This is a genomic window from Streptomyces sp. NPDC005784 (assembly GCF_042871525.1).
Classification (GTDB): Bacteria; Actinomycetota; Actinomycetes; order Streptomycetales; family Streptomycetaceae; genus Streptomyces.
Genome location: NZ_JBIAIQ010000030.1, coordinates 1 through 56450, shown reverse-complemented (window position 1 = coordinate 56450; position 56450 = coordinate 1). Strand labels below are relative to the sequence as shown.

Genomic DNA, 56450 nt, shown 5'->3' with positions numbered 1-56450 from the left:
AGGACGAAGTACGCGTTCGCCCCTTTCGGGAGCGGCTGGGAGACGTTGTTGTCACCCAGTGCCGTGACCGTCCACTTCGTCCCCCGCAGGGGAGCGTCCTTCTCCTTGGTGAGGCTGATCCGGTCGCCGCCCTCGGCGGTGAGCGTCAGCCGGTCGCCCTCGGCCTTCGTCGTGAAGGCACCCTTGTCCGCCAGAGTCCGGCCGAGGCTCCGCTCGAAGCTCATCGCGCCCTTCTCGCAGGCCATGTCGGTCGTCCACATCCCGCCGAACACGACATGGTCACCCTTGAGAGTGGCCTTCGAGCCGAACCCGTTGCAGCCGAGGTTGCCGCTGACGCGACCGTCGTCCCCGATCCTCAGATACGCGCCGGAGGGCGCTCGCGCGGTCTTCCCGCCCACGGTGAGGCTGTCGACCGTCCAGTGGACGCCGGTCACGGGCGCCGATTCCACCCCGCCGGAACCGCCCCCCGCCGTCTGGGTACCGCACGCGGCGACAAGGGGAAGCAGGGTCAGGACACCGAGGGTCATTCGCTGCTTGTCCATGCCGATGTGACGGGGGAGGTGGGGGTGCCGGTTCCCCGCGGAGGCCGGGATCCCCTCCCGGGGCCGGGGCGGGTGACCGACCGCGGGCCCGTACGCGAGTGCGGGATTCGGGCCGGGCGGCTCAGCCTGAGCGGAGCGGGGCCGGATGGGTTCAGCCCATCAAGGGCAGCAGGTCGCCGAGGTCGGCGCGCTCGCCGCTGGCGCTCACCTTCGCGTCGTCCAGGGCCGCCTTCCAGTCCGTACGCCCCGTCGCGAGCCGGATCCAGGTCAGCGGGTCCGTCTCCACGACGTTCGGGGGAGTGCCCCGGGTGTGCCGGGGCCCCTCCACGCACTGCACGACGGCGTACGGCGGGATCCGCACCTCCGTGGACGCGCCGGGCGCCTTCACGGCGAGCGTGTCGGCGAGCAGTCGGGTGCAGGCGGCTAGGGCCTGCCGGTCGTACGGGATGTCGAGGCCCGGCACTGCGCGGTTCAGATCGTCGGTGTGGACGACGAGTTCGACGATCCGGGTGACGAGGTGCTCGGCCAGCGTCATGGAGCCGGTGCGGGTGACGAGGAGCCGGCCGTCCGGGGCCGTGACCAGGTGCTCGGTGATCCGCTGCTCGGTGCAGGCGTACAGCGCGTCGAGGTCCGGGTTCCGCTCCGCGAGTTCGCGGCTGTCGGCGTCGATGTCCCCGGCCCACGCGGCGGTGGCGAACGGCCAGTCGAGCAGCGCGAGTTCCCTGGCCGCGGGCTCCGGCCGGCCGAGGTTCCGGCTCACGGACTCGACGGTCATGGCGAGGTGCGCGGCCAACTCCCGCACGGTCCACTTTCCGAGACCCGCGGGGAGCGCCAACTGGTCATCGTTCAGGGCGTGTACGCCGTCCCGTACGTTCCCGAGCTGCGCGAGGACAGCCGCGCGGATCTTGACGGGGTCGTAGGTGCGGGCGCGCTTCTTGACCGATGGCATGATCCTCAGCCTAGAACCAGGGGACGGGCGGGCGTCGGTTTTCCCCCGGGCTCGCGGTCCCCCTGCCCGGCGCCGGGGCGGGCCGGGCACCGGAGCGTGACGCTTCGCGCCGAAGTGGGACACCTCGCGGCGGCCGCCTGCGGGCGGGGAATTGCCACGAGCCGGCACCCGGCTCGTCCCTCTGCCCGTCGTGGACCAGGGCACCGGTCCGGGCTGGACCGAGTACACGGACCTGGCCTGCACGAACCCGGTGGGCGGGGGCGGTCACCCGTGAGCATGAACGGCGGCGGAAGCCACCCGGCGCCGCCGAACGCGGACAACACTGGCCTGTGCCTGGAAGGAGGTGCAACATGACGGTTATGGCCGAGCGCACGTCTCAGATGTCGGTGGAGGAGTTCGAAACGATCGCCTCCACCGCTCCCGAGACCGTCACGTTGGAGTTCATCAACGGACGGATCGGGGTCAAGAAAGTGGCGGACGGAGACCACGACACCATCGTGGCCTGGCTGGCTCGGCGCTGTATGCAGACCAGGCCCGACCTGGATCTGTATCAGGGTCGAGGGCTCCGGGTGGAGGCGTATCGGGAGGGCAGGGCGAAACCGGACGCGGTACTCACGCCCGAAGCCCACTTCGCGGGTGCGGGTGAATGGGCCGATCCGGACGGAACGCTCATGGTCGTCGAGGTCACCTCGTACGACTCCGACACCGACCGACGGGACCGGCACGAGAAGCCGGCCGCCTACGGTCAGGCCGGAATCCCGGTGTATCTACTGATCGACCGGGACTCCTGCACCATCACCGTGCACAGCGCCCCGGACCGGAAGGTCGGGGGCTACCGCACCCTTCACACGGCGAAGTTCGGCGAGAAGGTGTCCCTCCCCGACCCGATCGGCATCGAGATCGACACGGAGATCCTCAAGAACTACGTGCGATGAACCGAGGAACCCCCGCCCGGATCTGCATCCGGGCGGGGGCTTCGCCGTACAAGCCGTAGAGCCGTACAACCCCATAGGGGCTTAACCGACTACGCCAGCAGCGCCGGGATCGTCGCCTCGTGCGCCGTGCGCAGCTCGGCCAGGGAGAGCGCGAACTCGCCCTGGACGTCGATCACCGCGGTCGCGTCGGACTCGATGCCGTCGACGACACCGATGCGGGTGACGGGCAGACCCCGGGCACCGCACATGTCGTTGAAGCGGAGCTCCTCCGAGCGCGGGACGGCGACGACCGCGCGGCCCGCCGACTCCGAGAACAGGAAGGTGAACGCGTCCAGACCGTCGGGGACGATCAGCCGCGCGCCCTTGCCGCCCTGCAGCCCCGACTCGACCACGGCCTGGACGAGGCCGCCGTCGGACAGGTCGTGCGCGGAGTCGATCATTCCGTCGCGGGAGGCCGAGATGAGGATCTCGGCGAGCAGCCGCTCGCGCTCCAGGTCGACCTTCGGCGGCAGACCACCGAGGTGGTCGTGGACGACCTGCGACCAGGCCGAGCCGCCGAACTCCTCGCGGGTGTCACCGAGCAGGTAGAGGAGCTGGCCCTCTTCCTGGAAGGCGACCGGGGTGCGGCGGGCGACGTCGTCGATGACGCCCAGCACGGCCACGACCGGAGTCGGGTGGATGGCCACCTCGCCGGTCTGGTTGTACAGCGAGACGTTGCCGCCGGTCACCGGGGTGCCCAGCTGCTGGCAGGCGTCGGCCAGACCGCGGATCGCCTCGGCGAACTGCCACATGACGGCCGGGTCCTCGGGCGAGCCGAAGTTCAGGCAGTCGGAGACGGCGAGCGGCTTGGCACCGGTCGTCGCGACATTGCGGTAGGCCTCGGAGAGAGCCAGCTGCGCGCCCGCGTACGGGTCGAGCTTGGCGTAGCGGCCGTTGCCGTCGGTCGCGATGGCGACGCCGAGCCCGGTCTCCTCGTCGATGCGGATCATGCCCGAGTCCTCGGGCTGCGCCAGCACCGTGTTGCCCTGCACGAAGTGGTCGTACTGGGAGGTGATCCAGGACTTGGAGGCCTGGTTCGGGGAGGAGACGAGCCTCAGGACCTGGTCCTTCAGCTCCTCGCCCGTCGCCGGGCGGGGCAGCTTGTTCGCGTCGTCGGCCTGGAGCGCGTCCTGCCACTCGGGGCGGGCGTAGGGGCGCTCGTAGACCGGGCCGTCGTGGGCGACCGTGCGCGGGTCGACGTCGACGATCTTGCCGCCGTGCCAGAAGATCTCCAGCCGGTCGCCGTCGGTGACCTCACCGATGACGGTGGCGATGACGTCCCACTTGTCGCAGATCTCGAGGAACCGGTCGACCTTCTCCGGCTCGACGACCGCGCACATGCGTTCCTGCGACTCGCTCATGAGGATTTCCTCGGGCGAGAGCGTGGAGTCGCGCAGCGGTACGTCGTCCAGGGTGACGCGCATGCCGCCGGAGCCGTTGGACGCCAGCTCGCTGGTGGCGCAGGACAGACCGGCCGCGCCGAGGTCCTGGATGCCGACGACCAGCTTCTCGGCGAAGGCCTCCAGGGTGCACTCGATGAGGAGCTTCTCCTGGAAGGGGTCGCCGACCTGGACGGCGGGACGCTTCGACGGCTTGGCGTCGTCGAAGGTCTCCGAGGCGAGGATCGACGCGCCGCCGATGCCGTCGCCGCCCGTGCGGGCCCCGTACAGGATGACCTTGTTGCCGGTGCCGGACGCCTTCGCGAGGTGGATGTCCTCGTGCCGCATGACGCCGATGGCGCCGGCGTTGACGAGCGGGTTGCCCTGGTAGCAGGCGTCGAAGACGACCTCGCCGCCGATGTTGGGCAGGCCCAGGCAGTTGCCGTAGCCGCCGATGCCCGCGACGACGCCCGGCAGGACGCGCTTGGTGTCGGGGTGGTCCGCCGCGCCGAAGCGCAGCGGGTCGACGACCGCGACCGGCCGCGCGCCCATGGCGATGATGTCGCGCACGATGCCGCCGACGCCGGTGGCCGCGCCCTGGTAGGGCTCGACGTACGACGGGTGGTTGTGCGACTCGACCTTGAAGGTGACCGCGTAGCCCTGGCCGACGTCGACGACACCGGCGTTCTCGCCGATACCGACGAGCAGCGCGTCGGACTGCGGGGCCTTCTCGCCGAACTGGCGGAGGTGGACCTTCGAGGACTTGTAGGAGCAGTGCTCGGACCACATGACGGAGTACATGGCGAGCTCGGCGCCGGTCGGGCGGCGGCCGAGGATCTCCACGACGCGCTCGTACTCGTCCTTCTTCAGGCCCAGTTCGGCCCAGGGCAGCTCGACGTCGGGGGTCGCGGCCGCGTTCTCGACGGTGTCCAGAGGCGTGCGGCTCATGCGTTGACCAGCTTCTTGAGGATCGAGGTGAAGAAGGGGAGGCCGTCGGTGCGGCCGGAGCCGACGAGGGGCTCGACGGCGTGCTCCGGGTGCGGCATCAGACCGACGACGTTGCCCGCCGCGTTCGTGATGCCGGCGATGTCGCGCAGCGATCCGTTCGGATTGACGTCCACGTAACGGAACGCGACCCGGCCCTCGGCCTCCAGCATGTCGAGCGTGTGCTCGTCGGCGACGTACCGCCCGTCCATGTTCTTCAGCGGGATGTGGATCTCCTGGCCGGCCTCGTAGTCGGCGGTCCAGGCGGTCCCCGCGTTCTCCACCCGCAGCTTCTGGTCGCGGCAGATGAAGTGGAGGTGGTTGTTGCCGAGCATCGCGCCGGGGAGAAGGTGCGCCTCGGTGAGAACCTGGAAGCCGTTGCAGATGCCGAGAACCGGCATTCCGGACTTCGCCTGCTCGATGACGGTCTCCATCACCGGCGAGAAGCGCGAGATGGCGCCCGCCCGCAGATAGTCGCCGTACGAGAAACCGCCGGGCAGCACCACGGCGTCGACCTGCTTGAGGTCCTTGTCCTTGTGCCAGAGAGCTACGGGTTCGGCGCCCGCCAGCCTGATCGCGCGCTGCGTGTCGCGGTCGTCGAGGCTGCCGGGAAAGGTGACGACTCCAATACGAGCGGTCACTTTCCGGCCTCCGCGACTTCCTCGACCTTGACGGTGAAGTCCTCGATCACGGTGTTGGCGAGGAAGGATTCCGCCAGTTCATGGATGCGGGCGAGCGCGGCGTCGTCCACCGGTCCGTCCACTTCCAGTTCGAATCGCTTTCCCTGACGGACGTCGGAGACACCTTCGAAACCGAGGCGCGGCAGTGCACGCTGCACCGCCTGGCCCTGGGGGTCGAGGATCTCCGGCTTGAGCATGACGTCGACTACGACGCGTGCCACTGGCACTCCCGGTGTGTGGTGCTGAGCAGGTCCCTTCAGACTACCCGTACAAAATTTCTACTCGCGTAGATTCGTAGAATCCTACGTGACCCCGATCACGATCCCGCATCGGCGCGGGGGCGTGGACGGAAAATCCTGGGAAAAACCGCAGAAGAACGGCAGGACTCCATTGCCTTCGGACACGCGGGGGGATTTAGTCGGGCTTCACAATGCAATGCCGGGCACTGTACAAAGGAATTGGCAATAGCCGATACTTTGCTCAATAACAGCCGGACAGTCGACATCTCCGCGACAACTCCGTGACGTCCGCGCACGTCATGACCGTTGATCGCGGAGGTGCCGCACGAAGGGACCGATATTCGTGGCGCAGCGTGTCGTGGTCACTCTCTTTGACGACATCGACGGCTCGGAAGCGGCGGAAACGATCGCCTTCGGACTCGACGGCAAGTCGTACGAGATCGACCTCAATCCAGCCAATGCCAAGGAACTGCGTAAGGCGCTCGAGCCGTACGTCGAGGCAGGCCGCAAGCAGTCGAAGTCCGGGAAGGCGTACACGCACACCGCGTTGACGCCCGACCCGGCCGCGGTCCGCGCCTGGGCCCGCTCCAACAAGATGGACGTGCCGCCGCGTGGCCGGATCCCCAAGCGGGTCTACGAGGCGTTCGCCGAGTCGCACTGAGCCGGCGGCCCCGAGCGGGGTGCCCGAGGAGACCCCTCCACCGGGCCCCTGGCCCCGGTGGGGGGCCCGCGAGGCCCCGCCGTCGGACCCTGGAACAACCGACTTGCGCTGACCCCCATCCGATCAGCTAGAGTCTGGAACACGCCGAGGGGCCAGGCCGAAAAAGCCGGAACCCGAAGGTCGTGCGGGTGTAGTTCAGTAGCAGAACATCCCCCTTCCAGGGGGAAGGCGCAGTGTGCAATTCCTGTCACCCGCTCTGCATCTCTTACCAACCACAGTTGGGGGTCCCCCCTGCTCGAGCTTGTCGAGAGCTTGGGGGAGGATCAGGTAAGGTGGTGCTCGCGCCGATCGGTGGAAGCCGGTCGGAGGCAATGCGGACGTAGCTCAGTTGGTAGAGCGCAACCTTGCCAAGGTTGAGGTCGCCAGTTCGAACCTGGTCGTCCGCTCCACGATGCAAAGGCCCCGGTCAGTCGACCGGGGCCTTTCTCGTGTTCGCGGGTGCCGGTGTCTACGCCCGGCCGCGGATGTCCGCACCGGTATCGAAGTCCTCCCGCGTATCGCCTCCGTGTCCTCCTCCCCTCCCGTCGCCGCCCGTTCGCGCCGGGGCGCCGTCTGACATTTGTCATGCGGAGTGGTGACAACGCGCACTGCTGCCGGAACCCGTCCGCCGGGACGCTGATTTCATGAACACGAACGAGCAGGACGACGTGATCGAGGTCACTGATCTGCGCCGTGTGTACGGGGGCGACGGAAGAGATTTCGAGGCGGTGCGCGGAGTCACCTTCTCCGTGGGCCGCGGTGAGCTCTTCGCTCTCCTCGGCACCAATGGCGCCGGCAAGACATCCACAGTCGAGCTGATCGAGGGTCTCGCTCCCCCGGCCGGCGGACGCGTGCGGGTCCTCGGGCACGATCCGTACACGGACCGGGCGGCTGTGCGGCCCCGTATCGGCGTGATGCTCCAGGAAGGCGGCTTCCCTTCCGAACTGACGGTCGCGGAGACCACGCGGATGTGGGCGGCCTGCACCAGCGGGGCCCGGCCCATGGAGAAGGCGCTCGACAGGGTCGGTCTCGCGCACCGCCGCGACGTCCGTGTGAAGCAGTTGTCCGGCGGTGAGAAGCGGCGCCTGGACCTGGCACTCGCTCTCCTCGGCGGCCCCGAGGTCCTCTTCCTCGACGAGCCCACGACCGGACTCGACGTGGAAGGCCGCCGGAGCACCTGGGAGTTGATCCGCGAACTGCGCGACGGCGGGACCACGGTCCTGCTGACCACCCACTATCTGGAAGAGGCGGAGGTGCTCGCCGACCGGCTGGCGATCCTCCACCAAGGACGCGTCGCGGCCATCGGCACTCCGGCCGAGGTGACCGCCTCCCAGCCGTCGCACGTCTCCTTCGAGCTGCCCGACGGCTACTTCCCCGGCGACCTGCCCCCGCTGCCGGAACTCGGTGTGAGCAGCCATGAGACGGCGGGCCGGGTGATCAGGCTGCGCACAGACGAGCTGCAACGGACGGCCACCGCCCTGCTGGTGTGGGCCGAACGGGCGCGGGTCGAGCTGCGGGGGCTCGATGTGCGCTCGGCCTCCCTGGAGGAGGCGTTCCTGCGGATCGCGCGGGAGGCGGCGGCGCACGGCGCGGACGGGCCGAGGACGGCGGAACCGGCCTCGGATGCACGCAAGACGGCCGGGCATTCCCGGATGGCGACGGCCTCGGATGCCCGGAACGACAGGACCGCCGCGAAAGCGCGGAAGAGGGGGACAGCGGCATGAGCGGAACGGCAGTCACCACCGGCGCCGGCACGCCGAGGACCACGGCGGCCGGCCGGACGAGAGCACTGGCACGCGCCGAACTGACGCTGCTGGGCCGCACCAAGGCGACCCTCGCGGCAGCGGTGTTCGTGCCGCTGGTCATGCCGTTCATGCTCCGCTCGACCGTCGACACGATGGATCTGAAGGGCACCGGGCTCACCGTCGGGGCGATCCTGCTCCCCTCCTCCATCGGCTTCTCGCTCCTCTTCGCCGTCTACGGCTCCCTGGTGAGCGTGTACGCGGCCCGCCGCGAGGAACTCGTCCTCAAGCGGCTGCGCACCGGGGAGCTGCGGGACGTGGAGATCCTCGCCGGCGCCGCGCTCCCCTCGGTCGCGATCGGTCTCGCCCAGTGCCTGATCCTGACCGTCGCCTACCGGGTGACCCTCGGCGTCGGGTCTCCCAAGGAACCCCAACTCGTCCTGTTGGGACTGCTGTTGGCGCTCATCACCTGGCCGGCGCTCGCCGCCGTCACCGCGAGCTTCAGCAAGAGCGTCGAGGGCGCCCAGGTCGCGGCCACGCCCCTGACACTGGTGTCGCTGGTCGGCTCCGGGACCTTCATCCCCCTGGAGATGCTGCCCGACGGCATGGCCCCGTTCTGCGAACTGCTGCCGCTCACCCCAGTGATCACCCTGATCCGCGGCGGCTGGACCGGGCACCTCTCGGCCCACGACACCGCGGGCGCTCTCTTCACGGCGGTGGCCTGGACCGTGATAGCGGTGTTTGCTGTACGACGGTGGTTCCGCTGGGAGCCGCGGCGGTGACCACGGACGCGGGGGTGGGCATGGGCAGGCCGTCCGGCTGGTGGCGGGGCAAGACCACACCGGCGAAGGTCGAGACGTACACACGGTGGTCGTTCCACTTCTTCGCCGTGATCGAGGCCGTCTCGATCGGACTGCCCGTCTTCGGGAACGTGTCGACGGGACGGTCCTGGACGCTGTTCCTGCTGGTGTGCGGGCACTCCGTGTTCTGCGCGGTGACCGCCTCGCAGGCGCTGGACTGGACGCGCGGCACCCGCGAACAGCCCAGGCGGACGCTGCTCGCGCTGGCCCTGAGCACCTGTGTGGTGGCCGTCGTGGGAGCCGCCGCCTCGGGCACCCCGTGGCGCCCGACGAGCGACGGCGAGTTCCTGGTCGCCTCCTCGGTGCTCGTCGGTGTCATCGCGTTCGGCACGGGCACGGTCGCGCTCGGGACGCGTGACAAAAGGCGGATGGCGTACGCCGTGCTCGGCGCGGCCGCGGGGGCCGGCGCGCTCTCCTTGCCCCTCGGCTTCCCGGGACCCGCCGCGCTGATCACCGCCGTCCTGGTCCTGCTGACCGCCGGTTTCCTCACGTTCACCGCGGGCTTCTCCGTCTGGCTGCTCAACGCCGTCTATGAACTCGACGAGGCCCGCGAGACCCGCGCCCGCCTCGCCGTCGCCGAGGAACGGCTGCGCTTCGGCCGCGATCTGCACGACGTGATGGGCCGCAACCTCGCGGTGATCGCCCTCAAGAGCGAACTCGCCGTGCAGTTGGCCAGGCGTGGACGGGCCGAGGCCGTGGACCAGATGACCGAGGTGCAGCGGATCGCCCGGGAGTCCCAGCGCGAGGTGCGCGAGGTCGTACGCGGCTACCGCGATGCCGACCTGGCCAACGAACTGGCGGGAGCCCAAGGGGTGTTGACCGCGGCGGGCATCGACTGCGACATCACCGGCACCGCCGCCGAGCTGCCCGCACAGGTCCAGTCGGCGCTCGGCTGGGTCGTGCGGGAGGCGACCACGAATGTGCTGCGGCACGGGGACGCCAAGAGGTGCGCGCTGTCCCTGCGGGTGACGGAGGAACGGGTGACGCTCACCGTCGAGAACGACGGGGTGCCGGACGAGGCGGGCCCGGGCCCCGGACCGGACGGCGACCCGGGGCAGCGGAGAGGGACCGGGCTCGTGGGGCTGCGGGAGCGGTTGGGGGAGGTGGACGGGGTGCTGCGGGCCGGCGCGAGCGATGGAGTGTTCCGGCTGGCGGCGGAGGTACCGCTGCCGGCCTCCCCGATCAGAGACCGAGACAGAGACAGAGACAGAACCAAGGACAGAGAACGCCCCGGAGACGGGAGCTCGAACTCGGGGAGCGACGATTCGCGGCGAGGGTCGTCGCCCTCGTCCGTCCCGCACCAGGTGAGAGAGGCCACCCCATGACGTCCGTACCGCCGCCCGGCGCGTCGACGCCCGAGTCCCCCGTACGACTGCTGCTCGCGGACGACGAGCATCTGATCCGGGGAGCGCTGGCCGCGCTGCTCGGGCTGGAGGACGACCTGGTCGTGGTGGCCGAGGCGGCGACCGGACCGGAGGCGCTGGCGATGGCGCGGGCGCACGTGCCCGATGTCGCCGTCCTGGATCTTCAGATGCCCGGGGCCGACGGTGTGAGCGTGGCCACATCCCTGCGGGCCGAACTGCCGGGCTGCCAGGTGCTGATCGTGACGAGTCACGGGCGGCCGGGCCATCTGAAGCGGGCGCTTGCGGCGGGTGTGCGCGGGTTCGTCCCGAAGACGGTCAGCGCGCGGCGGCTCGCGGAGATCATCCGTACCGTGCACGCGGGAAACCGTTATGTGGACCCGGAGTTGGCCGCCGACGCGATCTCCGCCGGGGACTCGCCGCTGACCGCGCGCGAGGCCGAGGTGCTCGAATTCGCCGCCGACGGCGCGCCCGTGGCGGAGATCGCGGAGCGGGCCGCGCTGTCCCAGGGGACCGTACGGAACTACCTGTCGTCGGCCGCCTCCAAGCTGGGCGCGGAGAACCGCCACGCGGCAGTGCGTCTCGCACGGGAGCGAGGTTGGGTATAGTGGCTGTCGCGCCCCGGCGCATGCGGACGTAGCTCAGTTGGTAGAGCGCAACCTTGCCAAGGTTGAGGTCGCCAGTTCGAACCTGGTCGTCCGCTCCGAAAAAGGAAACCCCCGACCTGTGGTCGGGGGTTTCTTCGTGTGCTCCGGCCGGGGTGGGACATCCTTCGGACTGTCCGGCTCGGGTCGCCGCCGGGCCCGGCCGATGGCCGGGCCCGGGGTGAGGTCAGGACCAGCTGAGGCCCGTCAGGCGCTCGTACGCCTCGATGTACTTGGCGCGGGTGGCCTCCACGACGTGCTCGGGCAGGGCGGGCGGCGGCTGCTCGCTCTTGCGGTCCCAGCCCGACTCCGCGGAGGTCAGCCAGTCGCGGACGTACTGCTTGTCGAAGGACGGCTGCGCGTGGCCCGGCTCCCACGCGTCGGCGGGCCAGAAGCGCGAGGAGTCCGGGGTCAGCACCTCGTCGGCGAGGACGAGCGTCTCGCCCTCGTAGCCGAACTCGAACTTGGTGTCCGCGAGGATGATGCCCCGGTCGCGGGCGATGTCGCGGGCGCGGCCGTAGATGGCGAGGGTCGCCTGGCGCAGCTCGGCGGCGGTGTCGGCGCCGACCTGACGGGCGACCTCCTCGTACGAGACGTTCTCGTCGTGCTCGCCGACCGCGGCCTTCGTCGCGGGGGTGAAGATCGGCGCGGGGAGTTCCGAGCCGTCGACGAGGCCCTCGGGGAGCGCGAGGCCGCAGACCGTGCGGGACTCGTTGTACTCGACGAGTCCCGAGCCGGTCAGATAGCCGCGGGCGACGCATTCGACGGGAGCCATCCGCAGGGACTTGCAGATCAGGGTGCGGCCGGCCCAGTCGGCGGGGGCGCCCGGCGGGAGTTCGGTGCTCAGCACATGGTTGGGCGCCAGCTCGGCGAGCTGGTCGAACCACCACAGGGAGAGCTGGGTGAGTGTGCGGCCCTTGTCGGGGATCTCGGTGGGGAGAACCCAGTCGTAGGCGGAGATGCGGTCGCTGGCGACCATCACGAGGTCGCCCGCCTCGTTCTGGTACAGGTCGCGCACCTTGCCGGTGTGCAGATGTACCAGACCCGGCACCTGAAGGGGCTCGGGCTTTTCGACGAATCCGGACACGGTTCCTCCCCGTGGTTATGTCCAACTGCCTCGATTCTCCCGTATGGGGCGAGCGGGTTCGGACAGGGGGCGCGACGACCGGTGCGGGTCCCCGCGGTGCGGGTGTGTCGCGAGACGCCCGGCGGGGCTTCCTCGGTCGTATCTCAGTCGTGTTTGCAGATGCGGTCGAGGAGATTGGCGGTCGCCCGCTGGATACGGGGGTCGACGTGGCCGGGGCGGTCGAGGGCCGGAGACCACGCGAACGTTCCGGATGCGAAGACCAGGGCGCCGGACGGGGCCCGGTACAGCGAGGTCTCCTGATGGCGGAGGGTGCCCTCGCTGTCCGGGTACGGGGAGTGCGCGAGCAGGATCCGGTCCTGGTGCTCCGGCAGTGGGGTGCGCGGGAAGTAACGGTCCGCCTCGCCCGCGACCATGCCTGCCAGTTCGTCGCCGTCGTGCGCGCCGGTCGCCTCCCACAGCCAGTGGTCGGCGTTGCGCACGATCAGGGGGTGCGGCTCGGGGACCCGTCCCGCGTACTGGATGCCGATGAGCTGCTGCTCCGGGCGGTCGATCTCACGCCACAGGGCGGGCCTGCCCGGACCCCGGCGTTTGCGGCAGGTCAGCAGCCGGTCGGCGACGCCCGACGGGGACGGCCCCAACTCCACCTGCCAGTACATGGTGTTGGCGGAGAGGAAGACGAGCGAGGTGCCGTGTTCGCGGGCGAGTTCCGTGGTGCGGCGCATCTGCGGCGACCAGTACTCGTCGTGGCCCGGGAAGACCAGACCGCGGTAGCGGGTGGGGTCGACGCGGCCGGCGTGCAGATCACGGGCGTCGGCGTAGGCGAGGTCGTATCCGTAACGCTCCGCCCAGCGGATGAAGTCGTAGGCGTGCCCCACATGGAGGGGGAGACCCGCGCCCGCGTACGGGCGGTCGAACGAGACGGTCGTCGCGGCGTCGGCCTCGCCGAGCAGCCGACCGTTCTCGTCCCACGCGTGGTAGAGGCTGGCGCCGGTGTGGCCGTCCTCCGGGTACAGGTTGTACGCCTGCCAGGTGATGTCCGGGAGCAGCAGGAGCAGGTCGGCCGTCTGGTGGTTGCGGACGGTGAAAGGAACGTGGGAGCGGTAGCCGTCGACGGTGGTGAGGACGGCGACATAGGCGCCGACGCTCCAGTAGGACGGAATCTGCAGGCGCCAGGACAGCCACCAGTGATGGCAGGAGACGGTGCGGTCGGCGGTGAGCGGCGGCGGCTGGACGATGCCGGAGAGCCGGGGGCTCGTGGTGATCTTGCTGGCGCCGTCGCCGCCGTAGTGGCCGATGCGGTAGATGTCGACGCTGAACTCCTGCGGCGGGTCGACCGTGACATGGAAGTCGATGGACTCGCCGGGGGCGGCGGCACCCGTGGTGGTGAAGCCCTTGATCTGGCGGTGGACGTCGTCCGCGGAGCGGGGACCTCCGGGACCGGTGCGCGCGCGGGTGCCGGAGGTGGAGCGCGGGGCCGGGATCCGGGAGGCGCCGGTCGCCGGTCGGGGCGCCTGGGGCGCGTCGGTGTCCAGGTACCAGGGGACGACATGGCCGGTGTCGTCGAAATAGGTCTCACTGCCGCGGAGCCAGGGAACGGGGCCCTGGCCGAAGGGATCCGTGACGGCGTGCGCGAGCGCTCCCGACTCCCAGCGGCGGATCTGCTCCGACCCCATGCCCGCTCCCCTCCCTCGTGCCCCCGTCGTACTGGTAAGCCCTTGCGCTGTGTGCGATCGGTCCCAGCACATCACATTACGCACGCAGTCCGTCACCGTTCGTCGCGAATTGACGTGAGTGGAACGGATGGCTCCGCTTGGGCCGAGCCGACTGCGAGTGAGCGGGGCCGGGTGGGGCCGGCCGGACGGTCGTCAGACCAGGCGGACCGGTTTCTCCGGGCGGACGCCGAGATGGCGGAGCCAGTCCCGCAGGGGCGTGGGGTCCCCTGTCTCTATGAGGGTGAGGACCCGGGGGCCGAGGTCCGCGGCCCGTTCACCGGCGACGAGGAGGGACGGGCCGTCCAGCCAGTCGAGTCCTGGGGCCGCCCCGGCGGTGTCCATCGCGGAGCAGCAGACCATCGCCGTGACATGGTCGGCCAGCAGCTCACGACCGGTCCTGGGCGGCTGGAGGGGGAACAGCGGAAGCATCCGGTCGTCCCAGAGGGCGTGGTCGGGGCCCTGCTGCTCGGCACCTGCGGAGGGCGGGGGCGCCGCCGGGGCGGACGCCTCCTCGCGGGCCACTTCCGCGGTGAGCCCGGCCGCGAGGGCCGCCGACCGCTCGTTCCCCACGGCGAGGTCCGGATCGTCGCTCTCGGCGATCCCCATCTCCCCGTACACGTCCGCGCGGTGGACCGCGAGAGCGGCCCCCGGGTCGCGGTCCGGGGCAGGAGCGGCTCCCGGCGCTGCGGACAGGTGGTCCAGCACGCGTGCCAGGGTCGGTCCGTCCGCCTCGGGCAGCGCGGGGTCGGCGGGGTGCCGGACGCCGAGCGCGTCCAGGACACGGTGGAGTCGGGCCGCGTCGGTGCGCCACTTGCGGTCGACGACCTCGTCCGGATAGTCCTGCCAGTCGACCGGCGCCCAGTCGGGACCGGCCTCGGCGGGACCGCCGTGGAAGAGCCGGGCGGCGAGCAGCGAGGCCGCCTCGTCCACGGTGCCGGGCTCTTCGAGCAGGTCGCAGGCGGGACGTTCACCGAGACGGGAGGTGAAGCCCTCGGCCAGCCGGTCGCGGCGGGACAGCTCGGTCAGCGCCGCGACGACGCCGACGTCCAGCCTGGAGGGCCAGCGGCCCATCCGCCAGGCGGGCAGCGCGACGCGGGTCAGCAGGCGGTCCCAGCCGGCGTACGCCAGACCCACCTGTTCCTGGGCGACGATCCGCACGCCGTAGTCCACAGCCTGTGCGCGCTCGGCCGCCGCGGACGCCACCCCCCGCTCCATCTCGGCCGCATGGACCCGGCAGCCGCGCAGCAGGAGACGGGTCACCCAGCCCACACCGGCCAGGACCGTGCGGGACAGCGGGCCACGCCCGGGGGCCGAGGCCACGGCCACGGCCGCGTCCAGACCCCTGACGAATCGGCGGGCCGCGGCTATGTCCGGGTGCGCCGACGGGCCCGTACCGGCGACGACCGGGGCGAGGACCGCCCGCAGCTCGCCGACCCGCATCCACCACAGGAAGGGAGAACCGATGACGAGGACGGGGGCGGCGGAGACCCGGCGGGCGCGGTTCGTCAGCGACGGGACCGGGCGGCCCGCGACCAGACTTCCGCGCCGGCCGTCCGGGCCGGCCGGTTCGTCCACGCCGCCCGACGAGAACCGGCCGTGCGCCCGGTGGGTGCGGTCCTCCAGCCAGCTGTCGCAGTCGGGAGTGAGCGCTATCGCCGAGGGGGCCGGAACGTCGAGACGCTCGGCCAGGTCACGGACCATCCGATAGAGATCGGGGGCCGACTCCTCGGAGATCGGCACCGTGGGGCTCATCGCGGGCCTGGAGCGGGCCACGACGAGCGCGATGCCCGCCGCAGCGAGAAGGACGACGACGGCGAGGACCGCCACGATCCACCGCGCGATCCCCCAGGGCCTGCCGGTGACGCGGCCGGTGGAGCCACCGACGAGCAGCACGACGGCCACGGCCGCGGGCAGCAGGGCGACGGCCAGCGCCCTGCTGCGGACGCGCAGCACGGCGAGAGCCCGGGAGCGCGCGGTCTGCGCGCCCACCTCCACACCCATACCGGTCACGACCGGACGTCACCCCCTATTGTCCGCCGGGCCCCGGCCCTTTCACGGCCGGTGCCGACGGATGCCCTGGCGTTGGTCACTCCCCCACTGTGGCACCCGCCACCGACATCGCAATGCCGGTGGGCCAAGTGCCGGAATGCTTTCGCCGCACCCTAGTTGGGGCCCCGGCCCCAGTCAGCCGGATAGGCCATCGGTCACTCGATGGAATGGCTCTGGGGAAAGGTGGATGACGGCGGGCCCGGGGCGGGCTCCCGGTTCCGTACAGAAACCCGCAGGTGGAGAGGCCCGTGCGCAACGTGACAAAGCCCCGGATTCCGTACGGAACCCGGGGCTCGGTAATGCTATGGGGGATCCGGGGCTATGCCTCGGCCGCCGCCCTCGCCGCGATGTCCGTGCGGTGCTGCGAACCCTCCAGACCGATGCGGGCGACCGCCGCGTAGGCGCGCTCGCGGGCCTCGGTGAGGCTGGATCCGATCGCCGTGACGGACAGCACACGGCCGCCCGCGCTCACCACCGCTCCGCCCTCGTGCCGGGTGCCGGCGTGCAGGACGTACGCGTGCGGGGCGTCCTCGGCGGCCACCGCGTCGAGCCCGGTGATCGGGTCGCCGGTGCGCGGGGTGTCCGGGTAGTTGTGCGAGGCCACGACCACGGTGACCGCCGCGTTCTCGCTCCAGCGCAGCGGTTCCAGATCGGCGAGAGTGCCGTTCGCGGACGCCAGCAGGACACCGGCGAGCGGGGTCTTCAGACGGGCGAGGACCACCTGGGTCTCGGGGTCGCCGAAGCGGGCGTTGAACTCGATGACCCGCACGCCACGGCTGGTGATCGCCAGACCGGCGTACAGGAGTCCGGAGAACGGTGTGCCGCGCCGGCGCAGTTCGTCGACGGTCGGCTGGAGGACGGTCTCCATGACCTCCTCGACGAGCTTCGGGTCCGCCCAGGGCAGCGGCGAGTACGCGCCCATGCCGCCGGTGTTCGGGCCCTCGTCGCCGTCCAGCGCGCGCTTGAAGTCCTGGGCGGGCTGGAGCGGGACGACGGTCGTGCCGTCGGTGATCGCGAAGAGGGAGACCTCGGGACCGTCGAGGAACTCCTCGATCACGACACGGTCGCAGGCGTTGGCGTGCGCCCGCGCCGCTTCGAGGTCGTCGGTCACGACGACGCCCTTGCCGGCCGCCAGTCCGTCGTCCTTCACGACGTAGGGCGCTCCGAACGCGTCGAGCGCCTCCTCGACCTCCTCCGGCGTCGCACAGACGTACGAGCGCGCCGTGGGGACGCCGGCACCCGCCATCACGTCTTTCGCGAACGCCTTGGAGCCCTCCAGCTGCGCGGCCTCCCCGGAGGGGCCGAAGCAGGGGATGCCCGCCGCGCGCACGGCATCGGCGACACCGGCGACCAGCGGGGCCTCCGGGCCCACGATCACCAGTTCGGCGCCGAGTTCCGTGGCCAGCGCGGCCACGGCGGCGCCGTCGAGGGCGTCGACCGCGTGCAGTTCCGCCACCTCCGCGATCCCGGCGTTACCGGGAGCGCAGTACAGGGCGGTGACGTCGGGGTCGAGGGACAGGGAGCGGCACAGGGCGTGTTCGCGGGCGCCACCACCGATGACAAGGACCTTCACGGGGGTCAGCCTAGCCGCCGGACGAGGATGCCCTTGTGGGGGCTTCCGAAGCGGACGGGATACGGCGCTGGTGCGATCCTCCAACAGAGGCCTCCAGCGGACGCCGTCCCCGATACGCCGGGCGACGTGATCGAGAGGTGCTTCCGAGGGCCTTCCGAGGCGCTTCGGGTACTTCGCTTCTGGAGGCCACGGGCTCTCGTCCGGGCACGCTCCCGGACGCGAAGGGCCGTGCGCCGAGGCCGGCTCCGGGATCGGCGCACGGCCGACACCCGACCGGCCTCCGAAACCCGCGCAAGCAGCGGTCCGAGTGGTGCGGGGTGCAACGGGGACCCGGCTGCCGGAGGCGCTACCCGAGGCTCAGGTGCACGAAGCCGCTGCCCGAGGCGCGAGACTCATGTGCGCGAAGGCGCTGCCCGAGGCGCGAGGCGCATGTGCACGAAGGCGCTACCCGAGGCGCGAGGCGCATGTGCACGAAGCCGCTGCCCGAGGCGCATGTGCACGAAGCCGCTGCCCGAGGCGCGAGGCGCATGTGCACGAAGGCGCTACCCGAGGCTCCGATGGACTGGGGGCAGCGTCCGAGACTCCGATGGACCCGTAGACAGACAGTGTCCGGTGCGCCGGGGAGTCGGCGTCGGGTCGGGCCTCTCACTCGTTCGAGAATTCCTCGACCACCGTCGCCCCGAGCTCGCGGACGATCAGCTCGTGGCCGGAGAGGGCGGACTCGTCCAGGTCGGGGTCGTCGTCCTCGGGGGTGTCGTCCTCGGGGGCGACCGGCGGCGGCTCGTATGCCGAGGTCGGGGCCGACGCGTGCGCGGACATGCCCTGGGCCTGGGCACGGCCCGCGGACGGGCCGGACTGCGGGGCCGAGGGCCCGGAGGCCGGAGCGGACGGCTGCTGGGGCGCGGGACGCTGGCCGGCCGGAGCCCCGCCGTAACCACCGGCGCCACCGCCACCACCGCTGCCGTAGCCGCCGCCGGCGTTGCCGCCCCCGCCGTAACCGCCTCCGCCGCCGAAACCGCCGCCCGCCGGAGCGGCCGGCGGTGCCGAGCCGCCCGAGGCGTCCACGATCGCCTCGACCTTCCACTGCACGTTGAACTGCTCCGCGAGCGCCTGCCGCAGCACGTCCTCGCTGCCGCTGCTCGCGAAGTTGTCCCGTGCCCCGGCGTTGACGAAGCCGATCTGCAGGGTCGTACCGTCGAAGGCCGTGACCTGCGCGTTCTGGCTGAGCAGGATCCAGGTGAACCGACGGCGGTTCTTCACCGCCTCCAGGATGTTCGGCCACAGCATGCGGGGGTCGAGACCGCCCGCGGCCGGTGGCGCGGCCGGAGCGGGAGCCTGGGGGGCTCCGTGAGCGGCAGCAGGAGGAGCGGGGGTGGCGGCGGGCGCCGGTGCGGACTGCGCCGGAGCCGGGCCGCTTCCCGCGGGCGTCGCCGTGGGCCAGCCGCCGGGGCGTCGGCCGCTGCCGGCGGCGGTCGCGGTGGGCCAGGCACCGGGCGCCGCCCCCGCGGGAGCACCGGCCGGGGCCGCGGGCTGCTCGGGCGCCACGGGAGCGTACGAAGGCGCGCGGGTCGGGGCCGGAGCGGTGACGGACGCCGCGGGTGCCACGGGCTCGACGGGCGCGGACGTCCCGGGTACCGCTCCCGGCACGGCTCCGGCACCCTCACCGGCTCCCACCGGTCCCGCTCCCTGCCCTGCGCCGGGTCCCGCTCCCCGGGCCGCGGCACGGGCCGCCGCGGGGCCGCCCCCGGAAGGAACCGCCGGCCCGGCCTGCGGGACCGGCACCGCGCCGTGCACCTCGGGTCCGGGCACGTAGCCCATGGCGGGCGCCGCGCCACCGCCGGAGAGGTTCACCCCGCGCTCGATACGGTCGAGGCGGGCCATGACGGACCGCTCGTCCCCGTAGGCGGCGGGCAGCAGGACGCGCGCGCAGATGAGTTCGAGCTGGAGGCGCGGCGAGGTGGCTCCACGCATTTCCGTCAGCCCGTCGTTGACGAGGTCGGCGGCGCGGCTCAGCTCGGCGGCGCCGAACACCCCGGCCTGCGCCTGCATCCGTTCCACCACGTTGACCGGAGCGTCGATGAGCCCCTTCTCCGCCGCGTCCGGAACGGCCGCCAGGATGACCAGGTCCCGCAGCCGCTCCAGCAGGTCCGCGACGAAGCGCCGCGGGTCGTTGCCGCCTTCGATGACGGTGTCCACCACTTCGAAGGCGGCGGCGCCGTCCCCCGCCGCGAACGCCTCGACGACGGCGTCCAGCAGCGAGCCGTCCGTGTACCCGAGCAGCGAGGTCGCCATGGCGTACGTCACACCTGCGTCGGCGGCACCGGCGAGCAGCTGGTCCATCACGGACATGGAGTCACGCACGGAGCCCGCGCCCGCCCGTACGACGAGAGGAAGCACGCCGTCCGCGACGGGAATGCCCTCCTGCCCGCAGACCTCGCCCAGATATTCACGCAGGGTCCCGGGCGGCACCAGCCGGAACGGGTAGTGGTGGGTCCGCGAGCGGATCGTCCCGATGACCTTCTCGGGCTCGGTCGTGGCGAAGATGAACTTGAGGTGCTCCGGGGGTTCCTCGACGACCTTCAGCAGCGCGTTGAAACCGGCCGGCGTGACCATGTGGGCCTCGTCGATGATGTAGATCTTGTACCGGCTGCTCGCGGGCCCGAAGAAGGCCTTTTCCCGCAGGTCACGGGCGTCGTCCACACCACCGTGCGAAGCGGCGTCGATCTCGATGACGTCGATGGAGCCCCGGCCGTTGCGGGCGAGGTCCTGACAGGACTGGCACACCCCGCACGGGGTCGGTGTGGGCCCCTGCTCGCAGTTCAGGCAGCGGGCGAGGATGCGCGCGCTCGTGGTCTTGCCGCACCCGCGCGGACCGCTGAACAGGTACGCGTGATTGACCCGGTTGTTCCGCAGCGCCTGCTGCAACGGGTCGGTGACATGCTCCTGCCCAATGACCTCGGCGAACGACTCCGGGCGATAGCGGCGGTACAGCGCGAGGGACGACACGTCTACGAGGTTATAGGCGCCCACTGACAACACGGACCGTCCTGGGCGCATCCCGGGCGCGACCCGGCGGCATCCGGTCCCCGGCCCGCCCGCCGGCCGCCCCGGCAGGCCTCCAGCGGCCGCCCCGGAAACGCAAGCGCCCCCCACGCACCCGCCAGAGCCAACCTACCCTTGCTGCCTTCCGGCCCTGGGGGAGTTCAGTCAGATAGCGCCACGTGAGGGGCTCCGCAAAGAGTACAGGATGCCGGGGGTGGGGAACGAGTTCGCGAGCACTCCTCAACGTCTTGTATTGTTTGCCCCGGAGGATTCGCCTAGTGGCCTAGGGCGCACGCTTGGAAAGCGTGTTGGGGGCAACCCCTCACGAGTTCGAATCTCGTATCCTCCGCCAGTGCCTCACCGGGCACGATGTCGAAGGGCCCCACCGTTCACGGTGGGGCCCTTCGACGTTTCTCAGGCCTCGTTGTCCATACGTGCAGCGCCAGCGCCCCGAAGCTGCCGTGAGCGAGGACCCCGTGGTCGATGCGGCTGGACGGGTGCAGTTCGGCACCTGACTCCGGCGCCGTTCGCCCGAGTGGCGCGCCGCCGGATTACATGGGCCTGCGCCTCGGTGTGGGGCGTGCCGTGTCCTTCACGGCCCCGGATCCGACGAATGAAAGAGCGCAATGGAAGAGCGCGACCCTCGCAACCGCACTGGCCGCAGCCCGCTACTTCGCGGGCTTGCCGCTGCCGTGTTCGCGGCCGGCATGCTGGTGACCGCGGCGGGACCCGGATACGGGACCGGCACGGCCACTCCTGCGCCCGGCCCGCAGTTCACGCCGTTGACGGCGGCAGTGATGACCGAACCGGCGCCGTTCGTCGCCACGGACGGCAAGACGCACCTCTCGTACGAGCTGCTCACCACGAGCGCCCTGCCCACCAGCACGTCGTTGCGGCTCGACCGTGTCGACGTCCAAGACGCCCGCACGCACCGGGTCGTCGGCTCACTGAGCGGGCAGGCGCTCGCCGACGCCGCCAATCCGGTGGGCGACCCCCTGCCGGGTGCCGACGGGTACACCCCGGCGCCCCCGGGACCGACGCCGACCATCATCCAGGGCTCCCAGAAGTGGGTCATCTGGCTCGACCTGGTCCTCGACCGCGGCCGACCGGTGCCCGAGGTCCTCGAACACCATCTCTCGGGCGCGGTCCTGGCCCCCTCCGGCCCCTCCGCCTTCAAGGAGACGGTGCAGGCCACCCGGACCTCCCGGACCCCGCCGCTGAACCTGGACCCACCGGTCCGTCCCGGCACCTGGTACTCCAGCGAGTCGTGCTGCGGCAACACCCACCACCGGCGCGGCCTCGCACCGATCAACGGCCGCTTCTACGTGCCGCAGCGCTTCGCGATCGACTGGTACCGGGTCGGCGAGCAGGGTCAGACCTGGGAAGGCGACCCCGCGCAGCTCACCAGCTACCTGAGCTACCGTCAGCCGGTCGTGGCCGCGGCCAGCGGCAGGGTGGTGGAGGTCCAGGACGGAATCCCGGACAACACGCCGCCCCTCACGCCTCCCGTCCCGCCGATCGAGGACACGGTCGGCAACCACGTCACCGTGGAGGTCGCGCCAGGCCGCTATCTGCTCTACGCCCACATGACACCGGGCTCGCTCAAAGTCCGGGAGGGCGACCGGGTCTCATCCGGCCAGGTGCTCGGGCTGATCGGCAACAGCGGCAACTCCACCACGCCGCACCTGCACTTCCAGGTGATGACCACGCCCGAGTTCTTCCCGACCGACAGCCCGCCGTTCACCTTCCGGCGGTTCCGCGTCGTCGGACAGGTCGAACCCCGGATCTGGGACGACAACCTGGGCCTGCAGCCGACCGGCGTCCTGCCGATCACGCCCTCGCCGTACGACGGCCCTCACCGTGCGCAGTATCCGCTCGACCGCGAGGTGCTGGAGTTCTGACCGGACCCCGATCGGGCCGTTGTCCTGGTCTTTGTCCAGTGCGTGGACGTACACCATGGTTCACACCCGTTCAAGCGAGCCGCCTGACCTGCCGCGCGAACGTCCACGGACGGCCCGGAACAGCCATGCGGACAGTTGGAAAGCGTGTTGGGGGCAACCCCTCACGAGTTCGAATCTCGTATCCTCCGCCAGTGCCTCACCGGGCACGATGTCGAAGGGCCCCACCGCTTGCGGTGGGGCCCTTCTTCGTTGTCCGTCTCAGTCGGCCTCTGCCGAGCACCAACCAGGGGCGCTCCCCTTGCCGACGACCCGTGTCGAGAACGTCCGCCGGGTCACCTCCTCCACAGCCGCCGAGGAGCGCGAACCGAAGGCCCCGACCGATCACGGTCGGGGCCTTCGCCGGGCACGATGTCGAAGGGGGCCGGCTCAGCCGATCTTCACCGTCTTCGAGACGGTGACCTCGTCGATGTCGCTGGTGCGGACCGTGACCTTCATGGTCCAGGTGCCGGGGAGGGGAAGGGTGAGGCCGTCGGATGTCCAGTAGCCGCCCTTGTCGGTGATCCCCGCGTCGATCGGGCCGACCTTCTGGGATTCCAGGGTGAAGGTGAGGCGCAGTTCGGGGACGGTCGCGAGGCCGCCGTCGGGGCCGAAGATCACGGCCTGGACGGAGTTCTCGCCCACCCGGCCCGGCGACAGCTCGATCTGGACCTTGCCGTGCCCGCCAGGGGTGCCGACGTCGAAGGGCACGACGGTCGTCGTCGAGGTCGGCCGGTCCGGGGCCGCGACGGCGGCGGCGGTCTCGGTGGCCGCGCGGCCCGGCTGGGTCCCGGTCAGCATCGTGGTGATCACGAGCACCAGGATGCCGATGGTGACCTCGGCGAGCACCGAGCGGCGCAGGCCCCGGTGGTGCGCGGTGTCCCCCGGACCACCCCCACTGGGCCCGTCTCCCGTCGATCCGGCACCCGTCGACCCGGCTCCTGCCGAACCGGCTCCCGTCGGCCCGTCTGCTGCCGAACCAGCTCTCCTCGGCCCCTCTCCCTTTGCCTCCTTCTGGACGCCCGCGTTCTCGCCTTCGTGCGCCTCCGGCGCGTCGCCGGTGACCGCGGACGGGTGCGTCGGCGCCCCGGCCGGCACCGCGACCGCGACCGCTACCCGCTCGGCGGGGACGGTGGCGGTGTCCGTCATCGCCAGCCGGGCCGTCCAGCGGCGCGAGAAGGCCGCCGACGCCAGCAGCAGCGTCACCCCGGCGAGTTTGACGACCAGGAGCCTGCCGTACGACGTCGAGGTCAGGGCGTCCCAGGAGCCGAGGCCGCGCCAGGACTGGTAGACACCGGTGATCGCGAGGACGGCGACCGAGGTGAGGGCGAGCCGGGAGAAGCGGGTGACGACGGCCGGCGGGATCGGCTCGGCGGGGCGGTGGAGGGCGGTCAGCAGGGCGGTCAGGCCGCCGAGCCAGACGGCCATGGCGAGCAGGTGCAGCACGGAGGAGACCATCGCCACGGGGACCTGGATCCCGGCGGAGGCGTGCTCGGCGGCGGCCCAGGTGACCGCGAGGGCCAGCGAGAACAGTCCGCCGAGGACGAGGACCCCACGGCCGGGCTCCCGGTCCCGTACCGGCGCCCGAAGGGGCATGAAGGCCGCAGCGGCGAGCAGCGCCAGCCGTGCCACCAGCACGATGCCGGGGCGGCTCGTCAGGGTGTCGCTCAGGATCGCCGGATCGAAGGCCCCTCCCACGCCGGTGCCCCGCTCGTAGGAGCCGCGCAGCAGGAGCAGCACGAACGTGGAGCCGAGCAGGGTCCACCAGCCGGTCACCAGCAGACGCCGTACGGAGCCCGGGAAGCCGCAGGCCAGGACGAACGTGGCCGCGCCGATGAGCAGGGCGAGTCCGCTGTACGCGGCGTAGCGGGCGATGTCGTAGAGGGCGGCGGAGGTGGGATTCCCCCCGGTGGGCGGCAGGGGGGCGGGGGTCGCGGAGGGTTTGCCGATGGAGAAGGTGAAGGCGCCGGAGACGGGGTGGCTGTCCGCCGAGACGACTCGCCAGGCCACGGTGAACGTGCCGGTGCCGAGGCCGCGCGGCAGGGTGACGCGGGCGGTGTCGGAACGGCCGTCGGCGTGGCTCGGTTCGCCGGTGTGGACGCGCCGGTTCTCCGGGGTGAGCACGCGGAAGGAGTCGTCGAGCAGGCCGATCGACTCACTGAACGTCAGGGTCACCTGGCGGGGCGCCGACTTCAGGACGCTGCCGTCCTGCGGATCGGTGCTCGTGAGCGCCGCGTGGGCGGACGCGCCGCCCACGCCCCCGAAGAGCACCAGCACAAGGACGCCGCCCAGCAGGGCCAGGGCCCGTGCGCCGAGCCGTCGCCGGTCTCGCTGCCCGCTTCCATTCACACGCCGTCTCCGTATCCGCATGTGCAGAGTCTCGGTTACGTACGGACGGGGCCCGCGTCCGGCTCACCTCGGCGTCGTCGGACCCTTCTCGAAGGCCTCCCGTGTGAGGAAGGCGAGCCGGGCGTGCTTCTCGGGCAGGTGGACCTCGGGCAGTGCGATCCCGGGGAGCACGATGTCCCCGGCGGGGACGAAACCCTGCCGGGCGAGACGGGCGATGGCCTTGGCGTTGCGGGCGTCGGGTTCGACCACGGCCCGCTGCCGGTCGAGTCCGGTCAGGGCGTACGCGAGGAACGCCGACAGCAGCGTGGACGACCAGCCCGGCCGCTCTCCGCCCCCGGGGGCCGGGGGTCCGATGAACAGGTGGACGCCGATGTCGCCCGGCCGGACCTCGTAGCACTCGGAGACCCGGTCGGCCTCGGGTTCGTACGTCTGGAAGAGCGCGGCCGGTACGCCGTCCTTGACCGTGAGGAAGGCGTGGTGGGTGTCGAGCGAGTCGAGATGGAGGTAGGTCTCCAGCACCTGCTGCCTGGTGAACCCGGTCATGCCCCAGTACGCGGCCCGCTCCTCGGTGACCCAGGCGTGCAGGACGTCGAGGTCGGCGTGCGGGTCGACGGGCAGCACCCGGACCGTGCCGAAGCCGTCGACCCGTTGCTCGTGAACTGCCTCTCGGGCGTCGGCGTACGTCTCAGTCGTCATCGCTCTCCTTGGTCAGTTTGTTCCAGTCGGTGGTCACCGGGGCGAGATCTCCCCTGATCCACAAGGGGAGTTGGTCGCGTTGGTGGGCCGCGCCGGGAACGCCGTCGGCTCCGAACGGGACCACCCAGAGGCTGTTGGCGCGGTCTGCGAGGTCCCAGACGTACCGGGCGGCGGATCCGCGGGCGCTCAGGTCGGTGAGTCCGGGCACGGACGAGGTGGACAGGACGCAGTCGTTGTCGCCGGACAGGGCCGGTTCGTGGGCTGGTTCGCGGGCTGGTTCGTCGTACGCGGCGCCGGTGAGCGCGCGCCAGGGGGCGAGGCGATGGGTGTCGCCCCAGGTTCGGGAGGCGGGCCGGGCGGCCACCTCCTCGACGGCCGCGCGCACCACGTCGTCGCGGTCTATGCCGTACAACTCCCGTGCGGTGAGCAGGTTTTCGAGGGCGAAGGCGACGCGCGGGGTGAGCGCGAGCCAGGGCAGGAAGACGGCCGGGTGGGCGGGCGGCTCGGCCAGCACGGCGAGGGCCGGGTGAGCGGCGAGCCGTCGTACGACCGCGCCGCGTACCTGCGCGTACACCGCCGCCGTGCCACTGTCGGCGTCCATGTGCCGGTCCCACAGCAGGAGTTGGTTCCGAAGACCGGCCGCGGTGCTCGAGAGTTCCGGTGCGGGCAGCCGGTCCAACAGGGCCGCGGCGGAGGCGAGATGGGTGTCCATGTGGATGGCCGGCATGTCCGCCGCCGTCCACTTAGCGCCCGCGTCGAGCAGTTGGCGGATGCGGGCGGCGCGATGGGGCGGCGCGAACTCGACGCCGAGCGGGGCCGCGGGGCCGCGCTGGTTCGCCATCACGGCGAGGCCGTCCTCGACCGTGCCGTACGGCATCTCGTGCCAGCCGGTCCACTCGTGCCCGGCCTCCCAGGCGGGCACGACCCGGGTGCGGCCGGCCGTGCCGCGGACCGGGACCCGTCCCGCGACGCGGTGCAGCACTCCGCCCTCGGTGTCGGCGGCCTGCACGACGTTCACCGGCTCCGCCCAGGCGTCGAACGCCCGGTCCACGTCGGCGACCCGGCGGGCGCGCAGCAGCGGGAGGAGAGCGCCGAAGCCGAGGTCCCGTGTCACCCGGGGCGGGTAGCGGAGGCTGATGCACTCCTCGGTGCCGGCGCCCCCGATCACCACGGGTCCACGCGCCGTCTCGATCACCTCGACGTCGACGGGTTCACCCCCGGCCACCTCCACCCGCTCCAGGTGCCGTGCCGTGGTCCGCCACACACCGTCGGGATCGAGAGCCTCGACAGCCGCGCCGCCCCCGGAATCCTCCACGTCGGCCGCGTCCACGAGCCGCAGCCGCTCCCGGTAGAGGTCCTGGTAGTCGGCCATCGCGTTGGTGATCGCCCAGGCGACGGTTCCGGTGTGCGCGAAGTGGGCGATGCCCGGGACGCCGGGGACGGCGAGGCCGACGACGTCGAACTCCGGGCAGGAGAGCCGGATCTGCTGGTAGACGCCGGGGTCCTCGATGAAGCGGTGCGGGTCACCGGCGATCACCGCCTGCCCGGTGGCGGTGCGTTCGCCGCTCACCAGCCATCCGTTGCTGCCGGCCGTGACCGGCCCGTCCATGGCGAACAGGCCGACCGCGTCCGCGCCCAGCCGTCGTACGACCTCCTCGCGCCACAGCTTGGCGGGGAATCCGGCGAAGAGGATGTGGGTGCCGAGCCAGACTCCCAGCGGACTCCAGGGCTCCCAGCGTCCCGGAGTGAGCCCGCTCGCCGCGAACTCGGGTGCGCGGGCGGCCCCTTCGGCCAGTTCGGCGTTGACCCCGTCGACGTACGCGACGACCCACGCTGCGGTCTCGGGGTTCCGCTCCTCGAGGGCCTCGAAGCAGCGTCGCGCGGTGTCGTCGAGCCGGGCCTGCCGCGCGAACCGGTCCCAGCCGACGGACTCCGCGCCGAGGAACGCGGCCGAGGTGCCCTGGGAGCGGTGCCGTTCGACCTCCAGCTGCCAGGCCCGGTCCCGGGCGGTCACCCGGCCCTGGGCATGGGCGAGTTCACGCGCGCTGCCGGCGCGCAGGTGCGGGATGCCCCAGGTGTCACGGTAGATCTCGGCGGTCACGATCCATCCCCACTCATGTCAGGTTAGGCTAGGTTAGGCTAACCTAACTCACATATCCGGGATCGTACGTCCGGGGTGAAGACCCGGTGAACCCGGGCGGCCACGACCGAGCGTCCCGCCGCCGCACGCGGGATCATCGACCCATGGACGTCACTCTTCACCTCTCCCAGCAGCCCGAGGCCGACGAACTGCTCGGCCGCAGCCCGCTCGCGGCCCTGGTCGGCATGCTGCTGGACCAGCAGGTGCCGATGGAGTGGGCCTTCGCGGGGCCGTACACGATCGCTCAGCGCATGGGCGCGGACGATCTCGACGCGAACGAGATCGCCTCGTACGACCCGGAGAGGTTCGCCGCACTGCTCTCGGAAAAGCCGGCCGTGCACCGCTATCCGGGTTCGATGGGCAAGCGCATCCATCAGCTGTGCCAGTACCTCGTCGAGCACTACGACGGAGACGCCGCCGCCGTCTGGAAGGACGCCTCGACCGGCGACGAACTCCTCCGCCGCCTCAAGGAACTCCCCGGCTTCGGTCCCCAGAAGGCCCAGATCTTCCTGGCCCTCCTCGGCAAGCAACTCGGCGTCCGCCCCAAGGGCTGGCGCGAAGCGGCGGGCCCCTACGGCGAAGCCAAGTCCTTCCGCTCGGTCGCCGACATCACCGGCCCGGAGTCCCTCGCCAAGGTCCGCGCCCACAAGCAGGAGATGAAGGCGGCGGCGAAGGCCGCCGGCAAGTAGCCGGGCCGGGCCGGGGCAACCGGCGTCCCGCTTCCCCGGGCCGGGTGCTCCCAGCCTCCCTGGACCGGAGTTCTGTGGGGCTGGAATCAGCGCCGCTTCCGGGCCGTCCCGAAGATCGACCGGGTGATCTCCCGCCCGATCTGCGTACCCACCGACCGGGCCAGGGACTTGAACAGCCCGCTGCCGACGACCTGCTCGACGACGGAGGCGTCCTCCTTCGGCCTCGGTGCGTCGTGCCGCCCCGCGGAAGGCGAGGACGGCGAGGACGACGGCGAACCGGAGGCCTGGTCGCCGCCGGTCCGTGCCACCGTCAGCTTCTCGTACGCCGACTCCCGGTCCACCGCCTGCGCGTACCGCCCGTACAACGGCGAGTCCTTCACCGCCCGGTCCAGCGCGTCCGCCTCCACCGGCCCCATCAGCGACCGCGGGGCACGCAGCCGGGTCACCGCGACCGGCGTCGGAGCGCCCCTCTCGCTCAGCACGGTGACCACGGCCTCGCCGGTGCCCAGGCCAGTGAGGACCTCTTCGAGGTCGTACGGAGAATCGGGGAACGTCTTCGCGGTGGCCTTCAGCGCCTTCTGGTCGTCCGGGGTGAAGGCGCGCAGCGCGTGCTGGACGCGGTTGCCGAGCTGGGCGAGGACATCTCCGGGGACGTCCTTCGGCGTCTGCGTCACGAAGAAGACGCCGACCCCTTTCGAGCGAATGAGCCGGACGGTCTGCGTGATCGAGTCCAGGAATGCCTTCGACGCGTCACTGAAGAGCAGATGAGCCTCGTCGAAGAAGAAGACGAGCTTCGGCTTGTCGGCGTCGCCGACTTCCGGGAGGTCGTGGAAGAGATCGGCGAGCAGCCACATCAGGAACGTCGAGAAGAGCTGCGGTCTGTCCTGCACAGCGGGCAGTTCGAGGACCGACACCACACCCCGGCCGTCCGGCGCCGTACGCGTCAGCTCGCTCGTGTCGAACTCCGGCTCCCCGAAGAAGGGGCTCATGCCCTGCGCCTCGAAGGCCGTGAGGGAGCGCAGGATGACGCCCGCCGTGGCGGTGGACAGCCCGCCGATCCCCTTCAGTTCCTGCTTGCCCTCGTCCGAGGTCAGGAAGGCGACGACCGCGCGCAGATCCTTGAGGTCGACCAGTTCCAGGCCCTTCTGGTCGGCGTAGTGGAAGATCAGGCCGAGCGACTGCTCCTGGGTCCGGTTGAGCTGGAGCACCTTGGACAGCAGCACCGGCCCGAAGCTGGTGACCGTGGCGCGCACGGGAATGCCGTGGCCGAGGCCGCCGAGCGCGTAGAACTCCGCCGGACAGCCGCCCGGTGTCCATTCCTGGTGGACCTCCCGGGCCCGCTCCTGGACCTTCGTCCCCGGCTCGCCCGGCGCCGAGATCCCGGAGACGTCACCCTTGATGTCGGCGAGGAAGACGGGGACACCCTGCGCCGAGAGCTGCTCGGCGATCAGCTGGAGCGTCTTGGTCTTGCCGGTGCCGGTGGCGCCCGCCACCAGGCCGTGCCGGTTGAGCATCGGCAGGGGGATGCGGATCTGCGCGTCGGGCAGGCACGTCCCGTCCCAGATCAGCGCGCCGAGGTCGAGGGCGGGACCGGCGAAGGCGTAGCCGGAGGCGATCTCCAGGGCGTCCCTCGGGAGCGCGGGCGCGCCGACCACCCGCTCGGGAACGGTCCCAGTGGCAGCCGACGACACGGTCTCGCTGTCACTCATATCAGACCCCTGTTCCCGATTTGCAAGGATTTACGACATCTTTTCCAGCGTCGCACTCCGCCGCCATGGCTGCGCCCGGAAGGTCTTGACCGGTAGGCTTTCCGTGTGATCTTCAAGCGCATCGGAAACGGCCGGCCGTACCCCGACCACGGCCGGGAAAGCACCCGGCAGTGGGCGGACGTCGCGCCGCGCCCGGTCCGCCTCGATCAGCTCGTGACGACCAAGGGCCAGCTGGACCTGGAGACCCTCCTCGCCGAGGACTCCACCTTCTACGGCGATCTCTTCGCCCACGTCGTCAAGTGGCAGGGCGATCTGTACCTGGAGGACGGTCTGCACCGCGCCGTCCGAGCCGCGCTCCAGCAGCGCCAGGTGCTGCACGCGCGCGTTCTTGAACTGGACTAATGGCCACGGCTTGACCCCAATGGGTTGAACTGAACGCCGGGCAATGATCATCTAGTAGGCATTGGCGTCTCGGCGCACTACGCTGCGCCCATGAGCATGCTTACTCCCCCTGGCATGGGTGGCCAGTATCGGATCACGGGGGACAAGTACCCGCGGATGCGCCGCCCTCGTGGGCGTCGCAAGTTCGCGTTCGTGAGCGTCGCCTCCGTCACCGCACTCGGGCTGATCGGGTGGGGGACCCTGCAGCTCATCGACATCTACACGGGCGGCAGCAAGGCCACGGCCGCGGGCACCAAGGCGGACTGCGCGTCGAAGGTCACGCCCTCGGCGAAGGCCTCCGCGGCCGCCGCCCTCGCGGCCACGCTGCCCAAGCCCGGCCAGATCACCGTGAACGTCTTCAACGCGACGCCCCGCAGCGGGCTCGCCAAGCAGACGGCGGACGAGCTGAAGAAGCGCGGCTTCAAGATCGGTGACGTGGGCAACGCGACGGCCGCGTACGACAAGAAGGTCGCGGGCGCCGGACTGCTGCTCGGCGCCAAGGCCGCCGACCAGGCCGCGCTCCCCGTCCTCAACACCCAGCTCTCCGGCGCCCAGCTGAAGACCGACGGCCGCGCCCGGGCCACCACGGTCGACCTCATCATCGGCACCGAGTTCAAGGCGCTGACGAAGAAGGAGGACGCCGACAAGGCGCTGACCGTCCTGGCTCAGCCCGAACCGGCGCCCTCCACCTCGAAGAAGAGCTGCTGACAAAGCCGTCGGCTCCGGGGGCGCTCTCGAAGGAGAGCCGCCGACTCCGGAGCCGCCGCGGCCGCTCCGGAGTTACTCGGCGGCCCCGTACATCCGGTCCCCGGCGTCGCCGAGACCCGGCACGATGTAGCCGTGCTCGTTCAGGCGCTCGTCCACCGAGGCCGTGACGACGGTGACCGGCGTGCCCGCCAGATCGCGCTCCATGAGCTCGACACCCTCCGGGGCGGCGAGGAGGACCACGGCGGTGACGTCGTCGGCGCCGCGCTTGATCAGCTCCTGGATCGCGGCGACGAGCGTGCCGCCGGTGGCCAGCATCGGGTCCAGGACGTACACCTGACGGCCGGAGAGGTCGTCCGGCATACGGGTGGCGTACGTGGACGCCTGGAGCGTCTCCTCGTCGCGCACCATGCCCAGGAAGCCCACTTCGGCGGTCGGCAGCAGCCGGACCATTCCATCGAGCATGCCGAGGCCCGCGCGCAGGATCGGCACGACGAGCGGGCGCGGGTAGGAGAGCTTGACGCCCGTGGTCGGGGAGACCGGGGTCACGATGTCGACCTGCTCCGTGCGCACGTCGCGGGTGGCCTCGTAGGCGAGCAGGGTGACCAGCTCGTCGGCGAGCCGCCGGAAGGTCGCGGAGTCGGTGCGCCGGTCGCGCAGGGTGGTGAGCTTATGGGCGACCAGGGGGTGGTCGACGACGTGAAGACGCATGTCCACAACAGTAGCGGGGCTACCGCCACCCGCCAGTGACCCGCCCGGCAAGGGCCGCCGCCCCGCATCACCCGTCCGCTGGCATCAAACCGCCCATCGGAGGGAAGGTGGGAGGGACGGACCTGGGGTGGTGTGCCAATGCGGAACCCGGAAGAGGAGACCTCCGAGCGGCTGGAGAGCGACGCCGAGCGAAGGAGGCGACGGGCTCAGTTCCTGCGCGACCTGACCGAGGCGCGCGAGCTGCGCGACCGGGTCCAGCCCCGCCGCGCCAAGACCGCCCGGCTGCGCCACGCGATGCGCATGCGAACGTTCCGCTGGTAGCCGACACCCACCGACCGTAGACCCGCAGGCCGCAGGCCGCAGGCCGCAGGCCATGGTCGTCGGCCGCAGGCCACGGTCACAGGCAATGGTCGTCGGGCCCTCGCCCACCACGGCGGTCGGAACCGCACGCCGTCGTCGCCGACCTGCACCGGTCGCGATCGTCAGCCCGCCCGACGCCGCAGTCGTCGGACAGCGCCCCGCCACGGATGAGGGCCCGCCAGCCATCGTCGCCCCCTGACACCCGCCGCGGCCGTCGGCCCGCACGCCATGGCTGCGGGCCCGCGGCCGCCACGGATAACAGCCCGAACGCCATCGGCGCCCCCTGGCGCCCACCACAGACGTCGGACCGCACGCCACCGTCGCGGCCCACGCCTGCCACGATCGTCGGACGGCCCGCCGCCGCCGTCGGCCCTGCGCCCTGCCACGGATGAGGGCCCGCCAGCCATCGTCGCCCCCTGACACCCGCCGCGGCCGTCGGCCCGCGCGTCATGGCCGCGGCCTGCGCCCGCCACGATCGTCGGGCCGCCCGCTGCCGGGGCGCGCCCCGTCACGGAGGCGGCACGCGCCCCGGCACCGATATCGGCCCGCGCCATGGCCGGCGGGACCGCGCGCGTCGATGACGTAGGCCCGCGCAGCGCGTCTTCGGCGCTCCCGTGCCGGAGCTGTGGCGCGTCCGCAGGGGGGCGCCACGCCCACGGGGAGGCGAGACGGAGAGTCGAGGACGAGGCCGCTGCCGCCGTGGTCGACACGCCCGTGGGGGCCCGGCGGCGCTCTCCCACACGGCCGTTGCCGTGTGCCCGCGCCGCCGCCGGTGGCGCGGCCGCCGTGACGGGGTGACGCGCCCGCACGGCGCTCGGTGGCACGCCGGGGGAAACCGGACGCCCGGCCACTGTGGAATCGGGCCACGCCCGCGTCAGGAGGGGCCGTGTGGTGGACACGGCGGGCGGAGAGATGCCTACACGGCGCGGGCATCCGCGTACGATCCGCTGTTAGCGATCAAAAGAGGCAGACACAGCAGGCCGAAGACATCCCCTGAACGCTCTGTTTCTGCCACGATTCCGAGTGGGCGGGGCTCAGAGCAGCACTCCCCGCCCACAGCCTCCGCCGGGGGGAACCCCAACCGGCACGCCTATGACCAGTGGGAGAGTCACGGTGTACTTCGCCGCACTGCTCGCGCGCACCGAAGACGGGTGGGAAGCGAGCGATACAGAGCTCGACGATGTGGAAACCCTGTCGGATCTGACCGACCTGGCCCGTGAAGTCTCGGACGAGGACACGGTGCTCGTACTCATCGAGCAGGAAGACGCGTGGTTCGGCGTCGTCCGCGTGGACGGCGAGGAGGATCCTCGTATCTACGTCTCGGACGCCGCCGCGGCTGCCCGTAGCTCGTACGGCGAGATCCTGCTCACGGACGAACTACTAGGACGGGAGCCGGGCGACGACGACGCCGACCTGGACTCCCTCGATCTGGACGGCACGGAGGACGGTGAACCCGGGGACTCCGAGGACGACGAGGAGGAACAGGGGAGCGTGTCCGGCGATGCCGTGTCGCACAGCCCCGTCGGGGACCGCTACATCCTCGCGGACCTCGGAGTGAACGAGAGGGAACTGCTGGCCCTGGACGAAGGCGACGCGCTCAGCACGATCGCCGAAGCGCTGGGAGCGGCAGAGGTCCTGGAGACCGTCCGCTAGGCCCCCGGAAACGGTGGGCCCAGCCCCCTTGCCCGCGAGCCAACCCCATCCGACGAGCCGGCCCCATCCAGCGGGCCGGGTCTTCGCCTGTCGTTTGCCACTTGCCACTTGCCTCTCGCCGGACGGCGGGACGGCGGGGGACGGCGCCCGCAGGTCCCTGCCGTCGGACCCGGCGGGATTCCGCTAGGTTCCCCGGGTGAGCACCCCCCACCAGGTACCCCGGCCGCCCGATCCCGTACGTGATCGGTGGCGGGCCCCGATGCGGCTCGCGCTGGCCGAGGCGCGGCTGGCGGTTCAGGGCGGGGACGTTCCCGTCGGCGCCGTCGTGCTGTCCCCGGACGGTACGACCGTGCTGGCGGCCGGACACAACGAACGTGAGGCCACCGGCGACCCGACGGCGCACGCCGAGGTCCTGGCGTTGCGCAGGGCCGCCGCCGGGCTCGGTGAGTGGCGGCTCTCCGGGTGCACGCTCGTCGTCACCCTGGAGCCCTGCACGATGTGCGCGGGCGCGCTCGTCCAGTCCCGTGTCGAACGGGTGGTCTACGGCGCCCGCGACGAGAAGGCGGGCGCGACCGGCTCCGTCTGGGACGTCGTCCGCGACCGTCGGCTCAACCACCGGCCCGAGGTGATCGAGGGCGTCCTCGCCGAGGAATGCGCCGCGCTGCTCACCGACTTCTTCCGCGACCGCTGACCGACCACCGCCGCCCACCGGGCGGGCCCGGGGCAAGCCTCTGCCGCGCACCGGGAGAGGCACCGGAACATGCCCGGCCGAGCACCGGCCGGCCGTCCGCCCGCGTCCCGCGCCGAAGGTCCGGGGCCGCCGAAACGGATTTCAGACCACGGCCCACCTTGGGGTAGGGTCTCCCTCGGTAGCGTGTCCGAGCGGCCGAAGGAGCTCGCCTCGAAAGCGAGTGTGGCGCAAGTCACCGAGGGTTCAAATCCCTCCGCTACCGCAGGTAGACGACGGGCCCGATCCATTGGATCGGGCCCGTCGTGGTTTTCCGTCTCGGTTCGGCGGGAAGGCCGAGCCGTCAGCCGGGCCGGGCACCGCGGCGACAGCCTGCCTCATTCAGTGCTGTGACGAACGCGTCGTGGGCGTCCGCCGGAGGCTCGCGGTAGCGCCCCGCCGATCACGAGCCTCGATGACGCGCTGCCCGTCGGGCGCGCACGGGAAAGGCCCCGGAGTGATCCGGGGCCTTTGATTCACCTGCTCATTCAGCGAACGTCGACGTAGTCGTAGGCATCCGCGACGGACGAGGTGCTGTTGCCCGCGTAGTGGAAGCGATAGGTGCCGTCCACCGAGGCGGTCACCGTGGTCTTCAGGTAGCCGCTGGACGAACTCGTGATCGTCTTGACGGTGCTGTAGGTGCTGGCGCCCGCCTTCTTGAACTGCAGCTGGACGCTCTGGCTGCCGTAGCCGTAGTACTTCAGGTACGTCCAGCTCGCGCGGTTGAGAGTGCCGGTGACCGTGATGGCCTTGCCCTTGGTGACGGGCTCCGGACTGGCGTTGAAGCCGCTGAAGCTCGCGGCCCGCTTCACCCAGCTGTTCTTGTAGACGTCCTTCTCGACGTAGTCACCGTCGCTGCCGACGGCGTACGCGGCCACGTTCCACTTGCCGGCCAGGAAGCTGTTGTACAGCGTGGACGTGTCAGAGTCCCCGGGCTCGGCCGTGATGGTGATTTTGCAGGTGGCCGACGTGGCGCTCCACTGGTCGCAGGTCGCGTCCTGGTCCGAACCCATGGCCCCGTCCACGTCGGGGTCGGTGTCGGACAGGCTGGTGCCGTGCCACAGGATGGCACCGGCGGTGTCGATGCCGGCCGGGTCGGTGGCGGTCACATAGATGTTGAAGCTCTTCGTGGACACACCGACGACGACGTCCGTGTTGGCGTTGACCGTGACCTTGGTGATCTGGGTGTCGCCCTGGCTGTCGTCGGCCGGCGCGGTGGCCGTGAACGGCGACATCTTCGCGGTGAAGGGGGTCGGGCCGTCCGTCGCCTGGGCGGCCGGAGCGACGAGGGCGGTGAGCGCCACGACGCCGGACACGGTCGCGGCGGCCAGACTTGCACGAATACGCATGCGCGTTCCTCAAGTGGACTGAGCGCCTCACGTTCAGTGGGGGTCACGTGGGCACCAAAGGTGTCGGAGGAGTCTGTCTGACTCTCGTTCAGAGACTCACGACAACGAGGAACAGTTGTACGGGTACTTGAGAATTTTTGAACACTCGGTGACAACTGACGGACCGTCGAGATCTTCCGCGGCCCCACCTGCGGCAACGGCACTCCGGTCACCCGGTGTGGATCCCGGCCCTTCGTGCGTTCGGGGGGGCGGGGTTCCGTACGGCCCAGGACGCGGAAGGCCCCGGCGGTGCTCGGCCGCCGGGGCTCTTCCGCACCCGGAAGGGTTCTCCGCTCCCAAAGAGGAGGGGGAAGCGGCGCATCGGGGGCGACCGCTTCCCCCACGGAAGGGACCCGCAGGTCCACGCCGCCGTCTCGGGGGAAGTCGGGCGGCGAGAACCCCGCAGTGGGGTCCCACCGGGCCCCGTGGACTCCTGCTCGGATACCGCCGGGGCTCCCTTCCATCCTGGACCGCCGGAGCGCCGGTGATGCCCGGCGAAAGACCTCGACCAGCGGGTCGTTGGTCCTTAAAGGCGGCGTGAAGGTTACACTCACCGCCGGCAGCAGGGGGCCCACGGGCGCAGCAGTCACAGGGGAGGCCGCCATGGCGGTGAATTCGAAGAAGATCGCCATCTACGTGCTCGTGGTCTTCGCGCTCTACGTGATCATCACGGATCCGGCCAAGGCCGCCGACTACGTCCAGATAGCGTTCGAGGGCATATCGAACGCCGCTGGGGCGATCGGCGACTTCATGACCTGGATCGCCGACGGGGCAAAGAACTGACGTCAGGCGCCGACGCCCGCGCGTCGGGGATTCCGCGCGTCCGGCGTCGAGTAAGCATGACGGAGCGAGGCGCGGCCGGGCACGGACGCGACCGAGCGAAGAACCACCTCACCACCAGGGAGTGCCCGTGATCCGCCATCTGGTCCTCTTCAAGCTCAACGACGGTGTCCGGCGCGACGAGCCCCGCGTCGTCGAGGGAGTCGCCGCCTTCCGCGCGCTCGGCGGCCTGATCCCCGAGCTGCGGGTCTGGGAGTGCGAGTGGAACATCAGCGACCGGCCCATCGCGTACGACTTCGCGATCAACGCCGCCGTCGAGGACGCCGACGCCCTCAAGCGTTACCTGGAACACCCGGCACACGTGGCCGGTGTCGCGCTCTGGCGGGAGTTCGCCACTTGGGTGATCGCCGACTACCCGTTCTGACCGTTTTTGATCGCACTCCTTTTCCGAGCCCTTGACCGCAACCGGTCAGGGGTTTTTGGCGCCTTACGCCCCAACTCGCCTCCAACTCACCTCCAACACGGCGTTATGCGGTGCTTGCACACAGTGCACATGTCTTGTGATGCTATGACCGCTTTTGACGAATGAGTTGACGGATACGTTGACGGATCGTTGACGAATGAAGAGGTGGCGTTGACCGTGTCGGCCAGTACTGCGCCGCCCCAGGAGGAAGCCCCGGCCAAGGCCCAGGCACCGGCCCTCACGCCCGCCCCGCCCTCGCCCCCGGCGCAGACCACGGCAGCGATCACCGCACCGAGTGCCCCGAGCCCCGCAGGCGGCCCCACAGCCGGTCCAGCAGCCACTCCCTCGCCCAGCCCCGCGTCTCCCACGCCCAGCCCCGCGTCCGGCCCCACCGCAACTCCCGCACAGAACCCCGCGCAGGACCCCGCGCCCGGCCCCGCACCGATCCAGGAGGTCACGCAGGAGCGGCGTCGCGGTGCGGACACCCGGGCCCTCACGCAGGTGCTCTTCGGCGAACTCAAGGTGCTGGAGCCGGGCACCCCCGAGCACAACCGGATCCGCGGCGCCCTCATCGAGGCGAACCTGCCGCTCGTCCGCTACGCGGCGGCCCGCTTCCGCTCCCGCAACGAGCCGATGGAGGACGTGGTCCAGGTCGGCACCATCGGCCTGATCAACGCCATCGACCGCTTCGACCCGGACCGCGGCGTGCAGTTCCCGACCTTCGCGATGCCGACGGTCGTCGGCGAGATCAAGCGGTACTTCCGTGACAACGTTCGCACCGTCCACGTACCGCGCCGGCTGCACGAGCTGTGGGTGCAGGTGAACAGCGCGACCGAGGACCTGACGACCGCCTTCGGGCGCTCGCCCACCACCGCAGAGATCGCCGAACGGCTGCGCATCGGCGAGGAGGAGGTGCTCTCCTGCATCGAGGCGGGACGGTCGTACCACGCGACCTCCCTCGAAGCGGCCCAGGAGGGCGACGGGCTGCCGGGACTGCTCGACCGGCTCGGCTACGAGGACCCCGCGCTCGACGGCGTCGAACACCGTGACCTCGTACGGCATTTGCTCGTACAACTGCCCGAACGCGAGCAGCGGATCCTGCTGCTCCGCTACTACAGCAATCTCACCCAGTCACAGATCAGCGCCGAGCTGGGAGTCTCCCAGATGCACGTGTCAAGGCTGCTCGCCCGCAGCTTCGCGCGTCTTCGATCCGCAAACAGGATCGAGGCGTAACCGAAAAGAGCGAATCGCTCAAGGTCACATTTTTTGGCAGTTGAGCGCTGAAATACCGTCAGACCCCCTTCTTCCAGGGCTGATCCACCCTCTACATGTCGACAAGTCTCTACAGCGTGTTGCCGACATGTGACATTCTGCCGGAAGCGCGTTTGCCGCGGCCTCGCCTCCGGTATTCAGGTGGAGGCTGCGTTCCTCCGACGGGAGCGACTGCCGCGACCGTCCGCGACCCAAAGGGGGTGGCATGTCCGCAGATCAGGGCAGCTCGAAGGTGCTCACGCTCACGAAGAGCGACGCAGTGCCCGAGGCGCACGCCACGCTTCACGATGTCCCTGCCGCCGAGGCCCCGGAAGCCGTTCTGGTCCCCGAATCCTCGGGCGCCATCGACACCCGGACCCTGTCCCGCTCCCTCTTCCTGCGGCTCGCCGCACTCGCCGAGAACAGCCCGGAGCGTGGTTACGTCCGGGACACCCTCATCGAGCTCAACCTCCCGCTCGTCCGGTACGCGGCGGCCCGCTTCCGCTCCCGCAACGAGCCGATGGAGGACATCGTCCAGGTCGGCACCATCGGCCTGATCAAGGCGATCGACCGCTTCGACTGCGAACGCGGCGTCGAGTTCCCGACCTTCGCGATGCCGACGGTCGTCGGTGAGATCAAGCGCTTCTTCCGCGACACCTCCTGGTCGGTCCGCGTTCCGCGCCGCCTCCAGGAGCTGCGGCTCGCCCTCACCAAGGCCAGCGACGAGCTCTCGCAGAAGCTCGACCGTTCGCCGACGGTCGCCGAACTGGCCACCGTGCTCGGGGTGTCCGAGGAGGACGTGGTCGACGGCCTGGCCGTCGGCAACGCGTACACGGCGTCGTCGCTCGACTCGCCCGCCCCCGAGGACGACGGCGGCGAGGGCTCCCTCGCGGACCGCCTCGGCTACGAGGACACCGCGCTGGAGGGCGTCGAGTACCGCGAGTCGCTCAAGCCGCTGCTCGCCAAGCTGCCGCCCCGCGAGCGCCGGATCATCATGCTTCGCTTCTTCGCGAACATGACCCAGTCGCAGATCGGCGAGGAGGTCGGCATCTCGCAGATGCACGTCTCCCGTCTCCTCACCCGCACGCTGGCCCAGCTGCGGGAAGGCCTCATCTCCGACTGACCGCCCCACGCGGGGTTCATAATTGACGGGTCGTCAGCCACACTGGCGCGATGCGTCACGAATCGATACGTGGTCGCCGAGGTGCCCTGCTGGGCACCTCGGCGGCGGTGTTGTGTCTGGGCGGAGCGCTGGCCGCGTGCGGGAGCGGCGGGAGTGATGGCGGCTACGTCGCCGTCGGGGCCGCGGGCGGCTCCCCACGGGCGTCGGGGGCGGTGGTGGCGCCAACGGGCGAGGTGTCCCTGGTGCCGCTGGAGGGTACGGCCGCGGGCGACTCCAACACCGCCGGGAACAAGGGGAGTTCCGACTCGGGGAGGACGGCGTCGACCGCCGGTCCGGGCGGCTCCTCGGCCGACGGCACAGGTGGCCCGGAAGGCTCGGCGGTCCAGAGTGCCGGCTCGGGAGGGTCGGGTGCCGGCGAAGGTGGTTCCGGGGACGGGGCCGGGGACGGTGGCCCGGGAGGCACGGGGGTCGGCGACAGCGGCGGGTCCTCTTCGTCCTCCGGCTCGTCCTCCGGCGGCGACTCAGGTCGTGCAGGCGGGAGTTCGGGACATTCCTCCGCGCCGCCCGCGCCCGGGTCGACGGCGAGTGCCGGACCCGCCGTGCTCGGCGTCAGCGACATCTCGCGCGCGGCCGCCGATCGGCGGTGGTGCGAGAAGGTGACCGTCTCCTTGAGCAACACCGGTGGTACGGCGGTACGTTCGGGCACGGTGACGTTCGGGACGCACATCATCGGATCGCTCGGGATCGACTGGGCGACAATCCGGTCGACCGGGGCTCTTCCCGCGCCGATCGCCGCCGGCACGAAGAAGAGCGGGACCTGGACGGTGTGCGTCGACGCGTGGCGGGTGCCGCTGGGCATGCACGTCGAGACGCGGGACGTCTCCGTCCAGTGGAACTAGGGCCGTGGCCCTGCCGGGCTTCGTGACCTGCCGGGTTTCGTGATCTGGCGAGTCGCGTGCCCCACTGGGTTTCGTGACCCGCCGAGTCGCGCGCCCTACTGGGTTTCGTGACCCGCCGAGTCGCGCGCCCTACTGGGTTTCGTGACCCGCCGAGTCGCGTGCCCCACTGGGTTTCGTGACCTGCCGGGTCGCGTGACCCAGCTCGGTCACGTGTGTCCTGCTCGGTTACATGAGGGCGAGCCAGGCCACCGCGGCGACGACCGCGACGGCGAGAACGACGCCGACGATCAGGCCCACGCGGGGACCCGCGGGAGCGGCCGCCTGCTGCTGCCGGCCCTGGGGGGCCTCGTCGACGAACGCACGGAACATTTGGGTGCTGCCCGCGGGGTCGTAGTTGCCCTCGGGGCCCTGGGTGTTTGCCATAGGCCGGACCCTAGCGAATACGCGGGAGCTGCCCAAGTGCCGGGTTCCCCTTCACCCCGATCGTGACGCGCCCGCACACCACCCACGAGGAACCTGCACAGCACCTCACGACGGACCTGCACGCCACCTCACGACAACTTCAGGCCTTATCCGCCATCCTCCACTCCCACCCTCACCAGCAAGTTTACGTTCGCCAACACTTGCCTTTGCCAAGTTTTTAGCCCTGTAGTCGCCAACTCGTTTGCCTGCGGCAACCAACTTCTTTATGGTTGCCCAAAGCAACGAATACGGGAGGTGCGATGGCCGAGCAGGCGCAGTACGAGGAATTGGCTCGTCAGCTCAGCGCCATCGGTGCCGTGAAGAGGGACATGGGGCGGATCCTGCCGCCCGACTGCCCCAGCGGCTCGGCCGCCGTGCTCACACTGGTCGGCCGGTACGGCGAGATGCGGATGAGCAGGCTCGCGGAGCTGCTGTCCGTGGACATGTCGGTGACCAGCCGCCATGTCGCGCATGTCGCCGACCGGGGCTGGATAGAACGGTCCCCCGACCCGGCCGACAAGCGCTCACGCATCCTGCGCCTCACCGAGGCCGGCCAGGAGCAGCTGGACGAGCTCTCCCTGCGTACGTCGCGGCTGCTCGCCGACCGGCTCAGCCACTGGTCCGACCACGAGGTCGGACTGCTCATCGAGCTGATGGGCCGGCTGCGCGAGAGCTTCGGCGACTGCCGCTCCCCGCAGCGGACGCCCGCGCACCCTCCGCCGTATGCGACAGACGTATCAGAACTGACCACCCGTACACCCGCGTAAGTACGTAAGAAAAGGAACCCCATGGCAACGACCACACCAGCCGGTGTGCGGGGCTCTCACGCCAAGCACGGAGGCGCTGCCGACGGCGCTCCGATGACGCACCGGCAGATCATGGAGGCGCTCTCCGGGCTGCTGCTCGGCATGTTCGTCGCGATCCTGTCGTCGACGATCGTGACCAACGCGCTCCCCGAGATCATCGGCGACCTGGGCGGCGGCCAGTCCGCCTACACCTGGGTCGTCACGGCCTCGCTGCTGGCCATGACCGCGACCACGCCCCTGTGGGGCAAGCTCTCCGACCTGTACAGCAAGAAGGCGCTCGTACAGATAGCGCTCATCGTCTACGTGCTGGGATCGGCCGCCGCCGGTCTGTCCCAGAACCCCGGCATGCTCATCGCCTGCCGGGTGGTCCAGGGCGTCGGCGTCGGCGGTCTGTCCGCCCTCGCGCAGATCGTGATGGCCGCGATGATCTCCCCGCGTGAGCGCGGGCGCTACTCCGGCTACCTCGGCGCGACGTTCGCCGTCGCGACCGTCGGCGGCCCGCTGCTCGGCGGTGTCATCACCGACACCAGCTGGCTCGGCTGGCGCTGGTGCTTCTACGTCGGTGTGCCGTTCGCGATCATCGCGCTGATCGTGCTGCAGAAGACCCTGCACCTGCCCGTCGTGAAGCGGGACGTGAAGGTCGACTGGGGCGGCGCGTTCTGCATCTCCGCCGCGGTCTCCCTGCTGCTCGTGTGGGTCACCTTCGCCGGTGACAAGTACGACTGGGTCTCGTGGCAGACGTTCACGATGGTCGCCGGCGCGATCGTCCTCGGCCTGCTGTTCGTGCTGGTCGAGTCCAGGGCGAGCGAGCCGATCATCCCGCTGCGGCTGTTCCGCAACCGGACGATCACCCTCTCCTCCCTCGCGTCGCTCTTCGTGGGTGTCGCGATGTTCACCGGCACCGTCTTCTTCAGCCAGTACTTCCAGCTGGCGCGGGACAAGTCCCCGACGATGTCGGGCGTCATGACGATCCCGATGATCGGCGGCCTGTTCATCTCCTCCACGGTCTCCGGCCAGGTCATCACCAAGACCGGACGCTGGAAGTACTGGCTGGTCACCGGTGGCTTCCTGGTCACCGCGGGCCTCGGCCTCCTCGGCACGATCCGCTACGACACGACGTACTGGCACATCGCGATCTTCATGGCGCTGCTGGGCCTCGGCGTAGGCATGATGATGCAGAACCTGGTGCTCTCCACGCAGAACCAGGTGGCGCCGTCGGACCTGGGCTCGGCGAGTTCCACGGTGACGTTCTTCCGTTCCCTCGGCGGTGCGATCGGTGTCTCCGCGCTCGGCGCGGTCATGGCCAACCGGATCACCCACTACGTGAAGGACGGCCTCACCGACCTCGGCCCCAAGTACGCGGCCCTGGGCTCCGGTTCGGACTCCAGCTCCAGCATCCCGGACATGGACAAGCTGCCCGCGCCGCTGCGCACCGTGATGGAGAGCGCGTACGGGCACGGCATCGCGGACGTCTTCCTGATCGCGGCCGGCATGGCGCTGGTCGCCTTCCTCATCGTCCTGTTCATCAAGGAGGTCCCGCTGCGGACGTCCGGCGCGATGGCCCAGGCCGCCGCGGAGCAGGCCGGGACTCCGGTCGCCGAGGCTCCCGTCGCCGAAGCGGTCGAGGCCGCGGCCACCGCGACCCTCGCCCCTTCCGTCGTCGCCACGGCCGAGGCGGCACCCGAGGGCACGCAGCGGCTCGCCGCGGTCGCCACCGCGACGCGGGAGAGCGCTCCGCAGCCCGCGTCCGGCGGCATCCGGGTGCACGGTCACGTCCGCGGCGCCGAGAGCGCGCCCGTCCCGCAGGCCGCGGTCACGCTGATCTCGCAGACGGGACGCCAGCTCGGCCGGTCGGTCGCGCAGGCCGACGGCTCCTACGCGGTGGACGCGCCCGGTGTGGGCTCCTACGTCCTCATCGCCTCCGCCGACGGCTTCCAGCCGCAGGCCTCGACGATCGTCGTGAACGACGAGCCGCTCGCGTACGACATCCTGCTGAGTGGTACCAGCGGGCTGAGCGGTGTCGTCCGGGCCGCCGAGGGCGCCGCCCCGGTCAAGGACGCGATGGTCGTCGTGACCGACGTCCGCGGTGATGTGCTGGCTTCCGGAACCACCGGTGAGCAGGGCGAGTTCGCCTTCGCCGAGCTGGTGCCCGGCGTCGTGACGGTCGCGGTGAACGCCGCGGGCCACCGGCCGCGTGCCCTGCCCGTCGAGGTCGGCGGTACCGGGGTCACCCGGATCGAGGTCGACCTCGACTCGGGCGCCCAGGTCCAGGGTGTCGTACGTGCCCCGCACGGCCCCCTGTCGGACGCCCGCGTGACGCTGGTGGACGCGGCCGGCAACGTGGTCGGCACGGCCAGGACCGGCAGTGACGGCGCGTACGCCTTCACCGACCTGGACGGTGGCGAGTACACCGTCATCGCGGCGGGCTATCCGCCGGTGGCGACCGCGCTGACCGTCGGCGGCGGTGGCGTGGACGACCACCACATCGAACTCGCCCACCCCGGCGAGTAGTTCGAGCCCCGGCCCGTGGGGTGCGCGCACTCTGAGCGGAGGTGCGTCCCCCACGGGCCGGTTTTCATTGCTTCATCGCAAGGAGTAACTGCCATGGGACTGACCGCGAAGATCCGTACGCGGGACGGCTGGGCCGTGTCGCACGCGGTCGTCACGCTGACCGACTCGGCCGGCGCGCAGGTGCTGCGGGCCGAGGCGGACACCGACGGGACCGTGCACGACACCACGGGCCTCGCGCCGGGCGCCTACACGGTGATCGTGACCGCGCTCGGGTACGCGCCCGCCGCGGCCGGCGCGATCGTCACGGCGGCCGGCCGTGCCGAGGTCGGCCAGGTGACGCTGGCCCGCCGGGGCGGCACCGAGCTGCCCCCGCCGGGACCCTGGACCATCGACCCGGCGCACTCCTCCGTCGGCGCGGTCGCCCAGCACCTGGGCATCTCCAGCGTGCACGGCCGCTTCACGGACTTCGCGGGCCGTATCGAGATCGCCCCGGACGAGGTGGCCAAGTCCCGCGTCGAGGCGACGATCACGGCCGCCTCCATCGACACAGGCAACGGCATGCGCGACGGACACCTGAGGTCGCCGGACTTCCTGGACGTCGAGAAGTACCCGTTGATCACCTACCGCTCGACAGAGCTGACACCGGCCGGCTCCGACCGCTGGACCGTGCACGGCGAACTCACCCTGCACGGTGTCGTACGTCCCGTCGACCTCGACCTCGCCTACCTCGGCACCGGCGCCGACCCCTGGGGCGGTACCCGCGCCGCGTTCCGCGCGACCGCCGAACTCCACCGCGAGGACTTCGCCCTGCACTACAACCAGATCGTCCAGGCGGGCATCTCCGCCATCGGTACCACCCTGAAGGTGGAACTGGACATCCAGGCGGTGCAGGGGGAGTCGCTGCCGGCGGCCGCCTGAGCGCGGCTCACCCGCCCCGCTCTCCTGGTTCGCCCCGCTCTCCTTGCCCGCCCTACTCGCTCTCGCCGGCGTCCACGATCCGTCGGGCCAGGTCACGGAGCTTGACGTTCTCCCGCTGGGAGGTCCGCACGAGGCTGTCGAAGGCCTCGGAGACGTCGATGCCCAGCCGCTCCATGAGGATGCCCGTGGCCTGCCCGATCAGATCCCGGGTGCGCATCGCCTCGGTGAGCTGTTCCCGCAGAGTCGCCGAGTCCAGCGCGATGCCGACGTGAGCGGTGAACAGCCGGCCTATCCGGGTGGCCGACTCGTCGAAGGCGCGGGGCGTCCGCGCGTACGCCGTCAGGACGGTCAGCCGGCGACGGTCGGCACGCAACCGCAGCGACAGCACCGACCGCAGCCCGAGGCCCGACAGCGCGAGATCCCCGTCCTCGTCCGCCGAGGCGCTGTCCTCGATCCGGGCCACCGGCGCGGTCCACAGCCGGCTCCAGTACGGGTGATGCTCGCGGCCCGCGTTCAGGGCGTCGGCGCTGCGGACGACCTCGTGCGTCCAGGCCAGGGTCTGTCTGTGGGCCTTGTGCTCGATGACGGAGATCCCGGCGTGCTCGGCACCGGGCAGGATGTGCACGGCCAGCCGGACCGCCGTACGCAGGGTGGCATGGGGACTCGATGTCTCGTGCAGCTGCTGAGCGGCGACCGTGAGGCCTTCGGCCAGCTCAAAACCCGTAGCGAAACGGGGCAATTCGGAAAACTCGGACGCAGCCACCACGAACCTCTTCGGCATGCACGGCCAAACGGCCATGCGCAGGAGAGCTCCGCAGCACATTCCCGACTGCGAGCACAGGACAAAGAGCACCTTAGCTGCTCCGATGGGGTCCGGTGCCGCCCACCGGCCCAGCCCGCGGGCGACTGAGGGGCACCCGGCCTAGGCTGATCGCATGGCACCCAACATCGCGACGAACACCTCAGTCTCCCTCGACGAGTTGCTGGACTTCGTACGCCCCCGCCACCGGGCCCTTCTGCTCACCCGCCGCGCCGACGGCGGTCCCCAGGGCTCCCCGCTGACCTGCGGTGTCGACGACTCGGGCCGCATCGTCGTCTCGACATACCCCGAGCGCGTCAAGACCCGCAACGCCAAGCGGGACGAACGGGTCAGCCTCATCGTCCTCAGCGACGAGTGGAACGGGCCCTGGGTCCAGATCGACGGCACCGCCGAGGTCCTCGACTCCCCCGATTCCGTCGAGCCCCTCGTCGAGTACTACCGGAACATCGCCGGTGAGCATCCCGACTGGGCCGAGTACCGCGAAGCGATGCGCAAGCAGGGCAAGTCGATCATCCGGATCACCCCCACCCGGTGGGGACCGGTGGCAACGGGCGGCTTCCCGGCTCACCTGGCTCCCCAGGACTAGCGGGCCTGGACACCCATTCTTCCGCCCCCTACGCCCCTGCCCTTCCCGTACCCGGAGCTCCGCCCCGGACCCCCGCTCCTCAAACGCCGGAGATGCTGAAATCTCCTGCGGCATGGGGCTCAGCCCCGTGCCACCATCGCCTCGATCCCGGCGATCAACAGCTCCAGCGCGAAGGCGAAGTCCCGCTCCCGCATCTCCGACACGGTGTCCCCGCCCCGCGCCTCCATGAGATCCGCCGCACTCTCGAAGTGCGCCGCGAACTGCGGCTGTTGGCTGATGGTGCTCATGGCCTGCCGGAAGTACTCGTCCTGCGACGTCTCCGCCGAGGCGCACCGCTGCACGAAGTGGCCCTCGATCGTCCCGAACCCGTACACGAACTGGAACACCGCCGACATCGCCCCCATCTGCCCGTGCGCCGGCATCCCGGTGTCCCGGATCACCTCTCGCATGCGCAACGAGAACGCCATGGAACACGGCCCGATGTTCAGGAAGTTCCCGATCAGCGTCGACACCCACGGGTGGCGCACCAGCAGCGCCCGGTACCCGACGGCCAGCGCCCGCAGCTCCTCCCGCCAGCCTTCCTCCGACTCGGCGTCCGGCAAAGACAGTTCACCGAAGACGGCGTCGAGCGCGAGCTCCAGCAGATCGTCCTTGGTGTCGACGTACCAGTACACGGACATCGCCGTGACGCTCAGCTCCGCCGCCAGCCGCCGCATGGAGAACTTCGCCAGACCCTCCGCGTCCAGCAACCGCACCGTGGCCTCGGTGATCCGCTCCCGGTCGAGCCCGGACGGCTGGCCACCGCCCCGGGAGGTCCCGCCACGGGGTGCCTTGCCCTCCAGCCAGACACTGGTCCGCGCCGGTCGCTTCGCCCTGTCGGCTGCCCTCACCATGGCGCACCCTCCTCGGAACTCGAACCACGGAGCGGGCGGAACTCCCCGGTCCGCCCTCCTCGATGATGCCAAGCGGGCACTCCCCGGAGAACCACACGCCGGATCCCGGGCGCCCTCACACGGACATCGCCACCGCGGAGTCTGCCCCTTTCGTCCGCCGCGGCAACGCCGCCGCCAGGAGCGCGTCGGGGCAGCGGCACCGCAAAAGGGCGGTGGCCCGGAGCGAACGCTCCGGGCCACCGCCCGCCCACAGAACCCGCGGCCGGCCGCGGGTCAGCTGCTGCTCGTCGGCTGCGTCAGGTCGTAGAAGGTGGCCGAACCCACCGTCACCTTCTTGAAGTTGGCCGTGACCCACGAGCTGATGCCCGAGGAACTGGACGTGGTGCCGGAGCTTCCGCCACCGTCCGCGCCGCCGCCCATGCCGCCGCCCATGCCGCCGCCCGAGATGAAGTAGTGGATCTTTCCGTCCGTCACGTACTTCTTGAACTGGGCCAGGGTCGGGGACGGGTCGGTGCCGTTGAAGCCACCGATCGCCATCACCGGCTTGCCAGTGGCCAGTTGGTAGCTCGCGGAGTTCTGGGAACCGACCGCGGCGGCCGCCCAGGTGTAGTCCTCCGCGTTCTTCGAGAGCAGCGTCCTGGCCGCGGAGCTGACGGTCGCCCCGTTCAGCAGGCCGCCCGCACCGCCACCGCCGCCCATGCCGCCCTCACCCATCGCGCCGCCGGGCATGCCGCCCTGCTGGTTCTGACCGCCCTGGGTATTGCCGTTGCCCTGCTGGTTCTGGCCGGGGAAGCCGCCGGTGCCACCCGTCGGGGGCTGCCCCATGCCGCCGCCCTGCTGCCCGTTCTGCGTGGTGCCGTTGCCGTTCTGCTGGTTCTGGCCGCCGCCGGGGAACCCGCCCCGCATGCCACCGCCGCCGCCGGGACCGCCGCCCCGGCCGCCCATCATGCTCGCCCCGGCCGGACCGGCCGTCACGATGGAACCGGTGTGCCCGGTATTCACCGTGGAGAGCGTGTACGCCGTCGGACCCGCGACCGAGGCCACGAAACTCAACCCGACCGCCACGAGGGCGAGTCGCCTGCCCAGCCTGCCCGCGAAGATCAGACCGAGCGCGCCGGCCAGACCGCCGACGAGGACCAGCCACTTGAGCCACGGAAGGTAGTCGGAGGTGCGGTTGAGGAGGACGTACCCCCAGACCGCGGCCGCGGTGACCGAACCGGCGAGGGTGAGCGACGCCCACACCTTGCCCCGCTCCTCCCACAGCACCGTCGCGCCCATGCCGACCACGGCGGCGATGTAGGGGGCCAGGGCCACCGTGTAGTACTGGTGGAAGATGCCGGCCATGTAGCTGAAGACCAGCGTGGTCATCAGCAGCGCGCCGCCCCAGGCGAGGAAGGAACCACGGACCAGGTCGGTCCGCTTCGCCTTCCAGGTGAGGACGATGCCGGCCACCAGCAGGATCAGGGCCGCCGGGAGCAGCCACGAGATCTGACTGCCGATCTCGGAGTTGAACATCCGGTTCCAGCCGGTCTCGCCCCACATCCCGGTGCCACCACCGCCGCCACCACCACCGACACTGCCGGTCTCGTCGCCGTTGATACGGCCGAGGCCGTTGTAGCCGAAGGTCAGCTCCAGGAAGGAGTTGTTCTGCGAGCCGCCGATGTACGGGCGGGAGGACGCGGGCCACAGTTCGACGATGGCGACCCACCAGCCGCCGGCGACGACCATCGCGACCGCGGAGAGGCCCAGCTGTGCGAACCGCTTCCGCAGCGTCACCGGCGCGCAGACCGCGTACAGCACGGCCAGCGGCGGCAGGATCAGGAAGGCCTGAAGCGTCTTGGCGAGGAAGGCGAGGCCGACCGCGACGCCCGCCCAGAGGAGCCACTTCGTCCGGCCGTCCTCCAGGCCGCGGATCACGCAGTAGACCGTGACGGTCATGAGCAGCGCGAGCATCGCGTCCGGGTTGTTGAACCGGAACATCAGCGCGGCGACGGGAGTGAGCGCGAGCACCGCGCCCGCGATCAGACCTGCGGCCGGGCTGAACCGGCGGCGCACGGCCGCGTACAGGACGCCGACCGTGGCCACGCCCATCAGCACCTCGGGGACGAGGATCGCCCAGGAGCTGAGACCGAAGATCCGTACCGACAGGGCCATCGGCCACAGCGAGGCCGGGGGCTTGTCGACGGTGATGGCGTTGGCCGAGTCGAGCGAGCCGAAGAAGAATGCCTTCCAGCTCTGGCTGCCCGCCTGTACGGCCGCGGAGTAGAAGGAGTTGGCGTACCCGGAGGCGCTCAGGCCGTACAGGTACAGCACCGTGGTGGCGAGCAGCAGACCGAGGAAGGCGGGGCGCACCCAGCGCGGGTCCTCCGGCCGGCCTCTCCAGGCCCGCCGGAAGAAGGGCTGCTCGGGCTCACCGGCCCCGGGGCCGGCGACCGCGGACGGGGCCTGCTCCGGGGGAGGCGTCGAGGCGGGCGGCCCCCAGGCGTGACCGGAGCCGCGGCTCGTACCGGCGCTACCGGTGTTCGTACTGGTACCGATACCGGTACTGGTACCGGTGCTCGTGTCGGGCTGCGTCGTCATCGCGCGTTCCTCGGATCGTGATCGTGCGGGCGCACCGCCTGCAACTGCATGGTCGAATCCCGCCAGGAGCGGTCCGCCGCTTCACCGGCGCGGAACTGGGCCGTGTCGTACGGGGCCGTGTCGTACGGGGCCGAGGGCGCCGCCGGGCGATGCGGCAGCGGCGGATACGGGTCCACTCCCTGCCGTACGGCCGTCGGATGGAACGGCGGGGCCGGCTGGTGCGAGGCCAGCACCGGGGACGGCGCCGGTGTCTCGCCCTGCCGGTCGGGGAAGACCCAGGCGCGGAAGAGCAGGAAGCGCAGCACGGTCGCCGCGAGGTTGGCGGCGATGAGCACCGCCAGCTCGGTGGAGTGCGCGGGATCGCTCGTCCCCGCGTTCAGGGCGGCGAGGGAGCCGCTGGTCAGGGCGAGCCCGATACCGAAGACGACCAGGCCCTGCGCCTGGTGCCGAACGGCGCCGCCCCGGCCGCGTACGCCGAAGGTCAGCCGCCGGTTGGCCGCCGTGTTGGCGACCGCCGACACGAGCAGCGCGAGCGCGTTGGCGACCTGGGACCCGGAGAAGGAGCGGAAGCCGCTGTAGAGCAGCAGGTAGAAGAGGGTGGACAGGCCGCCCACGACGCAGAAGCCGACGAGCTGGCGGGCCAGTCCCTTGGGTACGTCGGTCAGTTCACGGTCGCGCGGGTCGTCCCCGAAGGGCCGGGCGAGCCGGTCGAGCGACAGCGAGCCGGTGGCGAGGGCCCGTCCCACCCGCCACACCCCCTTGAGGTCGTCCGTCGCGGTCTTCACGATGTGGACGGTCGAGTCCGGGTCGTCGACCCAGTCGACCGGTACCTCGTGGATGCGCAGTCCGGCCCGCTCGGCCAGCACCAGCATCTCGGTGTCGAAGAACCAGCCGGTGTCCTCGATCAGGGGCAGCAGCACCTGGGCCACATCACGGCGGATCGCCTTGAAGCCGCACTGCGCGTCCGAGAAGCGGGCCTGGAGCGAGCCGCGCAGGATCAGGTTGTACGTGCGGCTGATGAACTCCCGCTTGGCGCCCCGCACCACACGCGAGGAGCGGGACAGCCGCGAGCCGATCGCAAGGTCCGAGTGACCGGAGATCAGCGGGGCCACGAGCGGGAGCAGCGCGTTCAGATCGGTGGACAGGTCCACGTCCATGTACGCGAGGACCGGCGCGTCGGACGCCGACCACACGGTCCGCAGCGCCCGGCCGCGGCCTTTCTGCTCCAGCCGGAAGGACGTGACCTCCGGGATCTGTGCCGCCAGCCGCGCCGCCACCAGTGGAGTGGTGTCCGTGGACGCGTTGTCCGCCACCGTGATGCGGAACGCGTACGGGAACGTGCGCTTGAGGTGCTCGTGCAGTCTGAGCACACATGGCTGGAGGTCCTTCTCCTCGTTGTAGACGGGGATCACTACGTCCAGGACAGGCGTACCGGCGTCTCCGGCCGGGAGGTGCTCCCGCGCCGGCAGGTTGCCGGGAGAAGAGTCGGTTCGCATGGGAACGACTCTGGTCAAGCGCCCTGTTGCACCCATGTGGTGGCGCTGTGCTGTGCCTGTGAGTGCGGTTGCCACGATGTTTCGAGGACAAGCGCGGGCAGATGCAGGGTGAACACGGTCCTGCCGGGGACGCTGTCCACGGTCACCGCGCCGCCGTGCGCTGCCGCGACGGCCTGCACGATGGCGAGCCCGAGACCGGTCGAGCCGGAGGAACGCGAACGCGACGAGTCCCCCCGTGCGAACCGCTCGAAGACGCGGGGCAACAGATCGGCCGGAATGCCCTGTCCGTCGTCCTGGACGTCCACGCACAGCCACGGCCCGTGCCGGTGCACCCGCGCGGTGACGGTCGTCCCCGGTGGAGTGTGCGTGCGGGCGTTCGCGAAGAGGTTGACCATGACCTGTTGCAGGCGCGCGGCGTCCGCCGACACCAGCGCGGGCTCCTCGGGCAGTTCGAGCCGCCAGTTGTGATCGCGCCCGGCGGCCCGCGCGTCGCTCACGGCGTCGATCACCAGGGGTACGAGGTCGGTCTGCTCGTACTGCAGCGGCCGCCCGGCGTCGAGCCGCGCGAGCAGCAGCAGGTCCTCCACCAGCCCCGTCATCCGGCCGGCCTCGGACTCGATCCGACCGAGGGCGTGCCGGGTGTCGGGCCCGGTCTCCTCCCTGCCGCGTCTGGTCAGCTCCGCGTACCCGCGGATGGAGGCCAGCGGTGTCCGCAGCTCATGACTGGCGTCCGCGACGAACTGGCGTACGCGCATCTCGCTCTGCTGCCTCGCGTGCAGCGCGCCGTGGATGTGGTCGAGCATGCGGTTCAGGGCCGCCCCGACCTGCCCGACCTCGGTGTGCGGATCGGCCTCGGCCTCCGAGACCCGCTCGTAGAGCGTGACCTCCCCGGTGTGCAGGGGGAGTTCGGAAACACGGGTGGCGGTCGCGGCGACCTTGCGCAGGGGGCGCAGGGCCAGGCTGACGATCACGCTGCCCGCGATGGTGGCGGCGATGAGACCGGCACCGGTGATGCTCACCTCGACGAGGATGAGGGTGTCGATGGTGTTCGTGACGGACTCGGTGGGCAGGGCGACGTAGTAGTTGCCGTGAGCGCCGGTCATATACATGACGCGGTACTCGCTCAGGCCCGGGATGTCCACGGTGTGCGCGTTGCCGTCCTTGGCAACGGAGGCGAGCTCGGCCTTCTGTGCGACGGTGAGCGGGACGGCCTTCATCCGCTCGAATCCATCGCTGCTGGTGGACTGCTCCGCGGCGACGACCGCCTTGTCGACTCCACCGTCGGTGCCGAGTTCGGCCGCTATGGTCTTCGTCTGCGTTCCGCCCATGGCGACGAAATTGCCGAGCCTGTCAGCACCGGACGCGCCGTTGGCGGAAGCCGCCGAGCCGCCGTTGGGGTTCTCGGGATCCTGGCCGCCGTCACGCGGGTTCACACCCCGGATGTTTCCGGGGGGACCCGAGAGCCGCCGGCCCGCGTCGGTGATCTGCGAGTCCAGCTGCGTGTACAGATGCTGGCTCAGCGCGATGGTCGTCACCGTGCCGATCACGGCGCAGACCACCGCGATGAGCGCGACCGCCGAGACGACGAGCCGCGTCCGCAGGGTGCGCGGCTGTCGTCCTCGCCTCTTCTGCGCTCGTGGCCGTCGTCGTCCGCTCATGACACGGCGGGCTTGATCAGGTATCCGGCCCCACGCCGGGTGTGGATCATCGGTTCGCGCCCGGCGTCGATCTTGCGCCGCAGATACGAGATGTAGAGCTCGACCACATTGGCCTGCCCACCGAAGTCGTACGACCACACACGGTCGAGTATCTGCGCCTTGCTCAGCACCCGCCGCGGGTTACGCATCAGGAAGCGCAGCAGCTCGAACTCGGTCGCGGTGAGGTGGATGTTGTCACCGCCCCGCGACACCTCGTGACTGTCCTCGTCCAGGGTGAGGTCACCGACGACGAGCACGGACTCGGACCGCCGGTCCGCGGCGCCGGAACGCCGGATGAGACCGCGCAGCCGGGCCACGACCTCCTCCAGGCTGAACGGCTTGGTGACGTAGTCGTCGCCACCGGCGGTGAGCCCCGCGATCCGGTCCTCGACCGCGTCCTTCGCCGTCAGGAACAGCACCGGGACATCGGGCAGCTCCCTGCGGAGCCGGCCGAGCACCGTCAGTCCGTCCATGTCCGGCAGCATCATGTCGAGAACGACGGCGTCGGGCCGGAACTCGCGCGCGGTCTGCACCGCGCCCGTCCCGTCGCCCGCGCTGCGGATCTGCCAGCCCTCGTAGCGAAGGGCCATGGACAGCAGCTCGGTGATCGACAGCTCGTCGTCCACCACAAGCACCCGGACGGGGCTCCCGTCCGGCCTCAGCAGTTCGGTGCGCCCCTGGGGCGAGGTCGTGGTCATAGCGGACACCTTGGTGGGCGCCGCTGAGAGCATCCTTTCGGCAACCTGTGAATACCCTGAGAAACACACAGGTGCCTCTCAGGGAACTCCTGGGAAGATCATCCGGTTCCGGGCAGAGGCCCGGCGCCGGGGCTCCACGCCCCCTGCCGGGCCCTCCGCCCCGCCCCCGTCGACGTCATCGGCGGCCTTCGAGGCCGAAGAGACGTGCGCCGTTCTCGAAGCAGACCGCCCGCAGCCAATCGTCCCCCAGCCCGAGCCGTTCCAGCGCGCGCAGCTGGTGGACGTACGGGTACGGGATGTTCGGGAAGTCGGTGCCGAGGAGGACCCGGTCCCCGAGGTCCGCGAGCCGGGGCAGGAGTTCGGGCGGAAACGGGGCGAGCCGCTCGCTGAAGTCCGTGAACGCCATGGTCGTGTCGAGCCGCACCTCGTCGTGGCGCCCGGCGAGGCCGAGGAAGTCCTCGTACTCGGGCATCCCCATGTGCGCGAAGACGAACCGGAGCCGTGGATGCCGGCCGAGCACGGCCGCGACGGGTCCCGGCCCGGTGTGCTTGCCGGGCGAAGGTCCCGATCCGCAGTGGATCACGACGGGAATACCCGCCTCGGCGAGCAGCCCCCAGGCCGGATCGAGGAGTTCGTCCCCCGGGTCGTACGCCCCCACCTGCACATGCGCCTTGAAGACTCGCGCGCCCGCCTCCACTGCCTCGCGCACGTACCGTTCGACGCCCGGCTCGGGGAAGAGGGTGGAGGTGTGCAGGCAGTCCGGGGTCCGGCGGGCGAAGTCGACGGCCCAGGAGTTGAGCCACTCGGCCATGCCGGCCTTGTGCGGGTAGAGCATCGCCGTGAAGGCGCGCACCCCGAACTCCCTGATCAGCGCCAGCCGTTCGTCCTCGTCCGCGCGATAGGTGATCGGCCACTCGACGCCGCCGGTGAGCTCACCCAGCCCGTCGAAGTAGTCCCAGACCTTGCGCAGCACCCGCTCGGGCATGAAGTGCGTGTGGACGTCGACGAGCCCGGGCAGCCCGAGCCCCTCCCAGAAGCCCCGCACTTCCCGTGCTTCGTCCCGCACCACCACGGCCCCCTCGCCCCGCGCCTCCTGGGGCGCCTGGCTCCGCACCCTGTCATGCGTCTCCCCGGCGCCGTCCGCGGCCTCCCGCTCAGGCGCCTGCACGCTCGAACCCGTGGCTCCGCTCGACCTTGGCGATGTGCAGGGTGTACCGCTCGTACCACTCGGCCCGGCCGCGCCGCTGTGCCGCCCGGTGTTCGGCATGCGCGCTCCACTGCTTGATGGCGTCCTCGTCCCGGAAGTACCCGACGGTGATGGCCAGTCCGCCCGGCGTCCGCGCGTGGTCCATCCCCAGATAGCCGGGGATCTGCTCCACCAGCTCCTCCATCCGCTCGGCGGTCTCCCCGTACCCGGCGTCGTCCTCCATCCGTACGGAGGTGAACACGGCTACGTAGTAGGGCGGTTCATGGGCTGCGACAGGCGCTTGAGAGTGATCGCTCATGTCCGACACTCTCCTTCCGGGCGTCCCCCGTCGTCCAGCACCTTTCCGAAAGGGATCCGAAAGGGATCGAATTCTTGACCATGGGGCCCACAGCCCGCCCTTCCTTCACCCGGCTGCCCTCCCCGCCGATACTGCTCGGCCACGTCTCACCCTCCTCTTCCTCCTCAGAAGAGCCCGTCCTGAACACCGGCGTCCGGCGCCCGCGACTCCCGTACGGGAAAGGTGATTCCAGAGCTACCGTCCCCGTCCCCGTCCCCGCCCACCTCCCCGACGCCTGTCAGATCCCACCCCGTCATCAGCCGGGTGTCGAGAACGACGACTCCGCGCCCGGTGAGGAGATGGAGATCGGGACCCGCGGCACCGCACAGTTCACCACTGATCGCGCCTCCCGCGACCAGTTCGCGCACGACCCCCCGCGCGGGAGGGAGTCCGGCGAGTCCGAACACATCCGTGTGGTCGACGGGTTCGAAGGACGCGCGCCGGAGCGACTCCGGCCAGCCGTCGAGATCCCCGACGCGTGCGTGCAGCTCCCGGATCTCGGCGACGCGCTCCTCGGGCCCCGGCAGCGCCGCCCGCACCGCCCGCTTGTCGGCGTACGGAATCCGGTCCGGCACCTTGAGCGCGGCCCGCAGCAACTCCTCGGCGCGGCGGGCCGCCATCAACGGCCCCTGTCCCAGCCAGCTGAAGGTGACGGCGCCCTGCTCCAGGAGACGCGTGGAACCCCGCTCGACCCGCGTGATCCCCACCTTCACCATGCCGGGCCCGAACCACGCGAGATACACGTGGTACGGCCGCTGATCATCGGCCAGCGTGTCGGCGGCCACGGAGTGGGGGGGGGGCGCCCCCCCCCCCCCCCCCCCCCCCCCCCCCCGGGCCCCCCGCCGCCCCCCCCCCCCCCCCCCCCCCCCCCGCCCCCCCCCCCCCCCCCCCCCCCCCCCCC

The 56450-nt window shown here is 71.0% G+C and carries 48 protein-coding genes, 5 tRNA genes and 1 other RNA gene (1 of these 54 running past the window's edge); 27 read left to right on the top strand and 27 right to left on the bottom strand.

What is annotated here, in order from left to right; genetic code table 11:
• Positions 1–542: the 5' portion of an META domain-containing protein gene (locus ACFYR3_RS33900; protein ID WP_355852910.1), read on the bottom strand. 250 nt of this gene lie to the left of the window's left edge; the window shows 542 of its 792 coding nt (coding positions 1–542); the start codon lies at positions 540–542; the stop codon falls past the left edge of the window.
• A gap of 151 nt (positions 543–693) precedes the next feature.
• On the bottom strand, positions 694–1491 hold the full coding sequence (locus tag ACFYR3_RS33895) for a sterol carrier family protein (protein WP_389285761.1): 798 nt from the start codon (positions 1489–1491) through the stop codon (positions 694–696).
• A gap of 350 nt (positions 1492–1841) precedes the next feature.
• Between ACFYR3_RS33895 and ACFYR3_RS33890 the strand changes: the two genes are divergently transcribed.
• The gene (locus tag ACFYR3_RS33890; RefSeq protein ID WP_355852915.1) at positions 1842–2426 is read left to right on the top strand and encodes a Uma2 family endonuclease; all 585 of its coding nucleotides are present in this window, start codon (positions 1842–1844) and stop codon (positions 2424–2426) included.
• Between the two features lie 89 nt (positions 2427–2515).
• Here the strand turns inward: ACFYR3_RS33890 and purL are convergent, their stop codons facing one another.
• The 3 genes from purL to purS are packed head-to-tail and all read right to left on the bottom strand — an operon-like array spanning position 2516 to position 5729.
• A complete protein-coding gene (purL, locus tag ACFYR3_RS33885) occupies positions 2516–4792 on the bottom strand; it encodes a phosphoribosylformylglycinamidine synthase subunit PurL (RefSeq protein WP_355852918.1) in 2277 nt (758 codons plus the stop codon).
• Positions 4789–5469 carry a phosphoribosylformylglycinamidine synthase subunit PurQ gene (gene purQ / locus ACFYR3_RS33880; RefSeq protein WP_355852921.1) on the bottom strand — a complete coding sequence of 227 codons (681 nt, stop codon included), beginning with the start codon at positions 5467–5469 and terminating at the stop codon, positions 4789–4791. Before purQ ends, purL begins: the two co-directional genes overlap by 4 nt.
• Positions 5466–5729 (bottom strand): phosphoribosylformylglycinamidine synthase subunit PurS, encoded by a 264-nt coding sequence (gene purS / locus ACFYR3_RS33875; RefSeq protein WP_005482678.1) that lies wholly within the window; start codon positions 5727–5729, stop codon positions 5466–5468. The genes purQ and purS overlap by 4 nt, the downstream gene beginning before the upstream one ends.
• Positions 5730–6090: 361 nt before the next feature.
• Between purS and ACFYR3_RS33870 the strand changes: the two genes are divergently transcribed.
• The 8 genes from ACFYR3_RS33870 to ACFYR3_RS33835 all read left to right on the top strand — a co-directional run bounded on the left by ACFYR3_RS33870 (position 6091) and on the right by ACFYR3_RS33835 (position 11113).
• Positions 6091–6408, top strand: coding sequence for an Lsr2 family protein (locus tag ACFYR3_RS33870; protein WP_355852924.1), 318 nt, complete (start codon positions 6091–6093; stop codon positions 6406–6408).
• A gap of 184 nt (positions 6409–6592) precedes the next feature.
• Positions 6593–6664 (top strand) — tRNA-Gly (locus ACFYR3_RS33865).
• A gap of 117 nt (positions 6665–6781) precedes the next feature.
• A tRNA-Gly gene (locus tag ACFYR3_RS33860) sits at positions 6782–6857 on the top strand.
• 234 nt (positions 6858–7091) lie between these two features.
• Positions 7092–8171: an ABC transporter ATP-binding protein gene (locus ACFYR3_RS33855; protein ID WP_389285758.1), complete on the top strand. Its 1080-nt coding sequence runs from the start codon at positions 7092–7094 to the stop codon at positions 8169–8171.
• Positions 8168–8971: an ABC transporter permease gene (locus ACFYR3_RS33850; RefSeq protein ID WP_389285756.1), complete on the top strand. Its 804-nt coding sequence runs from the start codon at positions 8168–8170 to the stop codon at positions 8969–8971. Before ACFYR3_RS33855 ends, ACFYR3_RS33850 begins: the two co-directional genes overlap by 4 nt.
• A 20-nt stretch (positions 8972–8991) precedes the next feature.
• On the top strand, positions 8992–10374 hold the full coding sequence (locus tag ACFYR3_RS33845; protein WP_389285786.1) for a sensor histidine kinase: 1383 nt from the start codon (positions 8992–8994) through the stop codon (positions 10372–10374).
• On the top strand, positions 10371–11018 hold the full coding sequence (locus tag ACFYR3_RS33840; protein WP_355852933.1) for a response regulator transcription factor: 648 nt from the start codon (positions 10371–10373) through the stop codon (positions 11016–11018). Before ACFYR3_RS33845 ends, ACFYR3_RS33840 begins: the two co-directional genes overlap by 4 nt.
• A gap of 22 nt (positions 11019–11040) precedes the next feature.
• Positions 11041–11113: transfer RNA gene (locus ACFYR3_RS33835), tRNA-Gly, on the top strand.
• Between the two features lie 128 nt (positions 11114–11241).
• Here ACFYR3_RS33835 and ACFYR3_RS33830 read toward each other — a convergent pair.
• The 6 genes from ACFYR3_RS33830 to ffs all read right to left on the bottom strand — a co-directional run bounded on the left by ACFYR3_RS33830 (position 11242) and on the right by ffs (position 20709).
• On the bottom strand, positions 11242–12141 hold the full coding sequence (locus ACFYR3_RS33830; RefSeq protein ID WP_355852936.1) for a phosphoribosylaminoimidazolesuccinocarboxamide synthase: 900 nt from the start codon (positions 12139–12141) through the stop codon (positions 11242–11244).
• A 143-nt stretch (positions 12142–12284) separates the two neighbouring features.
• Complete coding sequence (locus ACFYR3_RS33825; RefSeq protein WP_355852939.1) at positions 12285–13814, bottom strand: N,N-dimethylformamidase beta subunit family domain-containing protein; 1530 nt, start codon at positions 13812–13814, stop codon at positions 12285–12287.
• A gap of 192 nt (positions 13815–14006) precedes the next feature.
• Positions 14007–15854 carry a hypothetical protein gene (locus ACFYR3_RS33820; RefSeq protein WP_355852979.1) on the bottom strand — a complete coding sequence of 616 codons (1848 nt, stop codon included), beginning with the start codon at positions 15852–15854 and terminating at the stop codon, positions 14007–14009.
• 367 nt (positions 15855–16221) lie between these two features.
• Positions 16222–17475, bottom strand: a complete 1254-nt coding sequence (gene purD, locus ACFYR3_RS33815; RefSeq protein ID WP_389285754.1) for a phosphoribosylamine--glycine ligase — start codon at positions 17473–17475, stop codon at positions 16222–16224.
• Positions 17476–18120: 645 nt separating this feature from the next.
• Positions 18121–20481: a DNA polymerase III subunit gamma and tau gene (locus ACFYR3_RS33810; RefSeq protein WP_389285752.1), complete on the bottom strand. Its 2361-nt coding sequence runs from the start codon at positions 20479–20481 to the stop codon at positions 18121–18123.
• A 129-nt stretch (positions 20482–20610) separates the two neighbouring features.
• Positions 20611–20709, bottom strand: an RNA gene (gene ffs / locus ACFYR3_RS33805) — signal recognition particle sRNA small type.
• Between the two features lie 72 nt (positions 20710–20781).
• On the opposite strand from ffs, the gene ACFYR3_RS33800 reads away from it, so the two are divergent.
• Positions 20782–20869, top strand: a tRNA-Ser gene (locus tag ACFYR3_RS33800).
• Between the two features lie 274 nt (positions 20870–21143).
• Entirely contained in the window at positions 21144–22418 is a 1275-nt protein-coding gene (locus tag ACFYR3_RS33795) for a M23 family metallopeptidase (protein WP_389285750.1), read from the top strand.
• A gap of 426 nt (positions 22419–22844) precedes the next feature.
• On the opposite strand, the gene ACFYR3_RS33790 is transcribed toward ACFYR3_RS33795, so the two are convergent.
• Genes ACFYR3_RS33790 through ACFYR3_RS33780 form a run of 3 tightly spaced genes read right to left on the bottom strand, consistent with a single transcriptional unit; the run spans position 22845 to position 27600 of the window.
• Entirely contained in the window at positions 22845–24824 is a 1980-nt protein-coding gene (locus ACFYR3_RS33790) for a copper resistance CopC/CopD family protein (protein WP_389285748.1), read from the bottom strand.
• 42 nt (positions 24825–24866) lie between these two features.
• Positions 24867–25499 (bottom strand): GNAT family N-acetyltransferase, encoded by a 633-nt coding sequence (locus ACFYR3_RS33785; RefSeq protein ID WP_355852954.1) that lies wholly within the window; start codon positions 25497–25499, stop codon positions 24867–24869.
• On the bottom strand, positions 25489–27600 hold the full coding sequence (locus tag ACFYR3_RS33780; protein ID WP_389285746.1) for a penicillin acylase family protein: 2112 nt from the start codon (positions 27598–27600) through the stop codon (positions 25489–25491). The genes ACFYR3_RS33785 and ACFYR3_RS33780 overlap by 11 nt, the downstream gene beginning before the upstream one ends.
• A gap of 143 nt (positions 27601–27743) precedes the next feature.
• Between ACFYR3_RS33780 and ACFYR3_RS33775 the strand changes: the two genes are divergently transcribed.
• The gene (locus ACFYR3_RS33775) at positions 27744–28328 is read left to right on the top strand and encodes an HhH-GPD-type base excision DNA repair protein (RefSeq protein WP_389285744.1); all 585 of its coding nucleotides are present in this window, start codon (positions 27744–27746) and stop codon (positions 28326–28328) included.
• 86 nt (positions 28329–28414) lie between these two features.
• On the opposite strand, the gene ACFYR3_RS33770 is transcribed toward ACFYR3_RS33775, so the two are convergent.
• Positions 28415–30037 (bottom strand): helicase HerA-like domain-containing protein, encoded by a 1623-nt coding sequence (locus ACFYR3_RS33770; protein ID WP_389285742.1) that lies wholly within the window; start codon positions 30035–30037, stop codon positions 28415–28417.
• A 105-nt stretch (positions 30038–30142) separates the two neighbouring features.
• On the opposite strand from ACFYR3_RS33770, the gene ACFYR3_RS33765 reads away from it, so the two are divergent.
• The gene (locus ACFYR3_RS33765) at positions 30143–30439 is read left to right on the top strand and encodes a type II toxin-antitoxin system VapB family antitoxin (RefSeq protein WP_003999914.1); all 297 of its coding nucleotides are present in this window, start codon (positions 30143–30145) and stop codon (positions 30437–30439) included.
• A 90-nt stretch (positions 30440–30529) separates the two neighbouring features.
• Entirely contained in the window at positions 30530–31186 is a 657-nt protein-coding gene (locus ACFYR3_RS33760; protein WP_355852966.1) for a LytR C-terminal domain-containing protein, read from the top strand.
• 72 nt (positions 31187–31258) lie between these two features.
• On the opposite strand, the gene upp is transcribed toward ACFYR3_RS33760, so the two are convergent.
• Positions 31259–31894 (bottom strand): uracil phosphoribosyltransferase, encoded by a 636-nt coding sequence (gene upp / locus ACFYR3_RS33755; protein ID WP_261703858.1) that lies wholly within the window; start codon positions 31892–31894, stop codon positions 31259–31261.
• A gap of 138 nt (positions 31895–32032) precedes the next feature.
• On the opposite strand from upp, the gene ACFYR3_RS33750 reads away from it, so the two are divergent.
• The 4 genes from ACFYR3_RS33750 to ACFYR3_RS33735 all read left to right on the top strand — a co-directional run bounded on the left by ACFYR3_RS33750 (position 32033) and on the right by ACFYR3_RS33735 (position 34860).
• Positions 32033–32215, top strand: coding sequence for a hypothetical protein (locus tag ACFYR3_RS33750; RefSeq protein WP_351551613.1), 183 nt, complete (start codon positions 32033–32035; stop codon positions 32213–32215).
• Positions 32216–33367: 1152 nt separating this feature from the next.
• Positions 33368–33907, top strand: coding sequence for a hypothetical protein (locus ACFYR3_RS33745; protein WP_355848419.1), 540 nt, complete (start codon positions 33368–33370; stop codon positions 33905–33907).
• Positions 33908–34166: 259 nt separating this feature from the next.
• Positions 34167–34598, top strand: a complete 432-nt coding sequence (gene tadA / locus ACFYR3_RS33740) for a tRNA adenosine(34) deaminase TadA (RefSeq protein WP_356784529.1) — start codon at positions 34167–34169, stop codon at positions 34596–34598.
• 177 nt (positions 34599–34775) lie between these two features.
• Positions 34776–34860, top strand: a tRNA-Ser gene (locus ACFYR3_RS33735).
• A 262-nt stretch (positions 34861–35122) separates the two neighbouring features.
• Here the strand turns inward: ACFYR3_RS33735 and ACFYR3_RS33730 are convergent.
• A complete protein-coding gene (locus ACFYR3_RS33730; protein ID WP_355848391.1) occupies positions 35123–35983 on the bottom strand; it encodes a calcium-binding protein in 861 nt (286 codons plus the stop codon).
• Between the two features lie 642 nt (positions 35984–36625).
• Here ACFYR3_RS33730 and ACFYR3_RS33725 point away from each other — a divergent pair.
• The 5 genes from ACFYR3_RS33725 (at position 36626) to ACFYR3_RS33705 (ending at position 40538) form a co-directional block, all read left to right on the top strand.
• Positions 36626–36805: a hypothetical protein gene (locus ACFYR3_RS33725; protein WP_037615173.1), complete on the top strand. Its 180-nt coding sequence runs from the start codon at positions 36626–36628 to the stop codon at positions 36803–36805.
• A gap of 127 nt (positions 36806–36932) precedes the next feature.
• Positions 36933–37226 (top strand): Dabb family protein, encoded by a 294-nt coding sequence (locus ACFYR3_RS33720; RefSeq protein ID WP_356784477.1) that lies wholly within the window; start codon positions 36933–36935, stop codon positions 37224–37226.
• Positions 37227–37442: 216 nt separating this feature from the next.
• Positions 37443–38498 (top strand): SigB/SigF/SigG family RNA polymerase sigma factor, encoded by a 1056-nt coding sequence (locus tag ACFYR3_RS33715; protein WP_389285739.1) that lies wholly within the window; start codon positions 37443–37445, stop codon positions 38496–38498.
• A gap of 244 nt (positions 38499–38742) precedes the next feature.
• Positions 38743–39639, top strand: a complete 897-nt coding sequence (locus ACFYR3_RS33710; protein WP_355848382.1) for an RNA polymerase sigma factor SigF — start codon at positions 38743–38745, stop codon at positions 39637–39639.
• Between the two features lie 50 nt (positions 39640–39689).
• On the top strand, positions 39690–40538 hold the full coding sequence (locus ACFYR3_RS33705; RefSeq protein WP_389285737.1) for a hypothetical protein: 849 nt from the start codon (positions 39690–39692) through the stop codon (positions 40536–40538).
• Between the two features lie 225 nt (positions 40539–40763).
• Here ACFYR3_RS33705 and ACFYR3_RS33700 read toward each other — a convergent pair whose 3' ends face one another.
• Positions 40764–40961 carry a hypothetical protein gene (locus ACFYR3_RS33700; protein WP_261703852.1) on the bottom strand — a complete coding sequence of 66 codons (198 nt, stop codon included), beginning with the start codon at positions 40959–40961 and terminating at the stop codon, positions 40764–40766.
• A 299-nt stretch (positions 40962–41260) separates the two neighbouring features.
• Here ACFYR3_RS33700 and ACFYR3_RS33695 point away from each other — a divergent pair, with 299 nt between their 5' ends.
• The 3 genes from ACFYR3_RS33695 (at position 41261) to ACFYR3_RS33685 (ending at position 45235) form a co-directional block, all read left to right on the top strand.
• Positions 41261–41767, top strand: a complete 507-nt coding sequence (locus tag ACFYR3_RS33695; RefSeq protein WP_355848376.1) for a MarR family transcriptional regulator — start codon at positions 41261–41263, stop codon at positions 41765–41767.
• A 21-nt stretch (positions 41768–41788) separates the two neighbouring features.
• Complete coding sequence (locus ACFYR3_RS33690; protein ID WP_389285734.1) at positions 41789–44317, top strand: MFS transporter; 2529 nt, start codon at positions 41789–41791, stop codon at positions 44315–44317.
• 93 nt (positions 44318–44410) lie between these two features.
• Positions 44411–45235: a YceI family protein gene (locus ACFYR3_RS33685; protein ID WP_355848370.1), complete on the top strand. Its 825-nt coding sequence runs from the start codon at positions 44411–44413 to the stop codon at positions 45233–45235.
• Positions 45236–45287: 52 nt separating this feature from the next.
• Here the strand turns inward: ACFYR3_RS33685 and ACFYR3_RS33680 are convergent, their stop codons facing one another.
• Entirely contained in the window at positions 45288–46016 is a 729-nt protein-coding gene (locus ACFYR3_RS33680) for an ANTAR domain-containing protein (protein WP_355848414.1), read from the bottom strand.
• A gap of 154 nt (positions 46017–46170) precedes the next feature.
• Between ACFYR3_RS33680 and ACFYR3_RS33675 the strand changes: the two genes are divergently transcribed.
• Positions 46171–46641 (top strand): PPOX class F420-dependent oxidoreductase, encoded by a 471-nt coding sequence (locus ACFYR3_RS33675; protein ID WP_355848367.1) that lies wholly within the window; start codon positions 46171–46173, stop codon positions 46639–46641.
• 119 nt (positions 46642–46760) lie between these two features.
• On the opposite strand, the gene ACFYR3_RS33670 is transcribed toward ACFYR3_RS33675, so the two are convergent.
• The 8 genes from ACFYR3_RS33670 to ACFYR3_RS33635 form a co-directional block, all read right to left on the bottom strand.
• Positions 46761–47534 (bottom strand): TetR/AcrR family transcriptional regulator, encoded by a 774-nt coding sequence (locus ACFYR3_RS33670; RefSeq protein WP_355848364.1) that lies wholly within the window; start codon positions 47532–47534, stop codon positions 46761–46763.
• A gap of 273 nt (positions 47535–47807) precedes the next feature.
• Positions 47808–50114: an ArnT family glycosyltransferase gene (locus ACFYR3_RS33665; RefSeq protein WP_389285731.1), complete on the bottom strand. Its 2307-nt coding sequence runs from the start codon at positions 50112–50114 to the stop codon at positions 47808–47810.
• The gene (locus ACFYR3_RS33660) at positions 50111–51610 is read right to left on the bottom strand and encodes a glycosyltransferase (protein ID WP_355848358.1); all 1500 of its coding nucleotides are present in this window, start codon (positions 51608–51610) and stop codon (positions 50111–50113) included. The genes ACFYR3_RS33665 and ACFYR3_RS33660 overlap by 4 nt, the downstream gene beginning before the upstream one ends.
• A gap of 14 nt (positions 51611–51624) precedes the next feature.
• Positions 51625–53268, bottom strand: a complete 1644-nt coding sequence (locus ACFYR3_RS33655) for a HAMP domain-containing sensor histidine kinase (protein WP_355848355.1) — start codon at positions 53266–53268, stop codon at positions 51625–51627.
• Entirely contained in the window at positions 53265–54005 is a 741-nt protein-coding gene (locus ACFYR3_RS33650) for a response regulator transcription factor (RefSeq protein ID WP_261703843.1), read from the bottom strand. The genes ACFYR3_RS33655 and ACFYR3_RS33650 overlap by 4 nt, the downstream gene beginning before the upstream one ends.
• A gap of 175 nt (positions 54006–54180) precedes the next feature.
• Positions 54181–55074: an amidohydrolase family protein gene (locus tag ACFYR3_RS33645; protein WP_389285783.1), complete on the bottom strand. Its 894-nt coding sequence runs from the start codon at positions 55072–55074 to the stop codon at positions 54181–54183.
• 85 nt (positions 55075–55159) lie between these two features.
• A complete protein-coding gene (locus tag ACFYR3_RS33640; RefSeq protein ID WP_355848349.1) occupies positions 55160–55510 on the bottom strand; it encodes an antibiotic biosynthesis monooxygenase in 351 nt (116 codons plus the stop codon).
• 164 nt (positions 55511–55674) lie between these two features.
• The coding region (locus ACFYR3_RS33635) for a DUF2797 domain-containing protein (protein WP_389285728.1) at positions 55675–56450 on the bottom strand (776 nt) is incomplete at its 5' end.

Excerpts from the sequence above, each read along its gene's own strand:
- ACFYR3_RS33895 (WP_389285761.1), bottom strand. The coding sequence starts at position 1,491 with ATGCCATCGGTCAAGAAGCGCGCCCGCACCTACGACCCCGTCAAGATC.
- ACFYR3_RS33890 (WP_355852915.1), top strand. The coding sequence starts at position 1,842 with ATGACGGTTATGGCCGAGCGCACGTCTCAGATGTCGGTGGAGGAGTTC.
- purL (WP_355852918.1), bottom strand. The coding sequence starts at position 4,792 with ATGAGCCGCACGCCTCTGGACACCGTCGAGAACGCGGCCGCGACCCCC.
- ACFYR3_RS33855 (WP_389285758.1), top strand. The coding sequence starts at position 7,092 with ATGAACACGAACGAGCAGGACGACGTGATCGAGGTCACTGATCTGCGC.
- ACFYR3_RS33850 (WP_389285756.1), top strand. The coding sequence starts at position 8,168 with ATGAGCGGAACGGCAGTCACCACCGGCGCCGGCACGCCGAGGACCACG.
- ACFYR3_RS33845 (WP_389285786.1), top strand. The coding sequence starts at position 8,992 with ATGGGCAGGCCGTCCGGCTGGTGGCGGGGCAAGACCACACCGGCGAAG.
- ACFYR3_RS33840 (WP_355852933.1), top strand. The coding sequence starts at position 10,371 with ATGACGTCCGTACCGCCGCCCGGCGCGTCGACGCCCGAGTCCCCCGTA.
- ACFYR3_RS33825 (WP_355852939.1), bottom strand. The coding sequence starts at position 13,814 with ATGGGGTCGGAGCAGATCCGCCGCTGGGAGTCGGGAGCGCTCGCGCAC.
- ACFYR3_RS33820 (WP_355852979.1), bottom strand. The coding sequence starts at position 15,854 with ATGGGTGTGGAGGTGGGCGCGCAGACCGCGCGCTCCCGGGCTCTCGCC.
- ACFYR3_RS33795 (WP_389285750.1), top strand. The coding sequence starts at position 21,144 with ATGGAAGAGCGCGACCCTCGCAACCGCACTGGCCGCAGCCCGCTACTT.
- ACFYR3_RS33790 (WP_389285748.1), bottom strand. The coding sequence starts at position 24,824 with ATGCGGATACGGAGACGGCGTGTGAATGGAAGCGGGCAGCGAGACCGG.
- ACFYR3_RS33785 (WP_355852954.1), bottom strand. The coding sequence starts at position 25,499 with ATGACGACTGAGACGTACGCCGACGCCCGAGAGGCAGTTCACGAGCAA.
- ACFYR3_RS33775 (WP_389285744.1), top strand. The coding sequence starts at position 27,744 with ATGGACGTCACTCTTCACCTCTCCCAGCAGCCCGAGGCCGACGAACTG.
- ACFYR3_RS33770 (WP_389285742.1), bottom strand. The coding sequence starts at position 30,037 with ATGAGTGACAGCGAGACCGTGTCGTCGGCTGCCACTGGGACCGTTCCC.
- ACFYR3_RS33760 (WP_355852966.1), top strand. The coding sequence starts at position 30,530 with ATGAGCATGCTTACTCCCCCTGGCATGGGTGGCCAGTATCGGATCACG.
- upp (WP_261703858.1), bottom strand. The coding sequence starts at position 31,894 with ATGCGTCTTCACGTCGTCGACCACCCCCTGGTCGCCCATAAGCTCACC.
- ACFYR3_RS33750 (WP_351551613.1), top strand. The coding sequence starts at position 32,033 with ATGCGGAACCCGGAAGAGGAGACCTCCGAGCGGCTGGAGAGCGACGCC.
- tadA (WP_356784529.1), top strand. The coding sequence starts at position 34,167 with ATGCGGCTCGCGCTGGCCGAGGCGCGGCTGGCGGTTCAGGGCGGGGAC.
- ACFYR3_RS33730 (WP_355848391.1), bottom strand. The coding sequence starts at position 35,983 with ATGCGTATTCGTGCAAGTCTGGCCGCCGCGACCGTGTCCGGCGTCGTG.
- ACFYR3_RS33725 (WP_037615173.1), top strand. The coding sequence starts at position 36,626 with ATGGCGGTGAATTCGAAGAAGATCGCCATCTACGTGCTCGTGGTCTTC.
- ACFYR3_RS33710 (WP_355848382.1), top strand. The coding sequence starts at position 38,743 with ATGTCCGCAGATCAGGGCAGCTCGAAGGTGCTCACGCTCACGAAGAGC.
- ACFYR3_RS33705 (WP_389285737.1), top strand. The coding sequence starts at position 39,690 with ATGCGTCACGAATCGATACGTGGTCGCCGAGGTGCCCTGCTGGGCACC.
- ACFYR3_RS33700 (WP_261703852.1), bottom strand. The coding sequence starts at position 40,961 with ATGGCAAACACCCAGGGCCCCGAGGGCAACTACGACCCCGCGGGCAGC.
- ACFYR3_RS33695 (WP_355848376.1), top strand. The coding sequence starts at position 41,261 with ATGGCCGAGCAGGCGCAGTACGAGGAATTGGCTCGTCAGCTCAGCGCC.
- ACFYR3_RS33690 (WP_389285734.1), top strand. The coding sequence starts at position 41,789 with ATGGCAACGACCACACCAGCCGGTGTGCGGGGCTCTCACGCCAAGCAC.
- ACFYR3_RS33685 (WP_355848370.1), top strand. The coding sequence starts at position 44,411 with ATGGGACTGACCGCGAAGATCCGTACGCGGGACGGCTGGGCCGTGTCG.
- ACFYR3_RS33680 (WP_355848414.1), bottom strand. The coding sequence starts at position 46,016 with ATGCCGAAGAGGTTCGTGGTGGCTGCGTCCGAGTTTTCCGAATTGCCC.
- ACFYR3_RS33675 (WP_355848367.1), top strand. The coding sequence starts at position 46,171 with ATGGCACCCAACATCGCGACGAACACCTCAGTCTCCCTCGACGAGTTG.
- ACFYR3_RS33670 (WP_355848364.1), bottom strand. The coding sequence starts at position 47,534 with ATGGTGAGGGCAGCCGACAGGGCGAAGCGACCGGCGCGGACCAGTGTC.
- ACFYR3_RS33665 (WP_389285731.1), bottom strand. The coding sequence starts at position 50,114 with ATGACGACGCAGCCCGACACGAGCACCGGTACCAGTACCGGTATCGGT.
- ACFYR3_RS33660 (WP_355848358.1), bottom strand. The coding sequence starts at position 51,610 with ATGCGAACCGACTCTTCTCCCGGCAACCTGCCGGCGCGGGAGCACCTC.
- ACFYR3_RS33655 (WP_355848355.1), bottom strand. The coding sequence starts at position 53,268 with ATGAGCGGACGACGACGGCCACGAGCGCAGAAGAGGCGAGGACGACAG.
- ACFYR3_RS33650 (WP_261703843.1), bottom strand. The coding sequence starts at position 54,005 with ATGACCACGACCTCGCCCCAGGGGCGCACCGAACTGCTGAGGCCGGAC.
- ACFYR3_RS33640 (WP_355848349.1), bottom strand. The coding sequence starts at position 55,510 with ATGAGCGATCACTCTCAAGCGCCTGTCGCAGCCCATGAACCGCCCTAC.